At 65.4% G+C, this 57,671-nt stretch carries 47 protein-coding genes (3 of these 47 only partly in view); 26 read left to right on the top strand and 21 right to left on the bottom strand.

The genetic code is table 11. From position 1 onward, the window contains the following. Positions 1 to 101 carry the start of a DNA polymerase Y family protein gene (locus tag NLR35_RS25700; protein ID WP_257169319.1) on the bottom strand. It extends 1,492 nt beyond the left edge of the window, so 101 of the gene's 1,593 nt are visible here — the first part of the coding sequence; its start codon is at positions 99 to 101; its stop codon lies off the left edge, out of view. Beyond that, positions 1 to 789, bottom strand: partial view of an ImuA family protein gene (locus NLR35_RS25695; protein WP_257169318.1) — the 5' portion only. Its footprint begins 6 nt before the window's first position; the window shows 789 of its 795 coding nt (coding positions 1–789); it begins with the start codon at positions 787 to 789; its stop codon lies beyond the left edge, outside the window. Before NLR35_RS25695 ends, NLR35_RS25700 begins: the two co-directional genes overlap by 107 nt. A gap of 184 nt (positions 790 to 973) precedes the next feature. Here NLR35_RS25695 and NLR35_RS25690 point away from each other — a divergent pair, with 184 nt between their 5' ends. Together NLR35_RS25690 and NLR35_RS25685 are read left to right on the top strand one after the other, a co-directional pair. Then, complete coding sequence (locus NLR35_RS25690; RefSeq protein WP_257169317.1) at positions 974 to 2,212, top strand: putative DNA modification/repair radical SAM protein; 1,239 nt, start codon at positions 974 to 976, stop codon at positions 2,210 to 2,212. A 94-nt stretch (positions 2,213 to 2,306) separates the two neighbouring features. Then, positions 2,307 to 3,791, top strand: a complete 1,485-nt coding sequence (locus NLR35_RS25685) for a UdgX family uracil-DNA binding protein (RefSeq protein ID WP_257169316.1) — start codon at positions 2,307 to 2,309, stop codon at positions 3,789 to 3,791. 66 nt (positions 3,792 to 3,857) lie between these two features. Here the strand turns inward: NLR35_RS25685 and NLR35_RS25680 are convergent, their stop codons facing one another. Next, positions 3,858 to 5,027 (bottom strand): M20 aminoacylase family protein, encoded by a 1,170-nt coding sequence (locus NLR35_RS25680; protein WP_257169315.1) that lies wholly within the window; start codon positions 5,025 to 5,027, stop codon positions 3,858 to 3,860. Between the two features lie 185 nt (positions 5,028 to 5,212). Between NLR35_RS25680 and NLR35_RS25675 the strand changes: the two genes are divergently transcribed. After that, positions 5,213 to 6,832: a GMC family oxidoreductase gene (locus tag NLR35_RS25675; protein WP_257169314.1), complete on the top strand. Its 1,620-nt coding sequence runs from the start codon at positions 5,213 to 5,215 to the stop codon at positions 6,830 to 6,832. A 218-nt stretch (positions 6,833 to 7,050) separates the two neighbouring features. Here NLR35_RS25675 and NLR35_RS25670 read toward each other — a convergent pair whose 3' ends face one another. Continuing rightward, the gene (locus NLR35_RS25670; protein WP_257169313.1) at positions 7,051 to 8,211 is read right to left on the bottom strand and encodes an acyltransferase; all 1,161 of its coding nucleotides are present in this window, start codon (positions 8,209 to 8,211) and stop codon (positions 7,051 to 7,053) included. A 228-nt stretch (positions 8,212 to 8,439) separates the two neighbouring features. Between NLR35_RS25670 and NLR35_RS25665 the strand changes: the two genes are divergently transcribed. From NLR35_RS25665 to NLR35_RS25650, 4 genes are all read left to right on the top strand, one after another. After that, positions 8,440 to 9,396, top strand: a complete 957-nt coding sequence (locus tag NLR35_RS25665) for a metallophosphoesterase (RefSeq protein WP_257169312.1) — start codon at positions 8,440 to 8,442, stop codon at positions 9,394 to 9,396. Between the two features lie 11 nt (positions 9,397 to 9,407). Then, a complete protein-coding gene (locus tag NLR35_RS25660; protein WP_257169311.1) occupies positions 9,408 to 9,734 on the top strand; it encodes a cupredoxin family copper-binding protein in 327 nt (108 codons plus the stop codon). Between the two features lie 97 nt (positions 9,735 to 9,831). Next, positions 9,832 to 10,386, top strand: coding sequence for a sigma-70 family RNA polymerase sigma factor (locus NLR35_RS25655; protein WP_257169310.1), 555 nt, complete (start codon positions 9,832 to 9,834; stop codon positions 10,384 to 10,386). Further along, the gene (locus NLR35_RS25650) at positions 10,383 to 11,159 is read left to right on the top strand and encodes an anti-sigma factor (protein ID WP_257169309.1); all 777 of its coding nucleotides are present in this window, start codon (positions 10,383 to 10,385) and stop codon (positions 11,157 to 11,159) included. The genes NLR35_RS25655 and NLR35_RS25650 overlap by 4 nt, the downstream gene beginning before the upstream one ends. 386 nt (positions 11,160 to 11,545) lie before the next feature. Here the strand turns inward: NLR35_RS25650 and hpnO are convergent, their stop codons facing one another. After that, positions 11,546 to 12,937, bottom strand: coding sequence for an aminobacteriohopanetriol synthase HpnO (gene hpnO / locus NLR35_RS25645; RefSeq protein WP_257169308.1), 1,392 nt, complete (start codon positions 12,935 to 12,937; stop codon positions 11,546 to 11,548). Positions 12,938 to 13,062: 125 nt separating this feature from the next. On the opposite strand from hpnO, the gene NLR35_RS25640 reads away from it, so the two are divergent. Then, positions 13,063 to 13,692 carry a DUF2147 domain-containing protein gene (locus NLR35_RS25640; protein WP_374940859.1) on the top strand — a complete coding sequence of 210 codons (630 nt, stop codon included), beginning with the start codon at positions 13,063 to 13,065 and terminating at the stop codon, positions 13,690 to 13,692. 75 nt (positions 13,693 to 13,767) lie between these two features. On the opposite strand, the gene NLR35_RS25635 is transcribed toward NLR35_RS25640, so the two are convergent. Next, positions 13,768 to 16,356, bottom strand: coding sequence for an MMPL family transporter (locus tag NLR35_RS25635; RefSeq protein WP_257169306.1), 2,589 nt, complete (start codon positions 16,354 to 16,356; stop codon positions 13,768 to 13,770). A gap of 479 nt (positions 16,357 to 16,835) precedes the next feature. Here NLR35_RS25635 and ispH point away from each other — a divergent pair, with 479 nt between their 5' ends. Together ispH and hpnH are read left to right on the top strand one after the other, a co-directional pair. Beyond that, a complete protein-coding gene (gene ispH / locus NLR35_RS25630) occupies positions 16,836 to 17,762 on the top strand; it encodes a 4-hydroxy-3-methylbut-2-enyl diphosphate reductase (protein WP_257169305.1) in 927 nt (308 codons plus the stop codon). Positions 17,763 to 17,796: 34 nt separating this feature from the next. Next, on the top strand, positions 17,797 to 18,945 hold the full coding sequence (gene hpnH, locus NLR35_RS25625; protein ID WP_257169304.1) for an adenosyl-hopene transferase HpnH: 1,149 nt from the start codon (positions 17,797 to 17,799) through the stop codon (positions 18,943 to 18,945). A 249-nt stretch (positions 18,946 to 19,194) separates the two neighbouring features. Here hpnH and NLR35_RS25620 read toward each other — a convergent pair whose 3' ends face one another. From NLR35_RS25620 to NLR35_RS25600, 5 genes are all read right to left on the bottom strand, one after another. Next, on the bottom strand, positions 19,195 to 19,959 hold the full coding sequence (locus tag NLR35_RS25620) for a phosphorylase (RefSeq protein WP_374940858.1): 765 nt from the start codon (positions 19,957 to 19,959) through the stop codon (positions 19,195 to 19,197). A gap of 600 nt (positions 19,960 to 20,559) precedes the next feature. Further along, positions 20,560 to 21,807, bottom strand: coding sequence for a hydroxysqualene dehydroxylase HpnE (gene hpnE, locus NLR35_RS25615; protein ID WP_257169302.1), 1,248 nt, complete (start codon positions 21,805 to 21,807; stop codon positions 20,560 to 20,562). Further along, positions 21,807 to 22,646, bottom strand: a complete 840-nt coding sequence (gene hpnD / locus NLR35_RS25610; protein ID WP_257169301.1) for a presqualene diphosphate synthase HpnD — start codon at positions 22,644 to 22,646, stop codon at positions 21,807 to 21,809. The genes hpnE and hpnD overlap by 1 nt, the downstream gene beginning before the upstream one ends. Then, on the bottom strand, positions 22,643 to 23,518 hold the full coding sequence (gene hpnC / locus NLR35_RS25605) for a squalene synthase HpnC (RefSeq protein WP_257169300.1): 876 nt from the start codon (positions 23,516 to 23,518) through the stop codon (positions 22,643 to 22,645). The genes hpnD and hpnC overlap by 4 nt, the downstream gene beginning before the upstream one ends. 221 nt (positions 23,519 to 23,739) lie before the next feature. Then, positions 23,740 to 23,973 carry a hypothetical protein gene (locus NLR35_RS25600; RefSeq protein ID WP_257169299.1) on the bottom strand — a complete coding sequence of 78 codons (234 nt, stop codon included), beginning with the start codon at positions 23,971 to 23,973 and terminating at the stop codon, positions 23,740 to 23,742. 463 nt (positions 23,974 to 24,436) lie between these two features. Between NLR35_RS25600 and NLR35_RS25595 the strand changes: the two genes are divergently transcribed. Beyond that, complete coding sequence (locus tag NLR35_RS25595) at positions 24,437 to 24,931, top strand: hypothetical protein (RefSeq protein WP_006613854.1); 495 nt, start codon at positions 24,437 to 24,439, stop codon at positions 24,929 to 24,931. Between the two features lie 236 nt (positions 24,932 to 25,167). Here the strand turns inward: NLR35_RS25595 and NLR35_RS25590 are convergent, their stop codons facing one another. Beyond that, positions 25,168 to 27,525, bottom strand: a complete 2,358-nt coding sequence (locus NLR35_RS25590; RefSeq protein ID WP_257169298.1) for an RND family transporter — start codon at positions 27,523 to 27,525, stop codon at positions 25,168 to 25,170. Positions 27,526 to 27,911: 386 nt separating this feature from the next. Next, positions 27,912 to 29,498: a B12-binding domain-containing radical SAM protein gene (locus NLR35_RS25585; protein WP_257169297.1), complete on the bottom strand. Its 1,587-nt coding sequence runs from the start codon at positions 29,496 to 29,498 to the stop codon at positions 27,912 to 27,914. A gap of 545 nt (positions 29,499 to 30,043) precedes the next feature. Between NLR35_RS25585 and NLR35_RS25580 the strand changes: the two genes are divergently transcribed. The 9 genes from NLR35_RS25580 (at position 30,044) to NLR35_RS25540 (ending at position 40,838) form a co-directional block, all read left to right on the top strand. Next, positions 30,044 to 31,780, top strand: coding sequence for a methyl-accepting chemotaxis protein (locus NLR35_RS25580; RefSeq protein ID WP_257169296.1), 1,737 nt, complete (start codon positions 30,044 to 30,046; stop codon positions 31,778 to 31,780). Between the two features lie 110 nt (positions 31,781 to 31,890). Then, on the top strand, positions 31,891 to 32,511 hold the full coding sequence (gene folE / locus NLR35_RS25575; RefSeq protein WP_257169295.1) for a GTP cyclohydrolase I FolE: 621 nt from the start codon (positions 31,891 to 31,893) through the stop codon (positions 32,509 to 32,511). Between the two features lie 203 nt (positions 32,512 to 32,714). Continuing rightward, the gene (locus tag NLR35_RS25570; protein WP_308774610.1) at positions 32,715 to 33,260 is read left to right on the top strand and encodes a sigma-70 family RNA polymerase sigma factor; all 546 of its coding nucleotides are present in this window, start codon (positions 32,715 to 32,717) and stop codon (positions 33,258 to 33,260) included. Beyond that, entirely contained in the window at positions 33,257 to 33,907 is a 651-nt protein-coding gene (locus NLR35_RS25565; protein ID WP_257169293.1) for a ChrR family anti-sigma-E factor, read from the top strand. The genes NLR35_RS25570 and NLR35_RS25565 overlap by 4 nt, the downstream gene beginning before the upstream one ends. Before the next feature lie 159 nt (positions 33,908 to 34,066). After that, positions 34,067 to 34,666, top strand: coding sequence for an RNA polymerase sigma factor (locus NLR35_RS25560; protein ID WP_257169292.1), 600 nt, complete (start codon positions 34,067 to 34,069; stop codon positions 34,664 to 34,666). A gap of 8 nt (positions 34,667 to 34,674) precedes the next feature. After that, positions 34,675 to 36,207 carry a cryptochrome/photolyase family protein gene (locus NLR35_RS25555; protein WP_257169291.1) on the top strand — a complete coding sequence of 511 codons (1,533 nt, stop codon included), beginning with the start codon at positions 34,675 to 34,677 and terminating at the stop codon, positions 36,205 to 36,207. A gap of 104 nt (positions 36,208 to 36,311) precedes the next feature. Further along, complete coding sequence (nhaD, locus tag NLR35_RS25550; RefSeq protein ID WP_257169290.1) at positions 36,312 to 37,595, top strand: sodium:proton antiporter NhaD; 1,284 nt, start codon at positions 36,312 to 36,314, stop codon at positions 37,593 to 37,595. Positions 37,596 to 37,609: 14 nt separating this feature from the next. Continuing rightward, positions 37,610 to 39,649, top strand: coding sequence for a sorbosone dehydrogenase family protein (locus tag NLR35_RS25545; protein ID WP_257169289.1), 2,040 nt, complete (start codon positions 37,610 to 37,612; stop codon positions 39,647 to 39,649). 286 nt (positions 39,650 to 39,935) lie between these two features. Further along, a complete protein-coding gene (locus tag NLR35_RS25540; RefSeq protein WP_257169327.1) occupies positions 39,936 to 40,838 on the top strand; it encodes an SMP-30/gluconolactonase/LRE family protein in 903 nt (300 codons plus the stop codon). A gap of 476 nt (positions 40,839 to 41,314) precedes the next feature. Here the strand turns inward: NLR35_RS25540 and NLR35_RS25535 are convergent, their stop codons facing one another. The 4 genes from NLR35_RS25535 to NLR35_RS25520 form a co-directional block, all read right to left on the bottom strand. Next, positions 41,315 to 41,695, bottom strand: coding sequence for a hypothetical protein (locus NLR35_RS25535; protein WP_257169288.1), 381 nt, complete (start codon positions 41,693 to 41,695; stop codon positions 41,315 to 41,317). A 102-nt stretch (positions 41,696 to 41,797) separates the two neighbouring features. After that, a complete protein-coding gene (locus NLR35_RS25530) occupies positions 41,798 to 42,676 on the bottom strand; it encodes a transglutaminase family protein (RefSeq protein ID WP_257169287.1) in 879 nt (292 codons plus the stop codon). Beyond that, positions 42,673 to 45,210 (bottom strand): circularly permuted type 2 ATP-grasp protein, encoded by a 2,538-nt coding sequence (locus tag NLR35_RS25525; protein ID WP_257169286.1) that lies wholly within the window; start codon positions 45,208 to 45,210, stop codon positions 42,673 to 42,675. Before NLR35_RS25525 ends, NLR35_RS25530 begins: the two co-directional genes overlap by 4 nt. A gap of 30 nt (positions 45,211 to 45,240) precedes the next feature. After that, positions 45,241 to 48,555 carry a transglutaminase family protein gene (locus NLR35_RS25520; protein WP_257169285.1) on the bottom strand — a complete coding sequence of 1,105 codons (3,315 nt, stop codon included), beginning with the start codon at positions 48,553 to 48,555 and terminating at the stop codon, positions 45,241 to 45,243. A 438-nt stretch (positions 48,556 to 48,993) separates the two neighbouring features. Here NLR35_RS25520 and NLR35_RS25515 point away from each other — a divergent pair, with 438 nt between their 5' ends. Further along, on the top strand, positions 48,994 to 49,191 hold the full coding sequence (locus NLR35_RS25515; RefSeq protein ID WP_006613836.1) for a hypothetical protein: 198 nt from the start codon (positions 48,994 to 48,996) through the stop codon (positions 49,189 to 49,191). A gap of 195 nt (positions 49,192 to 49,386) precedes the next feature. On the opposite strand, the gene NLR35_RS25510 is transcribed toward NLR35_RS25515, so the two are convergent. The 4 genes from NLR35_RS25510 to hpaR form a co-directional block, all read right to left on the bottom strand. Further along, complete coding sequence (locus NLR35_RS25510) at positions 49,387 to 50,910, bottom strand: UxaA family hydrolase (RefSeq protein WP_257169284.1); 1,524 nt, start codon at positions 50,908 to 50,910, stop codon at positions 49,387 to 49,389. A 104-nt stretch (positions 50,911 to 51,014) separates the two neighbouring features. Next, a complete protein-coding gene (locus tag NLR35_RS25505; protein ID WP_006613834.1) occupies positions 51,015 to 51,794 on the bottom strand; it encodes an HpcH/HpaI aldolase/citrate lyase family protein in 780 nt (259 codons plus the stop codon). A 120-nt stretch (positions 51,795 to 51,914) separates the two neighbouring features. Then, the gene (locus tag NLR35_RS25500) at positions 51,915 to 53,000 is read right to left on the bottom strand and encodes a malate/lactate/ureidoglycolate dehydrogenase (protein WP_257169283.1); all 1,086 of its coding nucleotides are present in this window, start codon (positions 52,998 to 53,000) and stop codon (positions 51,915 to 51,917) included. A gap of 176 nt (positions 53,001 to 53,176) precedes the next feature. Beyond that, a complete protein-coding gene (gene hpaR, locus NLR35_RS25495) occupies positions 53,177 to 53,680 on the bottom strand; it encodes a homoprotocatechuate degradation operon regulator HpaR (protein ID WP_257169326.1) in 504 nt (167 codons plus the stop codon). Positions 53,681 to 53,807: 127 nt separating this feature from the next. Here hpaR and hpaH point away from each other — a divergent pair, with 127 nt between their 5' ends. The 5 genes in view from hpaH to NLR35_RS25470 are tightly spaced (at most 24 nt apart) and all read left to right on the top strand, a layout consistent with a single transcriptional unit that may run on beyond the window. Next, positions 53,808 to 54,614, top strand: a complete 807-nt coding sequence (gene hpaH, locus NLR35_RS25490) for a 2-oxo-hept-4-ene-1,7-dioate hydratase (protein ID WP_257169282.1) — start codon at positions 53,808 to 53,810, stop codon at positions 54,612 to 54,614. 24 nt (positions 54,615 to 54,638) lie between these two features. Continuing rightward, positions 54,639 to 55,037 (top strand): 5-carboxymethyl-2-hydroxymuconate Delta-isomerase, encoded by a 399-nt coding sequence (locus NLR35_RS25485; protein ID WP_257169281.1) that lies wholly within the window; start codon positions 54,639 to 54,641, stop codon positions 55,035 to 55,037. Beyond that, a complete protein-coding gene (gene hpaE / locus NLR35_RS25480; RefSeq protein WP_257169280.1) occupies positions 55,030 to 56,568 on the top strand; it encodes a 5-carboxymethyl-2-hydroxymuconate semialdehyde dehydrogenase in 1,539 nt (512 codons plus the stop codon). The genes NLR35_RS25485 and hpaE overlap by 8 nt, the downstream gene beginning before the upstream one ends. Before the next feature lie 12 nt (positions 56,569 to 56,580). Next, positions 56,581 to 57,450, top strand: a complete 870-nt coding sequence (locus NLR35_RS25475; protein ID WP_257169279.1) for a fumarylacetoacetate hydrolase family protein — start codon at positions 56,581 to 56,583, stop codon at positions 57,448 to 57,450. Positions 57,451 to 57,468: 18 nt separating this feature from the next. Continuing rightward, on the top strand, positions 57,469 to 57,671 hold the start of the coding sequence (locus NLR35_RS25470; RefSeq protein ID WP_257169278.1) for a thiamine pyrophosphate-dependent enzyme. The gene runs 1,423 nt beyond the window's last position; the window shows 203 of its 1,626 coding nt (coding positions 1–203); it begins with the start codon at positions 57,469 to 57,471; the stop codon falls past the right edge of the window.

Raw genomic sequence — 57,671 nt, 5'->3', positions numbered from 1 at the left:
GGAACGCCTGTGAGGGCCTGCTGACGCTTGATGCGATCGATGGGCAGGCGCGGCAGCCACAGGCTGAGGATCCGCCGCCGGTTCGCTGAAACGGCACGCATCGGGGGTCCACTCCATGATCCATCGTCCGGTCTGGCCGTGACGGTTGCGAATGAGCTCGGCATCGAGGCGCGGCGCGCCCCACGCCATCCACGGCGCGACCGCAGGCGACGGCGCGCTGCGCACCATCCAGCGCGTCTCCGCGGTCGAGGGCTCTGGGGCGGCGGCGATGCGCAACAGCAGCGCCGTCACGCCGGATTCCTGCGCGACCAAGGTCAGCTTGCGGCTGGCGACGAGATCGAGCTTTTGCGTCTCGCCCCACACCTCCAGCATCACACCACCCAGCGCATCGCAGGCGAGCGCGTCGGCGGCCGTGCGCAGGGCATGATCGAGATCGGGCGTGCGCACGACCACGATGCGACGCGGATCGAGGCCGAGCTCGGCGAGCCCGCTCATCGACAGCGCGCCCATCTCGCGCTCGGCGAAATCCTGCCGGATCCAGATCAGCGGCCGGCGTGCAGCGACACGCGCGGCAAGGCCGCACAGGAAGCCGGTGGCGGCCACCGCCTGGCGGCCGCTCTCGGCGAACACCTCGTGCAGCGCGCCGGTGGCGAGCCCGCCCTGCAAGACAGCATCGGCCTCGTCATGGCCGAGCGCGACCCGGCGCAGATCATGCGCGCCATCGGTCGCTTCGAGCCGGGCTATGCGGCCGCGCAGACGCGCGAGCGTATCCATGCGTGCGCCGGTCATCCGTCGCCGCTCCTTTCAATCCATCGTGCGGGTGCTGCCGTTCTCTTTATGAACGCAGGCAATGAACCCGCGACGATCTCCTTTGTTCATGATACGTTCTAATATAAAGCTAACGCCTCCCAGAGAGTCAATCGGGATTGCCCCGGTGTGGATTCAACGAGTGGAATCAAAGGGATTCAAAAGCATGGAGCTGCTGCGCAAACTCGAGATCCTGGCCGATGCCGCCAAGTACGATGCGTCCTGCGCCTCCAGCGGTACGGAGATGCGGGATTCCCGCGACGGCAAGGGGCTCGGCTCGACCGCGCCGGGGATGGGCATCTGCCATTCCTATGCGCCGGACGGACGCTGCATCTCGCTGCTCAAGATTTTGCTGACCAACGCCTGCAACTTCGACTGCCTGTATTGCGTCAACCGCGCCTCCTCCAACGTACCGCGCGCGCGCTTCACGGTCGACGAAGTGGTGAAGCTCACCATCGACTTCTATCGCCGCAACTACATCGAGGGACTGTTTCTCTCGTCGGGCATCATCCGCAGTCCGGACTACACGATGGAGCAGGTCGTGTCCGTCGCGCGCAAGCTGCGCGAGGAGCATCGCTTTCGCGGCTACATCCATCTGAAGACGATTCCGGAAGCCGACGAAGCGCTGATCGCGGAGGCCGGCAAATATGCCGATAGGCTCAGCATCAACATCGAGACGCCGCTCGAGGACAGCCTCACGAAGCTCGCGCCGGAAAAGGACCAGCGCGCGATCCGCCGCACCATGGGCCGCCTGCGGCTCAAGCTCGACGAGACGGCGGAGGCGAAGAAGACCGTGCGCCGCGCAAGGCCACCGCGCTTCGCGCCGGCCGGCCAGAGCACGCAGATGATCGTCGGCGCGGACGCTGCCAACGACCGCACCATCCTGTCGACCTCGGCCAATCTCTACGGCGCCTACAAGCTCAAGCGCGTCTATTACTCGGCCTTCAGCCCGATCCCCGATGCCAGCCGCGCGCTGCCGCTGCAGGCCCCCCCCCTCGTCCGCGAGCACCGGCTGTACCAGGCCGACTGGCTGATGCGGTTCTACGGCTTCGATGCCAATGAAATCGTCGAGGAAGGCGAAGGCATGCTGCCGCTCGACATCGACCCCAAGCTCGCCTGGGCGCTGCGCCACCGCGACCGCTTCCCGCTCGACATCAACACCGCCAGCCGCGAGGAGCTGCTGCGCGTGCCCGGCTTCGGCACCCGCACCGTGCAGCGCATCCTCGCCACCCGGCGCACCACCACGATCCGCTTTGCAGATCTCGCCCAGCTCAACGTCATCCGGAACAAGGCGCTGCCGTTCATCGTTCTCTCCGACCACCGGCCGTCACCGTCTTTGCTCGATGGTGCCAGCCTCAGAGCCCGGCTGCGGCCCAAGCCGCAGCAGCTGGGATTTGGATTTTAACGGAAGCCGTCATCGCGAGCGCAGCGAAGCGATCCAGGGGCCGCACGAAAAGTCTGGATTGCTTCGCTTCGCTCGCAATGACGTGAGGAGATAAATGCACGTCGTAACCCTCGACAGCGACACCGATTTCGACGGCTGGCGCAAGGCGGCGCGGGCGCTGGCGATGAATGACGTCAGGCCGGCGGATGTGAGCTGGCGGGTGAAGGGCGCGGCGCCCGATCTGTTCGACGATCAGGCCGACACGCAGCTGCCCGAGGTGCCCAAGGGCGCCTTCTCGGTGCCTGCGAGCTTCATGGAGCTGGCCGAGAGCGCTATCCTGCACAGCGATCCCAACCGCTTCACCCTGCTCTACCGGCTGCTGTGGCGTCTGCGGACCAACCACGACCTGATGGACATCGCGACCGATCCCGACGTCGCCCAGGCCAATGCGCTCGCCCGCGCCGTCCGCCGCGACGTCCACAAGATGCACGCCTTCGTCCGCTTCCGCGAGGTCGGCCGCGAGCGCGAGAGCCGCTACGTCGCCTGGTTCGAGCCGGAGCACCACATCGTCGAACGCGCCGCACCGTTCTTCGCCCGCCGCTTCGCCGACATGCCCTGGTCGATCCTGACACCCGAACTCTCGGCGCATTGGGACGGCAGCCGCGTGTCGTTCACACCGGGTGTGAGCAAGGCTGAAGCGCCGACCGAAGACCGACTCGAAGAGGTGTGGCTTCGCTATTACGCCAGCATTTTCAATCCGGCACGGCTGAAAGTGAAGGCGATGGAAAAGGAGATGCCGAAGAAATACTGGCAGAACCTGCCCGAGGCGAAGCTGATCCAGCCGCTGATCGCAGCCGCGTCCAGACGCACCACCGAGATGATCGCCGATGAAGGCACGGAGCCGCACAAGCCCCAGAAACGCGTCGAGGAGACCGCGATGACCCGCCAGCCGAAAGCGCACGCGCATGCTGCTGTTGAGAGCTCACGTGATGTCGAGCCGGCCGATCTTCAGACGTTGCGTGAAGAAGCCGCTTCCTGCCGCGCCTGCCCGTTGTGGAAGGACGCCACGCAAACCGTGTTCGGCGAAGGCCCGGCGCATGCGCCGCTGATGCTGGTCGGCGAGCAGCCCGGCGACAAGGAGGACCTCGCCGGCCATCCGTTCGTCGGCCCCGCCGGCCAGATGCTCGACCGCGCGCTGGAGGAGGCCGGCATCGACCGATCCAAGGTCTACGTCACCAATGCGGTCAAGCACTTCAAGTTCGTGCCGCGCGGCAAGATCCGGCTGCACCAGAAGCCGGCGACGCCGGAGATCAAGGCCTGCCGCCAATGGTACGAGCGCGAGCTCGCCGCTATCAGGCCTGCTCTGGTCGTGGCGATGGGTGCGACCGCCGCGCAGGCGGTGTTCGGCAAGATCACGCAGGTCACCAAGAACCGCGGCCACATCGTCGACCTCCCCGAAGGCGCCCAGGCGATGATCACGGTGCACCCGTCCTACCTGCTGCGGCTGCCCGATGCGGAGGCCAAGGCGCGGGAGTACGAGCTCTTCGTCAAGGACCTGAAGATCGCCGCGGCCGCGCTCAAGCGCGCGCACGCGGCCTGACGCGGCGTCCAAAATGCAAATGGCCGGGCTCGAGTCCCGGCCATTCGACGGAAGGCTGCCGATGCCTCACGCCGCCAGCGTGTTCTCCACCACCTTGATGAAGAACGAGGTGCCGTAGACGATCGCCTCGTCGTTGAAGTTGTAGGCGGGGTGATGCAGGCCGGCGCTGTCGCCGTTGCCGACGAAGATGAAGGCGCCGGGGCGGGCTTCGAGCATGTAGGCGAAATCCTCGCCGCCCATCATCGGCGGCATCTCGTGGACGTTGGCGTCGCCCGCGACCTCCTTGGCGGCGCGGATGGCAATGTCGGTCTGCTCGGCGTGGTTGACCACCACGGGATAGCCGCGGGTATAGGCCAGGTCGATCTTGGCGCCGGTCATCTGGGCGACGCCGGCCACGACCTCGCGCACCCGCTTCTCCATCAGCTCGCGGACCTTCGGCGTCAGCGTGCGGACGGTGCCGCGCAGCACCGCGCTCTGCGGGATGACGTTGCGGGCATTGCCGGCGTGGAACTCGCAGATCGACAGCACCGCCGCCTCCAGCGGATCGACGTTGCGCGCGACGACCTGCTGCAGCGCCGTAACGAGCTGGGCGCCGACCATCAGCGAGTCGATGCAATTATGCGGCTTGGCCGCGTGGCCGCCATGACCTTCGATGGTGATGTCGACCGCGTCCGTCGAGGCCATCAGCGGCCCCTGACGGATCGCGAACGCGCCGACCGGCAGGCCGGGCCCATTGTGCATGCCGTAGACCTGGTCGATCTTGAAGCGATCGATCAGCCCGTCCTTGATCATCGCGTCCGCACCACCGCCGCCCTCCTCGGCCGGCTGGAAGATCACGGCGACCTCGCCGGCGAAGTTGCGGGTCTCGGCGAGATAGCGCGCCGCGCCCAAGAGCATCGCGGTGTGGCCGTCATGGCCACAGGCGTGCATCATGCCCGGGGTTTTCGAGGCATAAGGCAGTCCGGTCGCCTCCTCGATCGGCAGCGCGTCCATGTCGGCGCGCAGGCCGAGGACCTTGACGTCGCCATTGCCCGGCTTGCGGCCCTTGATGACGCCGACCACGCCGGTCTTGCCGAGCCCGGTCACCACCTCATCACAGCCGAACTCGCGCAGCCGGTCGGCGACGAAGGCCGCGGTCCGGTGCACCTCGTAGAGCAGCTCCGGATGCGAATGGATGTCACGCCTCCAGGCCTGGATATCGGGCTGCAGATCGGCGACGCGGTTGACGATGGGCATGGGAAATCTCGTAACTCCAGAAGGGATTTGAGCCGTTCTAGCATGCAAAAGTCGCACCGCCCAAGATCTGAGCATGACCTGGGCTGCGCCCCGTTCATGGCTCGGTCAACCAGCCATGAACGAGGCGCTTGTCCGCGACCAGCCCGGCTGACTAAAAGCCTCCCAAAGATGGGAAGGGAATGCCGATGGGACGCCAACTCGAGGGGCAATACGACTACATCGTGGTGGGCGCCGGCACCGCCGGCTGCATCCTGGCCAACCGGCTGTCGGCTGATCCCAAGAACCGCGTCCTGATTCTGGAGGCCGGCGGCCGCGACAATTGGATCTGGTTCCATATTCCGGTCGGCTACCTCTTCGCGATCGGCAATCCCCGCTCCGATTGGATGTTTCGCACCGAGGCCGAGCCCGGCCTCAACGGCCGCTCCCTCGCCTACCCCCGCGGCAAGGTGATCGGCGGCTCTTCGGCCATCAACGCCATGATCTCGATGCGCGGCCAGGCCGCCGACTACGACCATTGGCGGCAGCTTGGGCTGGCCGGCTGGTCGTATTCCGACGTGCTGCCGGTGTTCCGGCGGCTGGAGGATCACTTCCTCGGCGAGAGCGAGCATCACGGCGTGGGCGGCGGCTGGCGGATCGAGGCGCCGCGGCTGTCCTGGGCGGTGCTGGACGCCGTCGGTGATGCCGCCGAGCAGATGGGCATCCGCCGCATCCCCGATTTCAATACCGGCGACAATGAAGGCATCAGCTATTTCCACGTCAACCAGAAGCGCGGCCGGCGCTGGTCGTCGGCGCGGGGCTTTCTCAAGCCGGCGTTGAACCGGCAAAACCTCCGGCTCGAGACCAACGTCCTGGTCGAGCGGCTGATGGTCGAGAACGGCCGTGCGGTCGGCGTCCGCTTCCAGCAGAACGGCGAGACCATCGAGGCGCGCACCAAGGGCGAGGTGATCCTGAGCGCCGGCTCGATCGGCTCGGTGCAGGTGCTGCAACGCTCCGGCATCGGGCCCGCCGGGTGGCTCGGCGAACTCGGTATCGATGTCATCCTCGACAAGCCGGGCGTCGGGCGCAATCTGCAGGACCATCTGCAGCAGCGCGCGATCTACAAGGTGTCAGGCGTGAAGACGCTGAACGAAACCTACTACTCGCTTGTCCGCCGTGGCTTGATGGGGCTCGACTACGCGTTCCGCCGCAGGGGACCGCTGACCATGGCGCCGTCGCAGCTCGGCATCTTCACCCGTTCCGATCCAAGGCGCGATCGCGCCAATATCCAGTTTCACGTGCAGCCGCTGTCGCTGGACAAATTCGGCGATCCGCTGCACCGCTTCCCCGCGATCACGGTGAGCGCCTGCAACCTGCGCCCGAGCTCACGCGGCACGGTGCGCATCCGCTCCGCGAAGATCGATGAGGCGCCGTCGATCGCGCCGAACTATCTGGCGACGGAGGACGACCGCCAGGTCGCCGCCGATGCCATCCGCGTGACGCGACGGCTGATGAAGCAGAGCGCGCTCGCCGCCTACAAGCCGGAGGAATATCTGCCCGGCCCGTCCGTCGGCGATGACGACGCGTCGCTCGCCAAGGCCGCCGGCGACATCGGCACCACGATCTTCCATCCTGTCGGCACGGCGAAGATGGGCACGGCCGATGATCCCATGGCCGTGGTCGACGAGCGGCTGCGCTTCCGCGGCCTCGAGGGCCTGCGCATCGCCGATGCCTCGATCATGCCGACGATTACCTCGGGCAACACCAACACGCCGACAGCGATGATCGCGGAGAAGGCGGCGTCGATGATCCTGGAGGATGGGCGGTAAGGCTGGCGTCGTCCGCGGTCGCATCGACGCCTATCCTCATCCTCTTGATCGCACGTTACGACACGACAACTCCGTAGGGTGGGCAAAGCGGCGCCGGAGGCGGCGCGTGCCCACCGTCCATCCACGGCATCGCCAGGATGTGGTGGGCACGGCGAAGGCTCGGATCCTCGCCGGTATCACGGGCGCGCCTTTGCCCACCCTACGGACCATCGCCAACCCTAGATGATCCGCGCCACCAGCGGAATCCGCCGCAGCAGCGCGGCCGCCAGCCAGCTCACCGAGAGTGTCCCCACCAGCACGATCGCGAACTTCACAGCGGCCGACCATGCCGGATCGAACACCAGATATTGCAGCCACAGCAGCGGCAGGAAGTGCAGGAGATAGATGCCGTAGGCCGACGGCTGCATGCGATCCATCAGCGCGAGCGGCGCACGCGCAAAGCGCAGGAAGAAGGTCGGCACGCCGAACGCCATCGACGCGCAGAAGCTTGCCACGGCGCTGCCATAGGCGGCGCGCCACCACAGCGGCGGGGAATCGAAATCGGCGATCCAATTGTGATGGGCATAGGCGAGCAGCAGGATCATGCCGTAGCAGCCATATGAAAGACCAAACCACACCGGCCAGCGCTGCACCGGCGCGCCGTCCTGCGCGAACGGTCCGGTCCGCAAGCCCGCAGCGCCGATCGCCATGCCGACCACGAAGAACGTCGGATACAGCAGCGCGCGGCTCGCTTGCAGCGGCAGCGGGAAGTGCCCGGGCATGAACCACAGCCCGTCGCCGAAGCCGAGATGCAGCGGCAGATAGGCGGCGTTGGCGATGACAAGAAACACGAGAAAACCCGTGAGCGGAGCACGCAGCAAATTGCCAGCCCAGCGTCCGAGCCCATCGATCAGGCGTGGTGCGAGCGCCCCGACGAGCGCGGCGACGATATCGAAGATCAAGAGCACGCCGAGAAACCACGCCGAGCCCGACGGCCACGGACCTTCGCTGATCATCCGCCACCACACAGTGGTGAACTGATCTTCCGCCACGTAGTAGCGATAGTAAGCGACCGGCATGATCACCAGGATTGAGACGATGTAGGGCACGCCGAGCCGCAACGCGCGGCGCCCGAGATAGTCGGAGGCGCCCCTGCTCGCCAGGCTCGCCGGCACGAACAGACCCGAGATGAAGAACATGCACGACATGAAGTAGCTGTCGTTGAACAGCGCGACGAGATCAAAGCCGAGCCAGTGCATGCGGTCGCCGCCCTGGCCGAAATAAGTGTAATTGATCGCGGAATGATACAGCACGACCGAGAGCGTGATGAAGGTGCGGGCACGGTCGAGCCCCGCGATCCGGTCGTCGGCCGCCTCGGTTGGCGACGGGGTTAGCTTCACGCGCTCATGCATCAACATCGGGTCCAGTGGTCAGCTATGCGACGAGGCTCCTTATACCGTGCAGACTCGAGGACGGATGACATCCTGCTTGAACAATCCGAGCCTTGCCCCTGCCCCCGCGCGATCACGAACGCGTCAATGCCGGGCCAGATGCGGGATGCCGGGAATAAAGCCGCCGCCGAACCGCTCTCCTCACCCGCAAGCCCATGAGGGCAACGGGAGAGAACGATGAGCTTCGACAATCATGATGACGGCGGCCACACCCGCCGCAAGGTCCTGGAATGCATGACATGGGCCGGCACCGGCGTGCTGTGGACGTTGTCCGGCGGCGTGCCGCGCTCGCTCGGCCTGATCGATGCGGCCAAGGCCGCCGACAAGGCCGCCGAGCAGCAGGCCTCCGGGCTCACCTTCCTGCAGATCAGCGACAGCCATGTCGGCTTCGACAAGCCGGCCAATCCCAATGCACTCGGGACGTTGGAGGAGGCCGTCAACCGGATCAAGGCGATGCCGGTGAAGCCGGCCTTCATGATCCATACCGGCGACATCTCGCATCTGTCCAAGGCGGCCGAGTTCGACGACGCCGACCGCATCATCTCGCAGACCAGGCTCGACGTGCACTATGTGCCGGGCGAGCATGATTTCCTCGACGAGGACGTCAAGCTCTACCGGGAGCGCTACGGCAAGGGCACGCGCGGCGCCGGCTGGTACTCGTTCGACGCCAATGGCGTTCACTTCGTCGGCCTCGTCAACGTCGTCGACCTCAAGGCCGGTGGCCTCGGCAATCTCGGCGCCGAGCAACTCGCCTGGCTCGAGCAGGATCTGAAGGGCCGCTCGAAATCGCAGCCTGTTGTTATGTTCGCGCATATTCCGTTGTGGACGGTGTATCCGCAATGGGGCTGGGGCACCGAGGATGGCGGCCGCGCGCTCGACATGCTCAAGGGCTTCGGCTCGGTGACGGTGCTGAACGGCCACATCCATCAGGTGATGCAGAAGGTCGAGGGCAACGTCACCTTCCACACCGCGCGCTCGACCGCGTTCCCGCAGCCCGCGCCGGGCACGGCGCCCTCGCCCGGCCCGATGAAGGTCGAGGATGCCAGGCTGCGCAGCCTGCTGGGCATCGCCAGCATCGACTTCAGGGTCGGCGATGAGCGCCTCGCGATCATCGACACGCCGCTGGCCGGCTGAGGGACTGCGCCATGATCAAGCCTGCCTCGTCGGGGCGAAGCATCCGCCTCGCCCTCGCCGTCGCCATGCTCGGGAGTGCGCCGCTGCACGCCGAGACCATCAAGGTCACGATCGACAACTTCACCTTCACGCCGGCGCAAGTCACGGTGAAGATCGGCGACACCGTGACTTGGACCAATCACGACGACATTCCGCATACGGTGGTGTCGGCCGGAAAATACAGGTCCAAGACGCTCGATACCGATGACAGCTTCTCGTTCACTTTCGCGTCGAGCGGTGACTACAAATATTTCTGCTCGCTGCATCCGCACATGACAGGGATGGTGAAGGTTGAGTAGCCTCGCGAACCAGGGCATGAGAACAGCGTCATGGCCGGACCGGCAGCGAGCCGCCGTTCCGACCGTGATGCCGCGAACCGAACCGGAAGGACAGCCGGTGACCACATCGCCTGACGATCCCGAGAGGGCGCGGCACTTCCGCGAGGCAGCGCTGCCCCATCTCGACGACGTCTACACGCTGGCGCGCTATCTGCTGCGCAATCCCGCCGACGCCGAGGACGCCGTGCAGGAATGCTATCTGCGCGCGCTGAAGCACTTCCACACCTATCGTGGACCTGCGATGAAGCCATGGCTGTTCGCGATCCTGCGCAATGTCTGCCATGCAGAATTCACCCGCCGCGCCGGCGCGCCGGTCAAGGCCCTGGAGGATACGCCCGAGACTGCCGAACAGGCGCCACTCTGGCAGGAGAGCGTCGAGACGCCGGAGAGCGCCGTCCTGCGCGAGCGCGATGCATCTGCGATCCAGCGGATGATCGCCGCGTTGGCCGAGCCGTTTCGCGAGACTTTCGTGCTGCGCGAGATCAACAATTTGTCCTATCGCGAGATTGCGGAGGCCGCCGGCGTGCCGGTCGGCACCGTGATGTCCCGCCTCGCCCGCGCCCGCGCGATGCTGCGCGCCGCCTGGCTCGCGCAGGAGGAGCCACCACGATGACCTGCGATGAAGCAGAGATCCTGATCCATGCGCTGGCCGACGGCGAACTCGACGCCGGCCACAGCACTGAGGTCGAGGCCCATGTCGCGACCTGCCCGCGCTGCGCTTCGGAGCTTGCTGCGGTCCGAGAGATGAAGCAGGCGCTGGCCGGTGCCGACCTCCGTTACAAGGCGCCGGCCGCGTTGCGCGAGCGCATCGAGGCGGCGCTGCCGCCTGCGCAATCGTCCAACGTGACACCGCTTGTCTCAGCGCCAAGCCGCCGCACGTTGTTGAGAGGCTTCGCCATGGGCTCAGCGGTGTCGGCCCTGGCTGCCACCGGCCTCGTCGCGATCGTGTTGCGCAACGACGATCAGCAACGCATCGAGGCCGAGATCGTCTCGGCGCATCTGCGCTCGCTGCAGGCCGGCCATTTGACCGACGTGATCTCGACCGACCAGCACACGGTGAAGCCCTGGTTCAACGGCAAGCTCGACGTCGCGCCGCCGGTGATCGATCTCACCGCTGAGGGATTCACCTTGATCGGCGGCCGCCTCGACTACGTCGACGCGCGCGCGATCGGCGCGGTGGTCTATCGCCGGCGTCAGCACGTCATCAATCTGTTCGTAGCGCAGACGTCCTCGACCGATCGCCGCGCACCGAGGCTGGACACGCTGCAAGGCTTCAACATCCGCAGCTGGCGTGCGCGCGGGCTGAGCTACTGGGCCGTGAGCGACATCAATGTCGAGGAGCTCAATGAGTTCGGCGAGCGGTTCGAGCGCGCGATGGATGGGTGAATAGAAAAGGATGGGCAGTACCGAGACAACTCGTCGTCGAGACGCACTAAGCGTGAAGGAGACGATCAGACGCGGTCTCAGTGAATGTGCCCTCTCCCCTTGCGGGAGAGGGCATGTAGGAAAGTGCAGCAAGCTCGGTTGGGTGAGGGGTATCTCTCCGCGAGCGGCGTCGGCGGAGAGATACCCCTCACCCAACTGCATGCGCAGACAGGGCGTCGATGCCCTCTCCCGCAAGGGGAGAGGGCGCTGCATCGAGCAGCGCAAGCGCGGCTGGCTATCAGCTGTTGTCGCTTAGGATGGGCGAAGCGAAGCGTGCCCACGGCAACGAGAGATCAGACGGTGGGCACGGCGCTACGCGCCTTTGCCCGCCCTACACATTTACCGGCTCAGGCCGATTTGCGGATCGCGTTGTCGACCAGGGTCTTGCCGAGCGACCAGATCGCGCCGGGGACCTTGTGGCTCTGGGCGATGACGTCGTCGAAGGCGCGTTCGATCCAGCTGCAGTCTTCTTCGGTGATGGTCAGCGGCGGCAGCAGCTTGACGGTGTGCAAGCCGTGGCCGGCGACCTGGGTCAGAATCTTGTGATCCCTGAACAACGGCACCGTGATCAGCTGGACGAACAGGCCCTTGTTGGCACTTTCCAGCACGTTCCACGACGCCTTCAGCCGCAGCGATGTCGGGGCGCCGAACTCGACGCCGATCATCAGGCCCTTGCCGCGGACTTCCTTGAGGAGCTCGTAGCCGGGCACCATCCGCGTCAGCGCCAGACGCAGCTCGGCGCCGCGCTTGGCGGCGGCCTCGACCAGCTTCTCGGCCTTGAGGACCTCGAGGGTGGCGATACCGGCCGCCATCGCGAGATCGTTCTTGGCGAAGGTCGAGCCGTGCACGACAGCACGGTCCATGCGGTTGAAGATCTTGTCGAAGATCGCCTTGCGCGTGAGCAGCGCGCCGACGGGGACATGACCGCCCGACAGCGCCTTCGACAGCAGCACCATGTCCGGCTCGACGTTCCAGTGTTCCACCGCCAGGAACCGGCCGGTGCGGCCCATGCCGGTCTGGATCTCGTCTGCAATGAAGATCGAACCGTATTTCTTGCAGAGCGCAGCTGCGCCCGGCAGGAACTCGTCGGAGGGCATGTTGACGCCCTTGCCCTGGATCGGCTCGACGATAAACGCTGCAATTTCGCGTGATGACAGCGCCTGCTCGAGCGCCGCGAGATCATTGAACGGGATCGCCGTGCAGCCCGGCAGCAGCGGCTCAAAGCCGGCGCGGAAGTTCGAATCATCCGTCAGCGACAGCGCGCCGTAGGTGAGGCCATGATAAGAATGCCCGCAATAGACGATACCCGGCCGCCCCGTGGCACCACGCGCGAATTTGATCGCCGCTTCGACCGTCTCCGCGCCGGAATTCGCAAAGAACACCTTGTCCAGATACGGGACATATTCCAGCAGCCGCTCGGCAAGAACGCCCGCGAGCGTCGAGACGTCGAGCTGCACGAGGTTCGGCATGTCGCTGTCGAGAACGCTTTTCAGCGCATCTCGCAGGGTCGGATGATTGCGGCCGATTGCAAAGACGCCAAAACCGCTGAGTAGATCGAGGTAACGGGCCCCGTCGCGATCGTAGAGATACTGCCCCTGTCCCTTTTGGAACCCGACATCGTATCCAATCGTCTTGAGGACGCGGACCAATTGCTCGTTCAGATGCCGGGAATGCATGGTGCTGCGCTGCGCCTGGCGCTCCACAAACATCTCGGAAACGTCTATATTGGTCTTTAGCATCGGCTACATACTTCGGTTGATGGACGTGACGTCAACTGAAAACGCGCAATGCGGCGTTTTGCCCTCATTCGCACCATCAAAGCAAGCACGGGTTTCTGCCAATGTTGCATCGCCTTAAATCTCTCATGTCGACAACGATAGCATACTCCGCAGTGGTGTTCGCAGCAGGAATTTCTTCTGCGCTCGCTGCCGATCCCACCGGCGACTGGCGGGTGGCCGACGGGGTCGCGAACATCCGAGTCGCACAATGCAATGGCAGCATGTGGGGCGTGGTGGCCTGGGAGAAGACCCCGGGCGGGCGCGACGTCAACAATCCGGACGCCTCCCGGCAGAGCCGGCCGACGCTGGGCATGCCGATCCTGATCGACATGAAGAAGAAGCCCGGCGCCGAAGCCTGGGAAGGCCAAGTCTACAACGCCAAGGACGGCAAGCTGTACGCCTCGACGATCACGCCGACCGATCCGGATCACCTGGAAATCCAGGGCTGCGTGCTCGGCTTCCTGTGCGGCGGCGAGACCTGGACGCGAGTCGGTCCTCCGATCCCGTCGAGCCCGGTCAACAGCATGGCCAAAGGTACGCAAAAACCAATTGCGCCCGCCCCTGCTCACGCGTCCGCGCCCAAATCCACTACGACTGCTACCACTACAACCGGTGTCGGCAGCGGCGCGACGGCAGCGGCCAAGCCGCCGGCAGGCAAGCCGGCCGATCAGGTCGGCGACATCTGCCTGCTGCCCGAGGTCGCGCGCCCGCGCTGACGCAGCTTACGCTCCACCAAACAAAAAAGCGGCCGATTGCATCGGCCGCTTTTTTCTTGTTGCGAATAGTTCGCCCTATTCGTGCACCTCGCGGGGCTTGCCCATCAGCGCCGGCTGGAACAGCAGCACTGCGGCAAGGGTCGTCACCAGCGACAGCGCGAGCAGCTTGCCCATGCTGGATGTGCCGGGATGGCTCGACAGCCACAGGCTGCCGAACGCGGTTGCCGTGGTCAGCGCGCTGAAGAAGATCGCCCGCGTCAGGCTGGTCTGCAGCAGATCGGTGCGGCCGCCGCGCCACGCCACCACGTAGTAGATCTTGAACGCCACACCGATGCCGAGCAGCAGCGGCAGCGCGACGATGTTGGCGAAGTTCAGCGGCAGCTTGATCAGAACGCAGATCTCGAGCGTGACGGCACCGGCAACCAGCAGAGGCACCAGGGTCATCAGCACGTCGGAGAAGCGCTTCAGCGTCACCCAGAGCAGCAGGCTGATCACGACCAGCGAGTAGATGCCGGCGTGAATGAACGCCTTCACGATCGTGTCACCGGACTTCAGGATCGACACCGGACCGCCGATCGCGTTGGGCTCGGCGCTCAGCACGGCATTGGCGAACCGCCGCAGATTGTCGTTGTCGTTCGGGTCGCCCTTCGGCTGCGCCTCGACGCGAATCAGTCCGTCCTTGCTCTTCCACTGCGAGACCAGCTCGGGCGGCAGATTGGCAAGCGTGACCGGCTGCGCCTGCAGGGTGGCGCCGAGCTGCTCCAGCGTGATCTTCCACGACTCGACGAACACCGCCTGGGCCTTATTGCGGATCGCCTCGCTGGCGCCGGCGAGCTTGGCGAGCGCGTCGGCCAGACGCCGCGACGCCACGGCGCCGGGACCCTTGCCGTCACCGGCGGTGCGGCGGAGATTGTCCACGGTCGAGTTCAGCGCGTCGATATTCTCCTTGTCGGTCGGCGCGGCGTCGACCTGATCCGGATTGAGTGCGGGCCCGAGCACCTTGGCGCCCTGCGCGATCAGCTTCAGCTTGGTTGGCTGGTCCTCAGGGACGAAGCTGTCGAGCGACATCACCCGCGCCACCTCCGGCAGCTTCGCGAGCTTCTCCTCGATCGCCTTCGCCTCGGTTTCCGAGCGCGTCAGCACGTCGATCGCGTTGGCGCCGGTGTTCGGATCCTTGCGCAGGTCCAGATAGGTCGCGATCGATTCGGCGTGCGGGTTGCGCAGGTTCATCGGGTTGAAATCGAACTTCATGTAATAGAGCAGCGGCAGGCCGGCGATGACGAGGCCCAGCGTGCCGACGATGATCGGCACGCGGTGCTTCTCGAGGAAATGATCGACCGGCGCCAGGAAGGCGTAGCCGACCGGCTCCTTCTCGCCGGGCGGATTGAGGATCTTGAGCAGCGCCGGCAGCACCGTGATCGACGACAGGAAGGCGATGATCATGCCGGCGCCGGCGATGGCGCCGAGCTCGGAGATGCCCTTGTAGTCGGTCGGCAGGAAGCACAGGAAACCGGCAGCCGTTGCCATCGCCGCGAGCGACAGCGGCACCGCCGAGCGCCGCGCCGCTTCCGCGAGCGCTTCAGGCAGGTTGTCGTTCTTGAACCGCTCGGAGCGGTAGCGGACGCTGAACTGGATGCCGAAATCGACGCCGAGGCCGATGAACAGGACCGCGAAGGCAACCGACAGCAGGTTCAGCGAGCCGACCATCATCAGGCCGACGGCCGTGGTGAGGGCGAGCCCGATGAACAGGTTGATGAACACGGCCGAGATGATCTTGGCCGAATGCAGCGCCAGCCACAGGATGATCAGCACGACCACCACGGTGCCGATGCCGTTGACCACGGCGCCCTCCTGCACGGTGGCGTATTCCTCGTTGGCGATCGGCACCGGACCGGTCAGCCGGACGCGCGCGTGGAAGCGGTTCGGGAAATCGAGCTCGGCGGCCGCCTGGCGGATCGCGTCGGTGGCGGCCTTGCCCGGCTCCAGCGCCTGGTAGTCGAGGATCGGCTTGAACTGGATGAAGGCGCGCTTGTCGCTGTCTTCGAGCGGCTTGTCGGAGATCAGCTGCCGCCAGGAGAAGGTCGCGTCGCCCTTGTCGAGCACGGTCTCGACGGTCTGCGAAATGTAGTCGAACGGGCGGGCGGCGTTGTCGAGCTGCACCTGGCCGCGCTTGACGCCGGCAAGGCCGGTCTCCAGCGCGCCTGTCAGGCCGCGGATCGAGGGATCGCCGGCCATGATCTCGATCAGCGGTGCAGCCGCGGCGAACTGGCCGGTGAGCTGCTTCACTTCCTCGGTCGGCAGGAACAGGAGGCCGTTCTTGGCGAAGAACTCGCCGCCGCCGAGCAGCTCGACCGAGGAGAAGTTCGCGGTATCGCCCTTGAGCTTCTTGGCGAGCGCGTCCGCCGCCACGCCGGTCAGCTCCGGGGTCGCCGCCTCGACGACGCCGAGGATCATGCGGTCACGATCGAACGCCTGCTCGTATTGCTGGTCGCGCTTGCGCCAGTCGAGATCGGGGGAAATCAGCTTGTTGATGTCGGTATTGATGGAGAAATGGCCGGCCGTGTAGACCCCCGCGCCCACCGACAAGAGCAGGCCCACAATCAACGTCGGCCACGCAAACCGGGTGCAGGCCTTGACGATCGAGACGACAAACGTTGTCAGCACTTCGTGACTTTCTAAGGTTTAAAGAGCTGGGCGGAAACGTCCGCTTCATGGCGGAGTTCCCAGGCCAGCGCCAAGCTCGGAGCATGCCCCGGCCGGGTCTGGCCCAGCCTTCGGAGACGAGGATGGTCCCTGGACGGCGGATCAGGTGGAACGATGCACGGAACCGTCGGGGCGGCTGATATAGCGGCTGTTCTCGGCGGTAAAGTGACGAACGAGTGAGATCATAAGCTACTCAATTGACTGGATTAATCTATCATTACTAAAATACCTCAGGGCCCGATCGGCTTGTGTGTCGGCGGTCACATGAGAGCGAGTTGCAAACCGGCTTTCCTATCCGCTCGATTTTTGACACAAAGCCCTGCGCTTTCATGCTCATCGGCGGGCAAAATGGGGCAATCGCTTGGTGCGGATATTGCAACCCCATCGCACGCACGGAGGTGCCAGGTCGAAAGTGAGGCAACGTGGCTGACGGACGTCCCTTGCAGGTGTATCTCGCGCAACCGCGCGGATTCTGTGCCGGCGTGGTGCGCGCGATCGAGATCGTCGAGCGCGCGCTGGAGAAGCATGGCCCGCCGGTCTATGTGCGCCACGAGATCGTTCACAACAAGCACGTGGTCGAGAGCCTGAAGGCCAAGGGCGCTGTTTTCGTCGAGGACCTTTCGGAAGTGCCGCCGCGTGCCGTGACCGTGTTCAGCGCCCATGGCGTGGCGCGGACGGTGGAAGAAGAGGCTGCCGCCCGCGACCTGCCCGTGCTCAACGCAACCTGTCCGCTGGTGACCAAGGTCCACAACCAGGGCAAGCGCTATGTATCGAAGGGCCGCACCCTGGTATTGATCGGCCATGCCGGCCATCCGGAGGTCGAGGGAACCATGGGCCAGGTTCCCGGACCGGTCTATCTGGTCCAGAATACCGCCGATGTGGCCGCCCTGCCCCTGCCGCTCAACACGCCAATGGCCTATATTACCCAGACCACGCTCAGCGTGGACGACACCAGGGACATCATTTCGGCCCTTCAAGCCCGCTTTACAGACCTTCAAGGTCCCGATATCCGGGATATCTGCTATGCGACACAGAACCGGCAATCTGCGGTAAGGGACTTAAGCAAGCTGGTGGACGTCATCCTGGTGGTGGGCGCCGCCAACAGCTCCAACTCGAACAGACTGCGCGAAATCGGCACCGAGGCCGGCGTCGACAGCTATCTGATCGCAGATGGCAGCGAGCTCAACCCGGACTGGCTGAAGCAGGCCAAGGCCGTCGGCATCACCGCCGGCGCCTCGGCTCCGGAAGTGCTCGTCGACGACGTCATGAGAGCCCTGCGGCGCATCGGACCGGTCGAGGTCGCGGTGGTCCCGGGGCGGGAAGAAAACATCGAATTCCGCCTGCCGGCCGAGCTGGTCGCGGGCTGATCGGTCCTCGTTTGGTCCAGAAAGAAGAGACGTAATGGCAATCCCCTTCCATAAGGAACTGCGTATCGGGGCCTATCTGATGAAGCAGAAGCTTCTCGGCCGGAAACGCTATCCGCTCGTGCTGATGCTGGAGCCGTTGTTCCGCTGCAACCTGGCCTGCGCCGGCTGCGGCAAGATCGATTATCCCGATGCGATCCTCAACCGCCGCATGAGCGCGCAGGAATGCTGGGACGCCGCCGACGAATGCGGCGCGCCGATGGTCGCGATTCCCGGCGGCGAGCCGCTGATCCACAAGGAGATCGGCGAGATCGTCCGCGGCCTGGTCGAGCGCAAGAAGTTCGTCTCGCTCTGCACCAACGCGCTGCTGCTCGAGAAGAAGCTCGATCTGTTCGAGCCGTCGCCCTATCTGTTCTTCTCGGTGCATCTCGACGGCCTGCGCGATCACCACGACAAGGCCGTGTCGCAGAAGGGCGTGTTCGACCGCGCCGTCTCCGCGATCAAGGCCGCCAAGGCGCGCGGCTTCACGGTCAACGTCAACGCCACCGTGTTCGACGGCCACCCGGCCGAGGAGATCGCCAAGTTCCTGGACTTCACCACCGAGCTCGGCGTCGGCGTGACCATGTCCCCCGGCTATGCCTATGAGCGCGCGCCGGACCAGGAGCACTTCCTGAACCGCACCAAGACCAAGCAGCTGTTCCGCGACGTCTTCGCGCTCGGCAAGGGCAAGAAGTGGAACTTCATGCATTCCGGCCTCTTCCTCGACTTCCTCGCCGGCAACCAGGAGTTCGAGTGCACGCCCTGGGGCATGCCCGCCCGCAACATCTTCGGCTGGCAGAAGCCCTGCTATCTGCTCGGTGAAGGCTACACCAAGACCTTCAAGGAGCTGATGGAGACCACCGACTGGGACTCCTACGGCACCGGCAAGTACGAGAAATGCGCCGACTGCATGGCGCATTGCGGCTACGAGGCCACCGCGGCCAATGCGGCGCTGAGCAACCCGATCAAGGCGATGGCCGTGTCGCTGCGCGGCATCAAGACCGAGGGCCCGATGGCGCCGGAGATCGACCTCTCCAAGCAGCGCCCGGCGCAGTACGTGTTCTCCTCCGAGGTGCAGAAGCGCCTCTCCGAGATCCGCAAGGACGAGGCCATCGAAGCCCAGCAGAAAGCCTCGACCGCGGCCTGAGGCGTCGATCAATGGACAGCAAAAAGGCCGCCGAGCAATCGGCGGCCTTTTTTTGCACGAGCAACTCTCGACGTCGTCATGGCCGGGCTTGTCCGGCCATCCACGTCGGCCGGCACACTGAGAACGACGTGGATGCCCGGAACAAGCCCGGGCATGACGGAGTCACCGATGAGTAGGGGCGTTAGTCTCGACAGCACGCATATCAATGCGCGATAGGTCCTGCCGCTTTCAGAAGCTCGACGCGACCGCTCACGCCTCTGCGGCAGCCAGCGTCTCGGTCTCGAGGAAATGCTCGGCTGCGAGTACGCCGCTCAGCAGCAGGTCGCGGGCGCCGCGGAGTGAGCGGAGGGCACGGTTGAACTCGATGCCCGTCGACACCAGGCCGCTCAGCACGGTCGGATTGCGGGCGATGCCGCGCAGGATCATCGGCAGGTCGATATCGCCGTTCGGCTTGATCGCGTCCTTGGCGAGCGACGGCAGCGTGCGGTGCGCGGGATCGGAGATGACGCGCAGCGCGGCGAAGGGAAGACCGTATTCGGCGGCATAGGCGGCGGCGATGTGGCTTTCCATGTCGACGGCGGCAGCGCCCGTCTTCATGCGCAGCGCCGCCTTGCGGGCCTTCGCCACCACAACTTCCTCTGCACCGGCGAGCACGCCGCGGACGACGCGGCGCTTCTTCAGCGCGGCGCGCGCGATGTGTTCCTCGCGCAGCGACAGTCCGGACAGCCAGCGCGCATCACCCGCAGTGACCTCGGTGGCAACGACGATGTCACCGGCCTTCAGGCTCGGATCGAGACCGCCGGCTACGCCGAAGCTGACGACGCCGCGGATCGAGGTCGGGTCGAATACTGTCAGCAGCGAGCGCAATTGCTTGGGATCGCTCGAGCTGCAGATCACCATCATGCCGGGCCCCGCAGCGATGCGAGCCTCCTGCACAAGCCCCGTCACGACCAAGACCGGCCGCGGATCAATCGGGCGATCCGTGGACGTTTCGTCCCCCATCCCCAACTTCACAATCCGACCCCTGACACCTTCTCGGACGTCGCAAAATCCGACGTCTCCGTCTCTTGTTCCAAAGCCTCAGCCGCGGCGGCGCCAGAGCGGAAAGACCTTAACAAACTGAGGATTACGCAGAAAAAATCCGCGAGGAAACCCCGTTTGCGCCGCACTGCACCCGCACACGCTGTCTTTTTTACCCGGTGTTGCCATTTAGTCCCGCCGGCCGCTGTTCCACGGTGGAACAGAGGCGACGAAGCATCACCGCTGATGGAACTTTAAGCAAAAACTGCGCCACGAAGATGTGAGACTCACGTCGGGAGCGCGGTCGTCCCGGCAGGATTCGGCCGAAACAGGAAAGCCCGCAGCCGACTCGCGCCAACGCACCGGTGTCGTCCCGGACAAGCCCGGCAACGCGCAGCGTTGGGGCGCCGATCCGGGACCCATACGCCGTGAAGCCCGTTGGTTGAACCCGCTCGACCGGCACCGTGTTCTCACCACGACCGCCGCGGCGTATGGGTCCCGGCGCGGAGGCCGGGACGACACCGGTGGTGGGAAGCCCTGCTCGGCATCTCCGAAGCGTGGCGGGGTCGACGACGCCCCGACGAGCCGGCGAGGTCAGCCCTGCCCCAGCAACAGATCGGCGGCCCGGTCGCCGGAGCGTACCGAGCCTTCGATCGTCGCCGGCAGGCCGGTGTCGGTCCAGTCGCCGGCCAGAGCGAGATTGCCAAAGGCGGTCTTCACGCCCGGGCGCAGCGCGTTCTGCTCGGGCGTCGCCTCGAAGGTGGCGCGGCGCTCGCGGACGATCTGCCAGGGCGGCAGCGCGGCCGAGATGCCGGCGGCCTTGCAGACGTCGGCCCAGATCGCCGTGGCGAGTTCCTCGCGCGGCATGTCGACCAGCCGGTCGCCATTGCTGATGGTCACCGACAGCCGCTGCGGGAAGGCGAACAGCCATTCGACGAGGCCACCCACGACGCCGAGCAAGGCCGGCGCGTCCTTCGGCGGCGTGATGCGGAAATGAGCATTGACGATGGCGCGATATTTGGTCGGCCCGGTCAGGCCCGGCAGCAGCCCCATCGCCGGCCGCGGCGGCACCGCCAGCACGACGACATCAGACGGCCCGAGCGCGACGGTGTCGTCGCCGAACTTGAGGCCGGTGACGCGACCGCCCGCACTTTCGAGACCGCGGAGCTCGCGGCCGATCCGGACACTGCCACCCTTGCCTTCCAGGAACTTCACGGCCGGGTCGATCAGCACGCCCGAGAGGCCATCGCGCGCGATCAGGGGACGGCAGGCCTGCCCGCCGGCCAGCAAGGTCTCGCGTACGATGGCGCCGGCGAGCCCGGCCGAGCCTTCCGGCGGATCGCAGTTCAGCGCCGCCAGCAGCAGCGGCTGCACGAGGCGGTCATACAGCGTCCCCTTGCAAGGGATGGTGCTGCCGATGGTCTTGGAGGTGCCGGCCCAGATCAGCGGCGACAGCGCCAGATAGTCGCCGAGCTTGGTATCGGGTACGCGGCGGCTTTCGTCGAACACCCACAGCGGCAGCCGGCCGCTGCCGAGATCGAGCAGCCAGCGCTGCCCGGTCTTGATGTCGACGAAGGCGAACTGCGCGTCCTTCGGACCGACCAGCCCCGCCTCCGAGCCGATCGTGCGGGCGTAAGTGAGCACGTGGTGATTGGCCGACAGCAACAGATGATTGCCGTTGTCGATCACGAGGTCGGTCGCGGCGTCATAGTACGAGCGGCAACGGCCGCCGAGCTGCTGCGTCGCCTCGTGGACATGGACGGTGTAGCCCGCATTGGCGAGCCGCACGCCGGCGGAGAAGCCGGAGATCCCGGCGCCGATGATGTGAGCGGTCTTGGTCATCAGATGAAAGCGTAGCGGAGGATGATGCCGATCTTCGTGAGCTTGCTCACGCGGACGGGCTCGCGCGGCAGCGCGAAGCCGCGGTCCATCAGGAGATCGAACACGGCGCGGTAGTATTTCGACATGATGCGAGGCGCGCGCACCGCGCGGCGGCGATTGCGCCGCATGATCTCGTCGGCCTTCTCGAAATGCGTCTTCGCCCGGACGGCAACGGAGTTGCAGACCTTCGGCAGCGCGCGCTCCTGCATCACCTTGGCCGGGTCGTCACCGGTGATGCCGGCGAACAGCAGCGCCTCGCGGGGAAGATAGAGCCGGCCGATGCCGGCATCCTCATCGATGTCGCGCAGGATGTTGGTGAGCTGCAGCGCACGGCCGAGGTGATGGGCGAGCAGGATGCCATCCTCCTCCGGCATGCCGAAGATGCGAACCGAGAGGCGACCGACGGCGCTGGCCACCCGGTCGCAATACAGATCGAGCGTCGCCAGATCCGGCGCGCGGATCTCCTGCGGCACGTCCATCTCCATGCCGTCGATGATGGCGAGGAAATCCTCGCGCTTGAGCCCGAACGTCTTCACCGAACTGACGTAGTCGTGCAGCCGCGCCGGCGGGTTGCCCCGATACAGTGCGTCGATGTCGTCACGCCATTTCTGCAGGGCCGCCAGCCGCTCGGGTCGCGGGCCGTCGGAATCGGCGATGTCGTCGACCTCGCGGCAGAAACTGTAGACCTGGAACATCGCGTCGCGCTGCGCACGCGGCAAGATGCGCATGGCCGCGTAGAACGAGCTGCCCGAGGCAGCCGTGCCGTGGTCGATATTCTCTGCGGTTGCTTCGAGGGTCATGCGCCCGCCGATTTGGTCTGGGGATGGCGACCGGCGACGCGGCGGCCGATCTCGCCCACCACCGACGTGAAGGTGAGGCCGAGCATGCCAGTCGGCGAAAGGTGGACGCGCTCGCTGAGCGGATCCCGCACCTGGAGCAGCGCGACGATACGGTCGGCAAACGCCTGAATGACCGCGATCTCCAGCCCGAACCGGAAATCCTTGACGCCGCTGTTGAGGTCCCTGCCCTCCTCGAGCAGCGCCGCGTTGCGCACCGCGAGCTTCTGCAGGCAGCTCAGGAGCTGAGGAGATGACTTGGCCTCGCCGAGCATCTCGACGGTCGCGCCGGCCTCAGCCAGCGCGTCGCGCGGCAGATACACGCGGTTGAGCGCCCGATAGTCCTTGCCGCAATCCTGCAGGTGGTTGTTGATCTGCAGGCCGGCGCAGATCGCGTCCGAGGCCGGCCAGGTGGCGGTGGATTCACCGTGCACGTCGAGCATGAAGCGGCCGACCGGCATCGCCGAATAGCGGCAATAGTGGATCACCTCGTCCCAGTTCTCGTAGCGCAGCTTGGTCACGTCCATGCGGAACGCGACCAGCAGGTCGAGCGCGTGGCGCGGCGGCATGCCGCGCTCGGCCAGCGCCCGGCGCAAGCCGACCGCGACGTCCTGGGTCTCGCCTGTTCCCGTCAGCTCGGCCTCGAGCAGATCGAGCAGCCGCAGCTTCTCATCACCCGGCAGGCTGGGGTGATCGGCGATGTCATCGGCGGTGCGCACGAAATTGTAGAACGCGAGAATCAACGCCCGGTGCTCGGGACGGATGATCCACGAGGCGACCGGAAAGTTCTCGTCCCGGTGTGTCTTGCCGGATCGCAAATCGCTCGCGGTGGTCATGGACGAAACAGCTATCAGGTTGAAAGGGCGCTACCGAAAACAATGCCCGCCGCTTCGCTCATGCGAACGGATTGCTGGCCTCCATATAGGCGAAGATCCAGCCAAAACCAATGCAATCGATAGGGGACCGCCAATACAGACAGGCCGCCGTCCGCCCCTGACGGGGCAGACCGGCGACCGTTAACCACGATCCGGAAGCAAGCCTCCCGGACGGCAACCGCTTACTGGTTGTGGTTCTTGAGCACCTTGTCGCAGTCGGCGCTGATCTTGGGGCGGTTCTCCTTGAGGCACGCCAGGATGGTGAAGTCGCCCTGATCGATCACGGAACGGCAGAACTTCTGAACGTCACGGGTGCAGGCCGCCTGCTCCTCGGCGGTGCCACGCGCGCCTTGTGCGAAGGCGCCGGTGGACATGGTCAGCGACAGCAGGGAAAGTGCCAGGCAAATCTTACGCATCGTGTTCCTTCATTTTGACAGCAGAGGCAACCTCCCGGGGATCGCCGATGCGGACCGGGAAACACCTGTTTGGTTCGGCAAGGACCGCAAGCCCCCCAGCGCCGGAGCTACGCTGCCAAATGCGGCCAAATTCGCGCCCTATGTTGCCGAGCGATCAAGCTCGGCGATCACAGCTTTGGCACAAACAAGGCGTTGATACTAGGGCATTATTCTGACGCCACGTTTTTCGCATTTGGCTGTTGCAAGCATGCCGCGCGGACCGTTAGATGCAGCGCCGTCGGAGCTTTGAGGGCGAGCTCTGCAGCCGCTTTTCGCGCGGGCGCGGGTGCGGCAGGCACGTGATGCCGTCTTGCAAAGCGCCGGACTGGTCGTCATTTGAACCTAACGTTCGGCGAGAACACCAAGTGTTCGAAGCGGCGACACACGCCGGCACAACGGTGTCATTTTGGATGGGAAACTCGATATGAAACTGTTCGGCTCACCTCTCTCGGGACGCCTCGTCAAGGCCGCCGGTCTCGGCGTCGCGCTCATTGTCTCGGCGTCGGCCGTTCATGCGCAGTCGGGCCCGTTCGCCGGCTTCGACGGCTCGTGGTCCGGCAACGGCACGGTCGCGCTGTCCGACGGCACCACCGAGCGCATCCGCTGCAAGGCCAGCTACAAGGTGGCCGGCGCCAATCTCAAGCAGAGCCTGCAATGCGCCAGCGACAGCTACAAGTTCCTGCTGACCAGCGACGTCACCAGCCAGGGTGACCGCATCTCCGGCAACTGGAGCGAATCGAGCCGCAACGTGAACGGTGAGCTGCAGGGCACCGCCGGCAACGGCCAGATCGACGTGTTCGTCCAGGCCGCCGGCTTCGCCGCCAGCATCAACCTGAGGACCAACGGCAACAAGCAGGTCGTGCAGATCTCCTCCAAGGGCGAGATCCGCGGCGTCAACATCACGATGTCGAAGACCTGATCGGCTCAGCGTCTGAATAAGCAAACGGCCCTGACGATGTCAGGGCCGTTTTGTTTTGCGATGCCTCCGCAGGAATCGGACGCCCATCGAAACCCCCGCTGTCATCGCCCGGCTTGACCGGGCGATCCAGTATTCCAGAGGCGGACGTGATAGGGCCGATAGGCCGCGGCGTACTGGATCGCCCGGTCGAGCCGGGCGATGACAGTTGTGGTTGGGGCTTGGACAAGCCCCTTTCCTCACACCGGCTTACGCTTCAGCTTCTGCGACAGGTTGATCAAAAACATCGCCGTCGGCCGGAGGATGAAGAGGTCGGCAAACAGCGCCGCCACCATCGAGAACGCGCTGAGCCAGCCGAACAGCCGCAGCGACGGCAGATCCGAGAACACGGTGACGACGAGGCCGCAGGCCAGCACCACCGTGGTGAGGATCAAGGCCGGGCCGACCAGCACGGTGGCGCGCTCGACCGCGACGGCGGCGCTGACACCGGGCGCGCTCTCCATTCTGAGACGGTTGAGGAAGTGAATGGTCGCGGACAGGCCGAGACCGAAGGACACCGTCAGCGCCACCACGCTGGCGAATTGCAGCCCCTCCCCCATGGCCCACAGCAAGGTGCCGGACATCACGACCGGGAAGATGCCGGGCAGGATGCAGGCCAGCATCACCACCCATGAGCGGAAGGCGAGGCCGATGAACATCGCCACCAGAGCGAATTCGATGGTCAGTCCGTGGTTGAGCTTCTGGATCATGCTCGCCGAGTTGCGCGCGGCAATCGCGGCAAGGCCGGTCACCGCGACCTCATAGCCCGGGTGCTTCTTCCTGACTGCGTCGAGTTCGTGGTCGAGCTTGTCGACCACCGGCAGCAGCTGGCTGGAATCGAGATCGGGGACGCGGCCCGCGACCACCACGGCGTCCTGCTCCTTGTCGATGAAGCGGCGCACCAGGTGCTCAGGGATCAGGTTGACGTATTCCTGCAAGGTCGCGGTATCCGACGATTGCGCCTTCTCGGCGAGCCAGCGCCTGAGCGTCTCGACCGACCAGACGTTGCCGACGCCGGCGGTCTTCTCGACGGTGGCGTGGACGTCGGCGATGGTCTGCAGGGTCTCCGGCGCGTAGAGCGAGGCGCCCTTCGGGAATTGAATGAGCACATTGACCGGATTGGCGCCGGTCAGCTTGGCATCGAGCCGGTTGCTCGCCGCCACCGCCTGCTGCTTGTCCGGCACCTGGTCGGCGAGACGGTAGCGCGGCTCGAGGCTGGCATAGACCACCGCGAGGCCGCCGACGAAGATCACGGCGATCAGGCTGAACAGGCCGGGCCGGCCGACCATGCGCACCGCGATCCAGTAGCAGAAATTGCGCAGCGCCTGGACGCCGGCATCGGCGCCCTGGAATTTCACCGCGAACAGCTTCTCGTTGCGCACCAGGAGCACGCCGAACACCGGCACCAGCGACAGCACCGCAATCAGCGCGATGACGGTGGCAGCGAGGCCCGCCTCGCCGAACTTGCGGATCAGGTCGCTGTCGGAGAACTGCAGGGCAATGAAGGAAATGCCCGCGGTGGCGTGGGTCAGCACGCAGGCGGGACCGACGACCAGCACCGCATTCTTGAAGGCTGTGAACTTGTCCTGCCCGGCAATCAGCCGGTCGCGCGCGGCGAAGGTCAGCTGCATCGAATCCGAGAAGCTGATGACCATGATGAGCGGCGTCATCACGTTCAGGAACATGTTCAGATTGAAATTGGCCCAGCCGAGCGCGCCGAGCGCAAGCAGGATCGCGATCAGCGGCGGAAACGCCGCCGCGATCATGAAGGACACCTTGCGGAAGAAGATGATGGCGATGATGCAGCCGGCGAGAATGCCGAGAACGTTGTAGGTCAGTCCGTCACGCGCGACCGCGTTGCGGATCTCGAGCTGCATGACCGGCACGCCGGAGAGCTGCACGTTCAGACCGGTGTCGCCGAGATCATCCGTCATCAGCTTTCTGATATCGCCGACCACCTTGCCGAGGTCGTTCGAGGCGACCACCTTGGGCTCGAGCGACAGCACGATCAGCGCGAGCGTCCCGTCTTCCGATAACAGCTTGCCGCGGATGATCTCGTTGGACTTCACCGTCTCGATGAACTTGTCATAGGCATCGCCCTCCGGAAGCTCGGAGGGAAACAGCGCCGCCGGCAGCTTGCCGGGCGCCGGCGCCTGGCGGGCCGAGAACAGCGACACCAGGCCGCGGGTCCCCTCCACCAGCTGGAGGTCGGTGACGAAGTCGCGGAGCTTCTCGAGGTTCTGGCGTGCCAGCAGCGTCTTGCCCTCGACCACGACGAGCACATCGAATTCCTCAGCCGGGAACTTCTTGGTGACCTCCTCGTACTGGTGGAATTCCTTGCTGTCCGAGCGGAACAGCTGGCTCAGCGAATCGTCGATCTGGATGCGCTTGATGCCGAACACGGCGGCAACGATCAGGACCAGCAGGACGATGCAGGACAGGACCGGCACCTTGACCGCCAGGAGGCCGACGCGCTCCAATCCGAAGGCGATGCTGTCGGCCGGCCGCTGCTCGACCTTCTCGACATGGACTTCGTTGTCGTGCCTGACTTCCAGCATACGGGGGGTCCAGTGGTTACGGCGCGGCCCATTCGGGGAGGCCTGAGCGCATAGGGCAGAAATAAGGCCACTCAGCGAAGCTGACATGACCGCATTGTGGCCCACAGCCGAAGCTAATCCTTGAAAACACGCAGAAATTTGTCCGGCCGGGTCTAGCAGGGTTCACGCCCCGGCCGCAACCGTGCGAGCCACACAACACGGAGAGCCTGCACCGGATGCGATCACGCCACGATTCTATCCGGCTTGAAAAGAGTTCGGGCGGCGGCCCGAGGCGGCCGGACTCCTGACGAACTCAAGCATCCCCCGGGGGATGGGGCATCACCCTGGATGGGCATCAGAGGCACTGCCCGCACGGCCCTCCACGACCCCCCATCGACGTCAGGCCTTCACCCTGCCGGAAGGGCGGCCTCCCGGAGGCGAATCGAATAGTTCGACGCGTTCTGATGGCCACGAGACGCAGCGCGCGCGAACATGATCAGGTGATGCGCGATCAGGGCAACCGCGATGAAGTTCTCGATCTCGCCGCGCCGGAGCTGGCTCCAGGCAAAACGCCAGAACGGCCGCTTGTAGTCGCCGAGCACGCCGACCTTCCAGACGATCTTGGCCATCATCACGAGGCCCCGCCTGACGTTCGGCCAGCTCTTCATCTCGTCGCTGACGGGCATCTTGATGCGGTTGGAATAGGTGTTGTCGCATTGATGCTTGAAGCGCGCGAACAGCCGCTCGGGCTCATAGGCCACCTCCATGCAGCGCCGCCAGGCGGTGACCACCTCGTCATAGGGCATCAGGAACTTGACGTTGGAATCACGGCTGTCGTCGAGCACCAGCCGGCCCTCCCGTTCCAGACGATCCCACAGCGGCGTCTTCGGTAGCGCCTGCAGCAGATTGATCGTGAGCAGCGGGATCCGGCTCTCTTCGACGAATTGCAGCAGCGCGTCCGCGGTCTGCGGCGTGTCGGTGTCCAGCCCCATGATGATGCCGGAGACCACCTCCATGCCGTAGCTGTTGATGGTCCTGATCCCCTCCAGGATCGGCACCATCATGTTGTGATCCTTCTGCATCGCCGTCAGCGCATCCGGATCCGGCGTCTCGATGCCACAGAAGATCGTGATGAAATAGGCCTCGCGCATCTTCTCCAGGATCTCGGGCCGCTTGGCGATGTTGAGCGTGGCCTCGCAGGCGAGCCGCATCACGTAGCCGGTGCGCTTCTGCCAGTCGATGAGATGCGGCAGCAGATCCATCGCCGCCTTGCGGTTGCCGATGAAATTGTCGTCGACGAAGTACACCGAACCGGTGACGCCGCATTCCCGGAGCTTGTCGAGCTCGGCGATGATCTGCTGCGGGCTCTTGATGCGCGGGTTGCGGCCATAGAGGCCGGGGATGTCGCAGAACTCGCATTGATAGGGGCAGCCGCTGGAATACTGGATACTGCCGAGGAAGTACTTCTTGACCTCGGCGAGCTCATAGGCCGGGACCGGAAAGTCGGTCATCGCCACGCGCTCGCCGGTGCGCAGCACGACCTGCTCGGCCGGTCGCGACGGATCGCGGGCCAGCCGCCTGATCAGCTCATCGGTCGCATCGCCGAGTTCGCCGACATGCAGATAGTCGAAGCTCGGATAATCATCGGGACAGGCGCTGACCGAAGGGCCGCCGAGCGCGACCGGCAGATCGAACGCGTGCGCGCGCTGGCAGATGTCGTTCATCTGCTGGCGCTGGATGTGCATACCGCTGACGAACACGGCTTCAGCCCAGGAAAAATCCTCCGCCTGCGCGGAGCGGATGTTCTCGTCGATGAAGCGCACCTGCCACGAGCTTGGAAGATAAGCCGCGATCAGCAACAGCCCCTGCGGCGGCATGAAGGCCTGGATGCCGTCCGTGAGCGGATAGGCATGCTCGAAGGTTCCGAACGACGACGTGTAGCGCGGAAACACACAGAGAATGCGACGTACTGTTTCGATGCCTTCGAATCTCATCGACTGCCCTCGCGACAACCCGCTATCGGGTTACCTTACGGCTGAAGATGAAGCTTAGCCACCCCTTCCGGAAAAGTTGAGCCGCAGCCCGATGCGGCGTACAGGCGCGGCTTGGCAAGGACCCGCTGCGAAGGCAGCCGGACAGTCCGACTCGCTCCAACGCGGACCGCGAGCCGAAGTTCCGGCCTCCCTGTTTGCTGGCAGCCTCCAGCTGGAGTGCGGGTGCTCGATCGTTGCTGCTGATGCGATGCGGTCTCGACCGGAAGCCAGGCCGTCGATGCGAGACCTGAAAGCCACAAGTTGCAATGCATTTGCAGGGCAACGGGCTGTCCGCAGGGTCCCTATCTGGTCCGTAGTCCAACGGATGTCACCGTGTCTCAGCCGCGTTCCAGGACCATACTAATCGATTGAAAAACAACACGAAGTACGCAGGGGTTGCATCATACTGATCACCCTCACTTAACGCTTTCTCCATGAAGGTTTTGCATAACTATTAACAAACAAGCGTTCCTGCGTCGTAGTCCAACTCTGCGGTATCCCACTCCATGACCTCACGTCAGACGTCAACGAAGACGGCCACGCGTCATTCCATCGCAGTCAAGCTGTACGCGATCTTCGCGCTGTTCGCGCTGCTGACCGCTGCGATCACCTGGTTGTCGGACTACAACTCGCGACGCTCGGGCGACCTGACCAAGGCGATCGAGACGGCGAATCTCGCGGCGCTCAACGTGCAGCTGGTCAACGGCCTCGTCTACGCGGTCGTCATGGAATCGCGCGGCGTCTACATGTCGACTGATCCGGCGGTCGTCAAAAAATACGGCGAGGGCCTGCTCAAGTTCAACGCCGAGATCCTCAAGGTCGTCGACAAATGGCAGTCCATCGTGCAGGTGGACGACGCGCAGCAATTCGCGACCTTCAAGAAGCGCATCGAGCAGTTCGTGGACTTCCGCAAGGAGCTGGTGCGCCGCGCCAATGAGATCAGCCCCGCCGCGGGGCGCGAATGGGGCGACAACGATGCCAACCGATCGGTCCGCTCCGCCCTGAACAAGGACCTCGACGAACTCTCCAAAGTCTATCTGGAGCGCGGCCGCAAAATCGGCGAGGACACCGAGACCAACCGCAAGCTCTCGCTCGTGCTCACCTTGCTCGGCGGCGTGATGCTGCTGCTCGTCGTGGCCGGCGTCGTCATCATCGCCCGCTCGATCGCGCGTCCGCTGTCGCAGATCACCGAGACCATTCGCCAAGTCGCCACCGGCGCCGAGAACGTCGCGGTTCCGCACGCCGGCCGAGCCGACGAGGTCGGCGAGCTCGCCCGCGCCATCGGCGTGTTCCAGCAGGCAATGGCGCACAACCGCGACCTCAACAATCAGGTGTCGCAGGATTCGGAGATCCGCGAGGCCCGCGCCCGCCATATCGAGTCCGCCGTCGAAGAGTTTCGCACGGCGATCGGCAGCGTGATGCGGACCGTCACCGAGAACGCGGCGGCGATGCGCAACACCGCCGAGACGATCACGCGGCTGACTGCGGACGCCAACGAGCGGGCCGTCACGGCCGCCGGCGCGACCTCGCAGGCGTCGACCAACGTCTCCGCGGTGGCGAGCGCAGCCGAGGAATTGTCGACCTCGGTCGAGGAGATCGGCCGCCAGATCCGGCAATCCGCCGGCGCCGTCGAGCAGACCGGCCAGCGCACCGAGAAGTCGATCACCGAGATCGAGGGCCTCGCCGCCGCCACCCAGCGCATCGACGGCGTGCTGACCCTGATCCAGACCATTGCCGAGCAGACCAACCTGCTGGCGCTGAACGCCACCATCGAGGCCGCCCGCGCCGGCGAGGCCGGCCGCGGCTTCGCCGTCGTCGCCCACGAGGTCAAGGCGCTGGCCGGGCAGACCGCCAAGGCCACCGAGGAGATCAGCCAGAATGTCGGCCTGATCCAGGCTTCGACCAAGACGGCGGTCGACGCGGTCCGGGAGATCGGCCAGGCCGTCCGCGGCATCAACGAGATCACCTCCAACATCTCCAACGCCATCCAGCAGCAGGATCAGGCGACCCGCGAGATCTCGGCCAATGCGCAATCGACCGCGCATGGCAACCAGACGCTGGTCATGAACATCGGCTCGCTGCGCGATGCCATCGGCGAGACCTCGACGGCCGCCGCCTCCGTGCTGTCCGCCTCGGGCGACCTCAATTCGACGGCCCAGACGCTGGCCGACGAGGTGGAGAAATTCTTCCAGAACCTGCGCTCGGGCCCGTCCACTGAGGCGCGGCTGCGCAGGGCGAGCTGAGCGCAATCCTCAGTTGATGACCAAAGCCGGCGCGGCGGACATGCAAATGTCCGCCGCCCGGTGATCCACCGCGCCCGGGGTTCCGTTTCCCTGCTTTCGGAGAGCCCCCCGTGCGCAACACAGCCAAGAAACTCCCCTTCGTCTGCGATCCCGTCACCGTCACCCAGGACGACGTCGAGGATGCGATCCGCACCATCCTGACCTGGATCGGCGAGGATCCCTCGCGCGAGGGCCTCTCTGAGACGCCGGCCCGGGTCGCGCGCGCCTATAAGAGCTACTTCGCCGGCTACGACCAGAACCCGGAAGACTATCTGCGCAAGACGTTCGAGGAGACCGCCGGCTACGACGAGATGGTGCTGCTGCGGAACATCCCGTTCCAGAGCCATTGCGAGCACCACATGGCGCCGATCATCGGCCGCGCCTGGGTCGGCTACGTGCCGCGCAGCCGCGTCGTCGGCATCTCCAAGCTCGCCCGGGTCGTCGAGGCCTATGCGGCGCGGCTGCAGATCCAGGAGCGCATGACGGCCGAGATCGCCAACATCATCGACGAGGTGCTGCAGCCCGAGGGCGTCGCCGTCGTGATCAAGGCGGCCCACCATTGCATCAGCTCGCGCGGGGTCAAGAAGCACGGCGTCGACCTGACCACCAGCCGGATGCTCGGCTGCTTCCGCAACGACCCGATGAGCCGGCAGGAGTTCCTGGCGATGGTGAATTCTGACCTCAAGGATTGACCGCGTAAAAATCTCGTCTCGCTGTGATCCAGCCTGGCATCCAGTGCGTTCCCCGGTATCGACAAGGCATGCCGGGGACCATGACCACGCGACTGAGAGCGGCTAGATTAGCGCCATGGAACGTGGCATCGTCCCGCAAGAGATTTGCGCGGGCCCCTGGTGTCCGCGTCATGGCGAGTGCGAGCAGAGGGCCGAAGGCAACTGTGGACTGGGCAGAATTGATCGGACGCGTCGCCGCGCGCGGCGACCGGGAGGCATTTAGGGCCTTGTTCGAGCATTTCGCGCCCCGCATCAAAGGCTTCCTCATCAAGACCGGCTGCAACGCCGATGAAGCCGAGGAGATCTCGCAATCGACCATGGTGGCGGTGTGGACCAAGGCCGGTCAGTTCGACCCGTCGACGGCGGGCGCTGCGGCCTGGATCTTCACCATTGCCCGCAATCAGCGTATCGACGCCGCGCGCAAGGCGATCCGCGAGGGCCGGCTGAGCAAGGAGATCGTCCTCGACGAGGAAGCCGACCCGACGCTCGCCGCCGACCAGATCGTGTCGCGTGTCGAAGACGCCACACGGGTGGCGGCTGCGATCGAAAGATTGTCGGCGGAGCAATCCACCGTGATCCGCCTGTCGTTCATCGAGGAACGACCGCATTCGGAAATCGCGGCAGTGCTCGGACTGCCGCTCGGTACGGTAAAATCACGCATCAGACTGGCGATGAACCGCCTGCGAGACCTGTTGGACGACGCGACATGACGATCAGCCATCACCCGCCGGAAGACCTGCTGGCCGACTTCGCCACTGGTGCACTCGACGAGGCCGAGCGGCTCGTCGTCGGAGTCCATGTCGCCGAGTGCAGCAGGTGCCGACGCTTCGTGCGCGCCATCGAGCAGCTGGCCGGTGCGTCGCTCGACAAGGCCGAGCCGGTCGCGATGGCCGCGGATGCGTTCGACGCCGTGCTGGCGCGGATCGATCGCCGGCCGCAGCCGGCGCCCCGCGTCAGCGAGGTGGCCGAGATCGACCCCGAGCTCGCCGACCTGCCCGAGATGGTCAAGCGTTGCAAGATCGGCAAGCGCCGCCGCGTCGCGCCGGGCATCAGCATGCGCCCGATCATGCTGTCCGGCACCGGCAAGTCGCGCGCGTTCCTGCTGCGCTCCGAGCCGGGCGCGCGGATGCTTGAGCATACCCATTCCGGCAACGAGCTGACCTGCGTGCTGAAGGGCAGCTTCAGCCATCTCGGCGGCTATTACGGCCCCGGCGATTTCGACTATGGCGACGACGAGGTCGATCATCGTCCCGTGGTCGGCGACGAAGGCCCGTGCCTGTGCCTCGTGGCCATGACCGGCGACCTGCGCATGCACGGCCTGCTCGGCCGCATCATCAGCCCGTTCGTGCGGCTCTGACCCCCTCGCCCATCGCTGCGAGCACCATGACGTGATTCAGACGAACTCACTCGTCTGGATGATCCGCCAGTTGCGCTCCCAGCATGACGCCTGCACGTTGGCGGTGATCCGCATCACTTCCTGCCCCGTTTCGATCGAGGAAGCGGATGGAGGAGAAGGATGCGATCAGCAAGCGCGGACCGGAAGAGCTACGTCGCACATCTCAGCGCCCTTCTGGCTCGCGCCGGACGCAACGACGAACAGGCTTTTGCCGAGCTCCATGCCGCAACCCTCGTGAAGATGCGCAAGACCGTGCGTGCCCTGCTGCCCTCCTCGGCCGACCTCGATGACATCCTGCAGGACGGCTATGTGAAGATCTGGCGTCATGCCGCGAGCTTCGATCCGGCGCGAGCCTCGCCGATTACGTGGATGTGCACGATCATGCGCAACACCGCGATCGACAGCCTGCGGGCGACCGGCATGCCGACCTCGGAGCTCGACGAGGCGCTTTCGGTCGCCGATCCCGCCGCCGCCCACACCGACGACGAGTTCGACTACGCGCAGGCGGAACCGATCGCCCGCGAGGCGCTCAAGCGGCTACCGGAGGAGCGCCGGCGGCTGCTCGCGCTTGCTTATCTCGAGGGCGAAAGCCGGACGCGGCTATCGGAGCGGTTTGGCGTGCCGGTCGGCACCATCAAGACCTGGCTGCATCGCAGCCTGATCACGGTGCGCAAGGACTGCCTCGGCCAGGCCTCCCCCGTCACCGCCGCGGCGGCCTGATCTGCCGCATGGCCAAGGCGCATCCTATCAAGATCAGGCATCTCGTCGTCGTGCTGGGCGACCAGCTCGATGCGGACTCGGCCGCGTTCGACGGCTTCGATCCGGAGCAGGACGTCGTGCTCCAGATGGAGGTTACCGACGAGGCGACCTACGTCCCGCAGCACAAGATGCGCATCGCCTTCTTCTTCGCAGCGATGCGCCACTTCCACGCCGATCTCGAATCCCGCGGCCGCAACGTGCATTACGTGCGGCTCGACGATCCCGCCAACACCGGCGCGCTCGATAGCGAGATCGCGCGGCACCAGGCTCTGCTGCAGCCCGAGGCGACGATCATGCTGGAGCCCGGCGATTTCCGCGTGCGCGGGAGCTTGCGCAAGCTGCCGCAGCGGCCGGAATTCCGCATCGACCGCCACTTCCTGTGCACCGCCGACGAATTCGACGCCTTCACCGAGCGCCATCCGCGCCCGATCATGGAGACGTTCTACCGCGCGATGCGGCGCAAGACCGGGCTCCTGATCGACGACAGCGGCCGGCCGATCGGCGGCAGCTGGAATTTCGACGCCGAGAATCGCAAGGGATTCGGCAAGTCGCGGCCGCCGATCCCCGTTCCGCGATCCTACGCGCCCGATGCGATCACCAAGGATGTCATCAAGCTGGTCGCATCCCGCTTCTCCAACAGCCCCGGCAGGCTCGAGCGCTTTGATCTGCCGGTGTCGCGCGTCGACGCGCTGACCGAGTTGTCGGACTTCGTCGCCTGGCGGCTGTCGCTGTTCGGCACCTATCAGGACGCGATGCTGACCGACGAGCCGTTCCTGTATCACTCGCGGCTATCCGGCGCGCTGAACCTGCATATGCTCAATCCGCGCGAGGTGGTCGACGCCGCCCTCGCCAACCGCAACGCGCCGCTCAACGCGCTCGAAGGCTTCGTGCGCCAGATCATCGGCTGGCGCGAGTTCGTCCGCGGCATCTACTGGCAGCGCATGCCCCATTACGCCGACGAGAACGCGCTCGACGCCAATCTGCCGATGCCGCGGTTCTACTGGACCGGCGAGACCGAGATGCGCTGCCTGTCGCAGGCGATCGGCCACACCATCGACCATGCCTATGCGCATCACATCGAGCGGCTGATGGTGCTCGGCCTGTTCGCGATGCTGCTCGGCGTCAGGCCCTACGACGTGCATCTCTGGCACATGTCGATGTTCCACGACGCCATCGACTGGGTGTCGCTGCCCAACACGCTCGGCATGAGCCAGCATGGCGATGGCGGGGTCGTCGGCACCAAGCCCTATGCGGCTTCGGGCCATTACATCGACCGCATGAGCGACCATTGCCGCAACTGCCGCTACGACCCGAAGCAGGCGACCGGCGACAAGGCCTGCCCGTTCACGACGCTGTATTGGAGCTTCCTCGCCAAGCACCGCCGCCGCTTCGCCAACAACGGCCGGATGCGCAACCAATACGTCAATCTCGAGCGCCGCAGCGCTGCGGAGATCCGGGCCATCCGCAGCCACGCCGACACCATCACGGCGGCGATGGTCTGAGTCCTCCCGCCTGAACGACGCTCGCGGCTTGCTGGCGGACGGACGATCGGTCATATCTTGGGCAGTTCCTTCCCGCCCCTGCCGATCCCAGCCTGGAATACCGCATGACCGCCGCCATCGTCGCCGTCTTCGCGCTCGCCTATGCCGTGGTGGCTCTGGAGCATCCGTTCCGCATCAACAAGGCCGCCACCGCCCTGGTCGGCGCCGGGCTGATGTGGACCATCTATGCGGTGATGGGCGCCACAACCCAGACGGTCGCGGCCGAGCTCAACGACTCCGTCGCCTCGACCGCCCAGATCATCTTCTTCCTGATCGGCGCCATGACCATCGTCGAGGTGATCGACGCCCATAACGGCTTCGAGGTCGTGACCTCGATGATCGGCACCCGCAACCAGGTCACGCTGGTCTGGCTCGTCGGCTTCGTCACCTTCTTCCTCAGCGCCATGCTCGACAACCTCACCACCGCGATCGTGATGGTGTCGCTGATGAAGAAGCTGTCCGGCCGCGACGAGGACCGGCTGGTGTTCGCTGCGATCATCGTGATCGCGGCCAATGCCGGCGGCGCCTGGTCGGCGATCGGCGACGTCACCACCACGATGCTGTGGATCGGCGGCCAGATCACGCCGCTCGCGATCATGAAGTCGGTGTTCATCGCGTCGCTGTTGAACCTGCTGGTGCCGCTCGCCGTCGTGAGCTTCAGTTTGCGCGGCAAGCAGCTGGTGCCGCCAGCCAGCGCAGGCCTCGCCTCCATGAGCCCGATCCGCCCATTCGAGCGCAACCTGATGTTCTTCATGGGGCTCGGCATCCTGGTCGCCGTGCCGCTGTTCAAGGCGGTGACCCACCTGCCGCCGTTCATGGGCATCCTGTTCGGCCTTGGCCTCTTGTGGATGGTGGGCGAGATCATCCATCGCGAGAAGGCCTCCGAACAGAAGCAGCGCCTCACTTTGGTGCATGCGCTGACGCGGATCGACATGCCGTCGATCGTGTTCTTCATCGGCATCCTCCTGGCGGTTGCCGCCCTCGAGCACACCCACATCCTGCAGGCGCTGGCGCAATGGCTCGACCGCACCGTCGGCCGGCTCGACCTGATCGTCATCGTGCTGGGCCTCGCCAGCGCCGTCATCGACAACGTGCCGCTGGTCGCCGCTTCCATGGGCATGTACAGCCTCAGCCAATATCCGCCGGACAGCTTCCTGTGGGAGTTCGTCGCCTATTGCGCCGGCACCGGCGGCTCGATCCTGATCATCGGCTCGGCCGCGGGCGTCGCCGCGATGGGGCTCGAGAACATTCACTTCTTCTGGTATGTCCGCCGCATCAGCGGCATTGCGCTGCTCGGCTATTTCGCCGGCGCTGCGGCCTACATCATTCAATACAATCTGCTGCACTGAGCGGATCGGATCGCATGGACTGGTCGTGGCGCATCCTTGCCGTGGTCGCGACCGTGCTGCTGGGCGCGACCTGCGTCCTCGCTGACGACGTGACGGTCAGGAGCGGCTATGCATTGAGCGCAGCGAGCTGCGGCGAGGCACCCCTCGCCTTTCCGCGGCTCAGGATCGACATGAAGGCCGGCTTCTGCGCCGGCCTCGTCGCCAGCCATGACGATGGCCTGAGATTTCCCCGCAGCATCGTGCAGATCCCAGGCCGTCAGCTGTTCGTGGTCGCCGACATGGGCGGCTGGGGCCATGATGACGGGCGGCTGCTGATGCTTGATCCCTCAGCGCCCGCGGGCCAGCGCGTGCGCGAGATCATCACGCGGCTGTCCTACCCGTTCGGTCTCGCCGTCGGTCCCGAGGGCAAGATCTACGCATCGACCGACACATCGATCTTTCGATTCGATGCCCTCGCCGCCAATCCGAAGGCGACGATCGAGACCATCATTCGCGACCTGCCTGGACGCAGGCTCACGCTGCCGGACGGCACACGCCTCACCGAGAGCGCGCATCCGTTGAAGGCCTTCGCGTTCGACCGGACCGGGCGGCTGTTCGTCAATGTCGGCTCGCACAGCGACAACTGCCTGTCCTCGGCGCCGGATCGGTGCGCGGCCGCCGAAGGCGCCTCGCCGCTCGCTGCGATCTGGCTGTACATGCCACCGGCGGGCGGCATTTTCCCGGCACTGCAATCCGGCGATCCGAATCCGCCACATCAAGTCTTTGCGCGCGGCCTGCGCAACTCGATGGCGCTGGCGCTGCATCCGCGCTTTCCCGATCCCGGCGCCGCCTTCCTGCAAGGCGAGAACGCGCGCGACCTGCAGGACGTGTTCGCACCGAACGAGGAGATCAACGCCATCGAGCAGGGCCGGCACTATGGCTGGCCCTATTGCTACGACCTCTCGACCGCGAGCCCGGAGTTCAAGCGCGTGCTACAGTCGGGCTCCCTCAAGGATTTCTGCAGGACGACCGCGCTCTACAAGCAGCCCTGGTCGCTGCTGCCGCCGCATGGCGCACCGCTCGGCATGCTCTACTACACCGGCGAGCGCTTCGACGACCTCAGAGGCAAGCTGCTGGTCGGCCTCCACGGCTATCGTCCCACGGGCAGCCGCCTGCTCGCCTATGAGGTCGACGAGCGCGGCTTCCCGAAGGTCAGCCCGCCGCCGGTGCGCTATCACGTCAGCTGCGCCGCCGAGCCGACCCGCGCGTTCCAGACGTCCGCGGGTCCCGCGCCCGCTGCCGCCTTCGACGAGATCATCTCCGGCTGGCATCGCGTCAACGGTATCCGCCCGCAAGGCGCGCCGGTCGGCATGACCATCGCCGACGATGGCGCCATCTGGCTGGTCGAGGACAAGAACCAGACCGTGATCCGGATCGATCGCACCACCGAGCCGCCGCCCGAGCCGCTCCCCTGCGACACCAGGAGCAGTCAGCAGATCGAGCAGTTGGTCGCGTTCGTCGACGGCGATGCCGCAAGCCGCGCCCGGCTGACGAGGGTGCGCAAGAACCTGATCGAGAAACATTGCAGCGGCTGCCATTCGGAGTTCGGCCTGAAGCCCGGACAATCCGACAAGGACCGCGACCGCGCGGCCCTCGGCTTCATGCTGGCTCAGGACGGCTGGATCTATCCGGGCGATCCAGAGTCCGGCCGCCTCCGCCAGCGGCTGCGCGGGCTCGGCGCCGAACGGCAGATGCCGCCGGGGGCCAACCTCCCCAAAACGGAACCAGGCTACGCCAAACTGCTTGATGTCGCCGACGACCTCGTCGCGCGCATGGTTCCAGGCAGGCGGATGCGGATCAAGCCCGGCGGCCCGCCGCATCGCAAGTTCTTCGCCCGGGATGGCCGCGAATGCGGCGAGATCCCGTTCGGCAAGATTGTCATCGTGACAGAAAGCTCTGCCGTCAATAAGCCCGGCTTCAGCCGTTTCTTCCGGCCCGCCGACACCTACCTCAACGGCACCTGCACGGACGACAATGGCTATTACATCCAACAGCAGTTCCTGGTGCCGCTCTGACAAGGCGGCTGATGATGCGACGCCGGATTTGAAACTCGACATCACCACGCGCACGCTGCCCTCCCCTCCCCCTTGCGGGGAGGGGTCGGGGGTGGGGGTCACTCCGGGCACCGCCGTCCATGACAAGCACGGCGCCCGTAGGGTGGGCAAAGCGACCGCCGAAGGCGATGCGTGCCCACCGGCCGCGAGCACCGGCGCCCGTGATGGTGGGCACGGCGCGCACGCGAGCGCGTTTCCGCGCAGGCGGCGGCGCCCCGCGCCTTTGCCCACCCTACGCATCTCGCGCTTGGCGGCTGTTCTCGTCCTTGCTATCACCCCCGCCCTCGCCGCTCCCAAACTGTTCGAGAGCACCCAGCTCACGCCGTCCGGCGAATACACCTTCGGCATCGAGGGCCCCGCCGTCGACCGCGACGGCAATCTCTACGTCGTCAATTTCGGCAAGGCCGGCACCATCGGCAAACTCGCGCCCGAAGCGTCAGCGTCGGAGAAGTATACCGAGCTGCCCGAAGGCAGCATCGGCAACGCCATCCGCATCGATGCCGCGGGCACGATGTTCATCGCCGACTACAAGCGCCACAACATCTTCGCCATCGCCCCCGGCGCCACCGAGCCGCAACTCGTCTTCCATGCCGACGAGATGAGCCAGCCCAACGACATCACGCTGGCGCGCGACGGCACGATCTATGCGAGCGATCCGGCCTTCAAGGCGCGCAGCGGCCGCATCTGGCGGATCGCGAAGGGCCCGGACGGCGCGATGCAAGGCGTGGCCATGACCGCGCCGCGCGCGATGGGCACGACCAATGGCATCGACCTCAGCCCCGACGGCCGCACGCTCTATGTCGGCGAGTCCAACAGCGGCGAGATCTGGTCCTACGCCATTGAAGGTGATGCGCTGACGCGGCCAAAGCTGATCACCAAGTTCGAGCCGAACACGATCGACGGCCTGCGCACGGATGTCAGCGGCCGCCTGCTCGTCGCCCGCATCCTGAAGGGCACGATCGCCGTGCTCGCGCCCGATGGCCGTGTGACCCGAGACATCGCGCTCAAGGCCAAAGAGCCGACCAACCTCGCCTTCGGCGGCAGCGACGGCAAGACCGTGTATGTGACCCAGCGCCAGGGCGGCTTCATCGAATCCTTCCGCACGGATGTCGAAGGCCGTGAGCATTGCCTGCAGCGACACGTGTGCTGACGCTGGCGAGCGACCGGCAGATGATTTTTCGCAAGCACGCCACCGCACCCTCGCCGTCATGCCCGCGCAGGTCATCCAGTACGCCGCGACTTCTCGACTATCACCTCTGCCTGCGAATACTGGATCTCCGCCGTCGCCGCCGATGACAGCGGAGGCGTACGCCACAGCGCAATCGTGGAGAGAATTCAAAGCTGATGTCGTAGAAAGTCGCCTAACACACTCGCTGTCGTCCCGGACAAGCTGCGCCAACGCGACAGCGTTGGTGCAGCGCCGATCCGGGACCCATACCCACAGGCAGTTGTGCGAGGCACATTCGGAGTTCCCAGCACTTCCCACAATAGGCGGCGGTGGTTATGGGTCCCGGCTTTCGCCGGGACGACACCGATGATGACGCAAACTGCTCGACCCTTGCCTGCACGACGTCATCTGCGCATGCGTGCAACCACTAGGATGGGCCGAGCGTCATCGCGAAATGCTTACCGCCCGTACACCACCGGCCCGCGTTGGACGATCAGCGGCGGCGGCAGGTCGCGCTGCCAGACGCGGCCGTCGTCGAACTGGATGCGCATGCCGTCCGGCGAATACACCGCGCTTTCGTCGCGCGCGTCGATCCACAGCCGGCTGTTCGGCGCATTCCAGTCCGGCGTAGCCTGAAGCGACTCGCCGGTCTCGGTGGTCAGGTTCACCGAATCGCCGTTCTGGGTCACGAAGGCCGGCGCGCCGATCATGCCGTCGCGGCACATCTGGATGCAGCGGTAGGTGCCGGTGAGGTTCGCGCTCGGCTGGGCAGAGGCAGAGCCGGCGACACAGGCGCCGACGAGGCCAATGAGGATTGCAACACGCTTCATATCGATCACTCCATCGCTCGAAAGGGTTGTCCAGCCCCCGTTCGGGCCCCTCGGGCGGATCAAGTGAGATGCGGGAAAAATGTTCCGGAGGTTCCCAAGGCGGGAACCGTCCTACTCGACCAGGACGACGTCCACAGCGACGCCCAGCTTCTGCTTGGGCGAGCCGACGATGATGCCGTCGACCGGCGAGACGTCCGAGAAGTCGCGGCCCATGCCGAGAATGATGTGATCATTGCCGACCACGAGATCGTTGGTCGGATCGAAGCCGATCCAGCCGAGCGTCTCACCGCACCACAGCGACACCCAGGCATGCGTGGCGTCGGCGCCCTGCAGCGGAGGCTCGCCCTCCGGCGGAATGGTCCGCAGATAACCGCTGACATAGGCGGCCGGCAAACCGAGGCCGCGCAGGCCTGCGATCATGACATGCGCGAAGTCCTGGCAGACACCGTGACGATTGTCGAACACCTCGGCAAGCGGCGTCGAGATCACCGTGGCCTTGGGATCGTATTTGAACTGCTTGCGGATGCGCCTCATCAAGTCGGCCGCGCCCGCCACGATGCCGATGCCGGCCGTAAAACTCTCGGCCGCGTAGTCCGTCACCGGCTTCAGCACCGGCACCAGCGCGCTGGCGAAGACGTAGCCGATCGGCGATGACGGGCCGAGGCTGGTGGCCTCGAACGCCGCGTCGCGCACACGCTCCCAGGCCATGCTCGGCGCATCGCGGTCCGGAGAGCTGCGCGACAGCTTCACGCGGGAGCGCGAATCGATGCGCAGATGGCGATGCTGGGTGTCGATGACGATGCTCTCGGTCAGCGTGCCGAAGAAGTCGCGCCGCGCGGTGCGCTCCGACGGACGCGGCCGGATGTCGACGCTGTGCGAGATCAGCTCCTGACCATCGCCGCTCAGAGGCTCCAGCCGGAGCGAGCAGCGCGCGAAGCTGACCGCGCTCTCATACTCGTAGGTGGTGACATGCCGGATGTCGTAGATCACGCGAGGCCCGTGAGCTTTTCCGGCCGCGTCGCATTCGGCCCGTGCGGGAAGTAATGCTGTCCGATCGCCTCCGACAGATTGAGCAGGTCCTGCTCCAGACCGAACAGCGTCCGGCCGTCGAGATGCGCGGCTTCGGCCGCCGTGAGCCGCGCGCCCAGCGACACCGACAGCCGCTGCGGCCGTTCGATCAACCCGTTCTCCTTCAGGATCGGGAGACCCGCGATGTGCTCGTTCAAGGTCTCGATCTGGAAGGCAACCGAGCGCGGATTGTAGAGATCGAGCACGACGAGATCGCGGATCGGTGCCAGCGAGGGGCCGATCAGGTAGCGCGAGCGATAGGTGATCTGGCAGTCGACCAAGGTCAGCAGGACGTCGAGATCCTCGGGCGTCGCCTCGTCATAGCCGAACTGCCGCGCGAAGCGCGCGGTGTTGATGGCGCGCTCGGCGCGGCGCCCCATGTCGAGGAAGCGCCAGCCGGCGGCGCGGTTCATGTTCTCCTGGGCAAGACCGGCAAAGCTTGCAAGCTTCTCCAGAATGAACTCGGCCGTGCTGACGACAGCATCCTCGTCCTCAGCCTCCTGCGCCAGCCGTCCCGGCATCTCGGTGATGACCTGCCAGGCGTCAGGCGACAGCCGCTCGCGCAGCGAGGTGGCGGTGCGCTGGGCGGATCTGAGCAGCGACAGTGCGGAGCCGAACCGCGCTTCCGATTGCAGCGCCTCGGCGGCCGCCTGCGCGCCCCGCATCCGGGACGTCTGCGAGATGGCGCCCCAGGCGAGCAGCAGCCGCTGGATACGCTCGGCGGTGTTGAGCTGAGCCGGCGAATCCTTGCCGGGGTCGCGGTTCTGCGCGGCAAGCACGCGGATCAGACGCAACGTCGCCTCGGTGCGTTCGAGATAGCGGCCGAGCCAGAACAGGTTGTCGGCGGCGCGGCTCGGCAGCACGCCGGCGATGCGGCGGATGCGGACATTGTCGGACCCGGGCAACAGGCTGCGTGCCGCCACCGCCTTGTCGCCGACCACCCAGACGTCGGCCGCGCGCGCGCCGTCGCCCATCGAGATCGCGCGCGCATCGAGCTTGTCGGCAATGCGGCAGAAACCACCGGGCATCACGGTCCAGCTGCCGTCGGGCGTCACGGCCGCGAACACGCGCAGCACGAACGGCCGTGGCGCGATCCGCCCGCCTTCCCACACCGGCGTCGTCGACAGCCGCACCACCTCCTGTCCGACATAGTCGATGCCGCGCTGGCTGATCGCCGCGCGCAGGCGATCGCGTTCGGCCGCCGAAAGCTCGCCGGCCAGCACGGGCCCGCTGCTCGCGATGCCCGGCACCGCGCGGCCATAGGCGCCCTCGATGGCAAAATCCTCGAGCCGCGACAGCACCTCGTCGCGCGCCGATTTCTGTCCGCACCACCAGGTCGCGATATGCGGGATCTTGAGATCCTCGCCGAGCACGCGCCGCGACAGGCTCGGCAGGAAGCCGAGCAGCGCGCGCGCCTCGAGCACGCCGGAGCCCGGCATGTTGGCGAGCACGACGCCGCCCTTGCGCACGACGTCCATCAGGCCGGCGACGCCGAGCCGCGAGGCGGCGTCGAGCTCGAGCGGATCGAGCGAGTTGGAATCCAGCCGCCGCAGCAGCACGTCGAGCCGCTTCAGCCCGGCCACGGTGCGGATGTGCACGCGGTCGCCGCTGACGGCGAGGTCATCGCCTTCGACCAGCAGGAAACCGAGATAGCGCGCCAGCGTAGCGTGCTCGAAATAGGTCTCGCTGAAGGTGCCCGGCGTGAGCACGCCGATGCGCGGCTCGTCGCGATCGGCGCTGGCGCGCAGCGCGTCGCGGAAGGTCTCGAAGAACGGCGCGAGGCGCTCGGCATTCATCGACTTGTAGATCGATGAGAACGCGCGCGACAGCACCAGCCGGTTCTCGAGCGCATAGCCCATGCCCGACGGCGCCTGCGTGCGGTCGTTCAGCACCCACCAGCGGCCGTCGGGGCCACGGCCGATGTCGGCGGCGTAGATACTGAGGAAGCGGCCGCCCGGCGGCTTGATGCCGCAGACGGGGCGCAGATATTCGCTGGAGCCGGCGACGGCGGCCGCGGGCAACGCGCCGCTCGCGATCAGCCGTCCCTCGCCATAGATGTCCTGCAGCACGCGCTCCAGGAGCTCGGCGCGCTGCACGATGCCCTGGGACAATTGCGCCCACTCGGCCTCGTCGATCAGCAGCGGCAGATGGCTCAGCGGCCAGGAGCGCTCGGCATTGTCGCCGGGCGAGCGATAGGTGACTCCCGCCTCACGCAGGTGCCGGTCGGCCGAGGCAAAGCGACGCTCGATATCGGTCGGCGCGAGTGCGGCGAAGGTGTCGGCGAAGCGCGTCCAGACCGGGCGCGGCTGGCCGTCAGCCCCGATGAATTCGTCGGGAATGCCGGGCAGCCGGGCATAATCACGGGCCCATTGGGCGGCGCGGCGCAGCGGAGGGCGCGCCGCCGGCCGACCGGCGGCGGGTGTCGCTCCCTGGTCCTGGCCGCTCGGGCCGTCCATGCCCTGCTCCTCCGCACAAACTCTCCCCAATCAATGCCGGAGCGGCCTGCGCAAGTCGAGGGTCATGGGGAATTCATTTGTGCGTTCTTCCGGCGGCAGTGCGATTCGTCCGGGAGTGTGGCCGTGATCCTGGAATCGCGCGAGCCGCCGCGCCTCAGCCTCATAGGAGTTGATCGGTTTGGTGTCGTAGTTGCGGCCGCCGGGATGGGCCACGTGATAGACGCAGCCGCCGAGCGAACGGCCGTTCCAGGTGTCGATCAGGTCGAAGGTCAGCGGCGAATGCACGGGAATGGTCGGGTGCAGGCCGGACGCGGGCTGCCATGCCTTGAAGCGAACCGCCGCGACCGCCTCGGCGGAGCGGCCTGTCGGGGTCATCGGCATCCTCCTACCATTGCAGGTGATGAGATGGCGGCCTTCGATGAAGCCTTCAGCTTTCACTTGAAGTCGTTCGACCGAGCTATCGACATAGCGCACGGTGCCGCCCGCAGTGCCCTCCTCGCCCAGCACGTGCCAGGGCTCCAGCGCCTGGCGCAGCTCCAGGGTCACGCCGCCATGCTGCACGCGGCCGAAGGTCGGAAAACGGAACTCGAGCTGTGCCTGATACCACTCCGGCGAGAAGTCGTAGCCGGACGAGCGAAGCTCATCCAGCACATCAAGAAAGTCTTCCCAGATGAAGTGAGGCAGCATGAAACGGTCGTGCAGCGCCGTGCCCCAGCGCACGAACTTGCCGTCCTGCGGCTCACGCCACAGCTTGGCGATCAGCGCGCGGATCAGCAGTTGCTGGGCCAGCGACATGCGCGGATCGGGCGGCATTTCGAGCGCGCGGAATTCGACGAGACCGAGGCGGCCCGTCGGCCCTTCCGGCGAATACAGCTTGTCGATGCAGATCTCAGAGCGATGCGTGTTGCCGGTGATGTCGACCAGGAGATGCCTGAACAGGCGATCGACCAGCCACAACGGCACGCTCTGCCCCGCAGCGGGCACATTGGCGAGCGCGATCTCCAACTCATAGAGACTGTCATGGCGCGCCTCGTCGATGCGCGGCGCCTGGCTGGTCGGCCCGATGAACATGCCGGAGAACAGATAGGACAGCGCCGGATGGCGCTGCCAATACAACACGAGGCTCTTGAGCAGATCGGGCCGGCGCAGGAACGGCGAATCCGGCGGCGACGAACCGCCGACCACGACATGATTGCCGCCGCCGGTGCCGGTGTGACGGCCGTCGATCAGAAAGCGATTGGCACCGAGCCGCGTCTTGGCAGCGTCCTCATAGAGTCCGAAGGTGATGTCGACCGCCTCGCGCCAGCTCTGGGCAGGCTGGATGTTGACCTCGATGACGCCCGGATCGGGCGTCACCTTGATGACGTCGATGCGCGGATCGAATGGCGGCGCATAACCTTCGACGTGAACCTTGATCTGCATCGCCTCCGCCGTCGCCTCGACGGTCGCGATCAGCTCCAGATAATCCTCGATGGTCTCCACCGGCGGCATGAAGACGCAGAGAATGCCGTCGCGGATCTCCACCGACATCGCGGTGCGCACGCCGAGCCCGCCCCAATACTGATACTGAACGTCCTGCTGTTGTTGCGGCGGCCGATCGAGCGTCTTCAGCGGCGGCACCTGCGGGACGATCACGGGGCGGCCCTGCGCGTAGGCCGGCAGCGGTCCGCGCTGCTCCATCGGATCCTGCTCGTGAATATACGGGAAATCTTCCGGCGGGATGTAGACCAGCGAATTGATCGGCAGCCGCAGACCGAGCGGCGAGTCGCCGGGAATCAGGAACAGCCGCTTGCGCCGGAGACCCCAGCGTTCGCTGCGCCAGCGCTTCGCCTCGGCATTCCAGCGTTGGATCGGCAGCACGAAGCCACGCGGAATATGCAGCCCCTCGTCGAACACGCGCGCCATGCGGGCGCGCTCTTCCGGATCGTCGAGCTTCGAGTCGAGCGCATCGACATTCTCAGGAAGCGCCGCTTCCTTTTGCAGCCAATGCGCGGGGTCCTCGAACGCCGGCAGCACGTAGTCGGGCTCGAGTCCCAGCGTCTCCGCCGTCGTATCGAGAAAACGCTCGGCGTCCGCGATCGTCGCCATGCGCGGGCCGTCGACGCTGGCGATCAGGTCCGGATTGCGCCAGATCGGCTCGCCATCCTTGCGCCAGTACAGTCCGAAGGCCCAGCGCGGCAGGCTTTCGCCGGGATACCACTTGCCCTGGCCATAATGCAGCAGGCCGCCCGGCGCGAAACGCTCGCGCAGACGCCTGATCAGGCTGTCAGCCAGCCCGCGCTTGGCCGGCCCGACCGCAGCCGTATTCCACTCCGCGGACTCCATGTCGTCGATCGACACGAAGGTCGGCTCTCCACCCATGGTCAGGCGGACATCGTGAGCAGCGAGATCGGCATCGACGGCCTCGCCGAGCCGGTCGAGCCTGTCCCAGGACTCATCGGAGAAAGGTCGCGTGATCCGCGGCGCTTCGCGAATCCGCCTCACGTTCATCTCGAAGGCGAACTCGACCTCGGCAACTCCGGCGCTGCCGCTGATCGGCGCGGCCGAGTGATAGTGAGGAGTCGCAGCAACCGGGATGTGCCCCTCGCCGGCGAGCATGCCCGACGTCACGTCGAAACCGATCCACCCAGCACCGGGCAGATAGACCTCGGCCCAGGCATGCAGGTCGGTGAAATCGCTCTCCACCTCGACCGGGCCTTCGACCGGATCGATGTCGGGACGAAGCTGAATCAGATAGCCGGACACGAAGCGCGCGGCGAGCCCAAGATGCCGCAGTGTCTGTATCAATAGCCAAGCCGAGTCGCGACAGGAGCCGGCCGCCGAAGACAACGTCTCCTCCGGCGTCTGAACGCCAGGCTCCATACGAATGATATAACGAATCTTTTTCTGCAACTGTGCATTGAGATCGACGAGATAGTTGACCGTGTTGTCCGCCTCGCGCGGGATCGACTTCAAGTAGGCTGCGAACAGCGGACCGGGCTCGATCGTTTCGAGATAGGGCGCGAGTTCCGTTTTCAGCCCCTCCGGGTAGGCGAAGGGAAAGCTGTCCGCATAAGGCTCGACGAAGAAATCGAACGGATTGATCACGGTCATCTGTGCCGTGAAATCCACCTCGATTTTCAGTTCGTTCACCTTCTCGGGAAAAACATAGCGCGCGAGCCAGTTGCCTTGCGGGTCCTGCTGCCAATTCACGAAATGGTTCGGAGGGGTGACCTTGAGCGAATAGCTCAGCACCGGGGTCCTGGTATGTGGTGCCGGGCGCAGGCGGATGGTCTGCGGGCCCAATTCGACCGGACGATCATACTTATAATGAGTGACGTGATGTAATGCGACGTAGATTGACACGTGGGTTCACCGCTCCAGCAACTTTTTTGAGCAGAACATTGCCGTGCTCAGGGATCAAGCACTAACAAAGGGCAGAGCTGCCTATTGAACCGTCCCGAACCAGAAAGCTGGCCTTTCGGGCCACGTTCGATCTCCCCTGCGACCACGCTCATGTGTCTGAACTGCACGCAGCGGTGGCTTTTGCGGCGAGACCATGACCTGCTCAGGCGTCCTAACAAGAACGAGAGTAGAACAAACAACCCCTCGCCCCCTGTTCCATCGGAGTTGTCCACAGGGACGGCCCGAACATGGTCACGGAAGATTGACCACGCTGCAATAGCAGGGATTAACCCCGAAATATGAACTAACAAGAACTAATAGCGTTGCATTCGCCGCAATCGCTTGATAGCTCGACTACACGTGCTATTTAGGACGCCCATTGCCAAAAGGAGAATCACGTTGGCCAAGACAGCTAAGAAGGCAGCTACCAAGAAGTTGGCGCGCAAACCCTACACCGCCGCCGACATCAAGCTGCTGAAGCAGCACTCGAAGTCGAAGACCCCGGTTGCCAAGATCGCCAAGGCGATGAAGCGGACGGAAGGTTCGCTGCGTCAGAAGGCCCTGGCGCTCGGCATCGGCCTCGGCCACCAGCGGTAATTTATTCGGCGCCGCTGTCACGCGCGCGTCAGCTCGGCCAGCCCGAGCAGGCGTACCGAGGCGGCGCTTCTCGCCTGTCATCTGATCTCAGTTGCGATCGAGTCTCAGCTATGCGACAGATCCCAGCTGCGATCAGATGCCGGTCGAGCAACAACCGGCAATCCTCTTCCGCAGCTGAATAGCTGTCCCCTCCGGCTACATCGTCGCGCCGAGCACCCAGGGCGCGAACTCGGCCCCGCCGAAATCGAAGCTTTCGCTCTTGGTCGGCTGCCCTGACGCCGTCTTCAGCATCAATTCGAAGATCCGCTGGCCGCATTCCTGCACGCTTTCCTCGCCCTCGAGGATGGTGCCGCAATTGACGTCCATGTCGTCTTCCATCCGCTTGTACATCGGCGTGTTGGTCGCGAGCTTGATGGACGGTGCCGGCTTGCACCCGAACACGCTGCCGCGCCCGGTGGTGAAGCAGACGAGATTGGCCCCGCCGGCCACCTGCCCCGTCGCAGCGACGGGATCGTAGCCGGGCGTGTCCATGAACACGAAGCCCTTCTTGGTGACGGCTTCCGCGTAATGCAGCACATCCACCAGATTGGTGCTGCCGGCCTTGGCCATCGCGCCGAGCGACTTCTCGAGAATGGTGGTGAGGCCGCCGGCCTTGTTACCCGGGCTCGGATTGGCGTTCATCTCCGCGCCCTCGCGCGCGGTGTACTCCTCCCACCAGCGCATCAGCGAGACCAGTTTCTCGCCGACCTCGCGACTGACCGCGCGGCGCGTCAGCAGATGCTCGGCGCCATAGGTCTCAGGGGTCTCCGACAAGATCACCGTGCCACCATGTCGCACCAGCAGATCGCTGGCGGCGCCGAGCGCCGGATTGGCCGAGATGCCCGAATAACCGTCGGAGCCGCCGCATTGCAGAGCGACCGTCAGTTCGCTCGCGGGGACCGTCTCGCGCCGGACCTTGTTGGCGTCGGTGAGCGCTTCCTTGACGAAGGCAATGCCCGCCTCCACGGTCTTGCGGGTGCCGCCGACCTCCTGGATGTCCATGGCCCGCAGGCGGCCGGCGAGCTTCTGCTCCTCCATCAGGCCGCCGATCTGATTGGCCTCGCAGCCGAGGCCGAGCACGATCACCGCAGAGAAGTTCGCGTGACGCGCGTAGCCGCCGAGGGTTCGCCGCAACAGCTTCAACGGCTCGTCCATCGTCATGCCGCAACCGGTCTTGTGCGTCAGGGCGACGACGCCGTCCACATTGGGATAGTCGGCGAGCGGATTGTCGCCGGTGAACGGATTCCTCTTGAAGACATCGGCGACGAGGCTCGCGACGTGCGCGCTGCAGTTCACCGAGGTCAGAAGCCCGATGTAGTTGCGGGTCGCGACGCGGCCGTCGGGGCGGCGAATGCCCTCGAAGGTCGCGGGAAGATCGAAATTCGGCGTCGGCTTGACGTCGACGCCATAGGCGTAGTCCTTGGCGAAATCGCCCATGCCGCAGTTCTGCGTATGAACGTGCTGGCCGGGCGCGATCGGCGCGGTGGCGAAGCCGATGATCTGGCCATAACGGCGGATCGGCTCGCCCTGCGCAATCGGACGGACTGCGACCTTATGCCCCGCCGGGATGCGGTCGACCGTGGTCACCCCATCCGCCACCGCAAGTCCTGGCGGCAGGCTCGCCCGCGCGATCAGGACGCTGTCCTCGGGATGAAGCCGGATGACGGGAGCGGGAGCCATGGCAGTCTCTCTCGTTTGAACTCTAAAGGGGAGCGAATAGCGAATGGCGAGTAACGAACAGAGATACCCCCTATTCGCTACTCTCTATTCGCCATTCGCGACTCTTACGCCTTGCCGCCGGAGTCCTTGCGGGTCTGGGCGACCTGCTGGCGGGCATAGACCTGCATCAGCCCGACCTCGTTGGACAAGGTCACCAGCTTGAAGCCCATGTTGATGGCGCGCACCGCGCCTTCGGCGCCGCTGCAATGGATGCCGGGATTGAGGCCGCGCTTGCCGCACTCCTTCACGATCTTCTCGTAGATCTTGAGGATCTCCGGCTCGTCGCGGTCGAGCTTCGGCACGAGGCCGTAGGAGAAGCCGAGGTCGGACGGGCCGATATAGACGCCGTCGATGCCCTCGACGTCGAGGATGGCTTCCATGTTCTCGACGGCCGTCCTGGTCTCCATCATCGGCAACAGCACGATCTCGTCATTGGCCGTCTTCTGGTACTCGCCCGCGCTGCCATACATGCCCGAGCGGATCGGGCCGTTGGAGCGCACGCCCTTCGGCGGATACTTCGAATAGGACACGAGATTGCGGGCTTCCTGCGGCGTATTGACCATCGGGCAGATCACGCCATAGGCGCCGCCGTCGAGCACCTTGCCGATGATGCCGGGCTCGTTCCACGGCACGCGCACCATCGGGGTCACCGGATGAGCGTGCATCGCCTGGAAACACTGCACCATCGACAGATAGTCCTGCACGCCATGCTGCATATCCACGGTGACGCTGTCGAAGCCGCACTGTGCCACGACCTCCGCGGAAAACCCCGAGGGGATCGCGAGCCAGGCATTCACCACCGTCTTGCCTTCGGCCCAGAGCTGCTTGACTTTATTGTTCGCCACGACTGCGTTTCCTTCCCTTGTTGTTCGATCGACGTTGTTGAACTCGTTGTCGCCGATGCGCGAGCACGATGCAATCCTGCTCACCCCGGATACTTCGCGCCACAGGCAGTCACACCGGCATCACGATGTCGCCCGCTGAATGCTCGCTTCGCTGACACCGACTTCGCGGGCCGTACTCACGATTGCCGCCCAGGTATCATCCGGCAACGGCACGCCGTTGGCGGTACGATCGGCCCGCGTCTTGCGCTCGACGTCGCCTGGCACCAGCACCTGATCGACGCCCGCCACGGGCTTCGTCGCCCGGATGAAATCCGTGTAGCGGGTGATCTCACCGTCGAAGAAGCTGGCGGGATCGACCACCTTCGGATCGATGTAGATCGCGAGCATGCCGTTGGCAAAGCGCCGGCCGGACGAGGTCGCGCCCGTGCCGGTCAGCGCACCGCCGAGCAATTCGCAAATGAAGGCGAGGCCCGAGCCCTTGTGCTCGCCGAAGGCGCGGATCGCCCCGGTCCCCTTGGTGTGGTCGCGCGGGCCTTCCGCCTCGTAGGGTCCGTAAAGCACGGAGGGATCCTCGCTCAACGTACCGTCGGCATCGATCAGCGCACCCTTGGGAAGCTTCTTGCCGCCACGGCTCGCCACCAGCACCTTGCCTTCGGCAACGATGGAGGTCGCGAAATCGAGCACGATCGGATCCTGGCCCTGCCTGGGGATGCCGACACAATAAGGCGCAGTGGAGAACCGCTTCTCGACGCCGCCATAGGGCGCCACCAGCAGCGAGCCGGCAGCGGTGACGAAATGGATCGAGACGAGCCCTTCGGCGGCGGCCATTTCTGCCCAGTCCCCGACGCGACCGAGATGGCCGGAATTACGCAGCGCCAGCGCGGCCAGGCCGCTCCTCTTGCAGCGCTCGATACCGATCTTCACCGCCTGCGGTGTCACGGTCTGGCCGTAGCCGAATTTGCCATCGACCACCACCAGTGAGGGCGTATCCACCACGATGTCAGCCGTCTGATTGGGGACGATCGAGCCCATCTTCTGCCAGCGGATGTAGACGGGGACGCGGATCACGCCATGGCTGTCATGCCCCGTGAGATTCGCCGTCGTGAGGTAAGTGGCGATCCGGCGCGCCTCCTCCGGCGAGGAGTGAGCATGTTCGAAGACGTCGGCGACGAAATCGATGAGGCGCGCAACCTTGATTGTGACCATGACAACTCGCGGGTTCGATCAGCATGCGAAGCAGAGTTAGCATGGATTGCCATGCCTGCGACGCACGCCCTCTCCGCTCGACTGCATCGCTTCTTATCAAACTGTTGAAGTGACTGCCAAGCATGAGGACCGATCGGGGGCACGATTGCGCGATGTTTGCTCCCGTCAGCACGGCATCATTCATCGTCCCCCGCATCCGCCTCGCCGCCGCCGCCGATGCTCTGCTCGAGCTCGCCCAGCATTTTGTGCAGCGCGGCAAGCTTGCGTGCACCATAGCGCCGGGCGATCGTGGCGTAGATCGCCTCGGAATTAGGCGCAACCTGCGCAATCAGTTTCAAACCCTTCGTCGAAATCGACAACACGCCCCTTCTCATGTCGCGCGCATCCACCTCGCGCTGAACGAGGCCGCGCGCTTCCAGATCGCGCAGAATGCGCGACAGGCTGGGACCAAGCAGGAAAGCGACGCGCGCCAGCTCCGTCACCTCGATCGCGTCGACCGCCGCCAGCGCACGCAGGATTCGCCATTGCTGCTCCGTCAACCCATGCGCGCGCAGATTCGGCCGGAACTGCCGCATGACCGCCTCGCGCGCCCGCAGCAGCGCCATCGGCAGCGATTGCGAGAAATCGCGCATCGGGACCTTGCGGGCATCCTTCGAGCCCTTTGCCTTGCTGTCGCTCATCATCACCCTCGCCGCCACCCACACGCCGTCGATTATTTGCACTGCAACAATCGCCGTTTGGGTTTGCCGCCTGAAACTTAACATGTTAATCAACTGCCGCCATCTGTTTTCCTCGAGGATACGTTTCATGCCGCTGTCGAGCGACGAGATTCACAGCTGCGCCTTGCGCCTTGATCAGGCCGAGAAATCCCGCCGGCAGATCCGGCAGCTGTCCCAGGACTATCCGGACATCACGATCGCCGACGCCTACGCGATCCAGAAGGCCTGGATCGACATCAAAGTCGCCGAAGGACGCGTCATCAAGGGACACAAGATCGGACTGACGTCGAAGGCGATGCAGAGCGCGCTTGATATCGACGAGCCGGATTCCGGCGTGCTGCTGGACGACATGTTCTTCGCAGACGGCGGGATCGTGCCGTCCGACCGCTTCATCGCCACCCGGATCGAGGCCGAGCTGGCCTTCGTCATGAAGCATCGTCTTGCAGGACCGGACTGCACGCTGTTCGACGTGCTCAACGCGACCGACTTCGTCGTGCCGGCGCTGGAAATTCTCGACACCAGGATCGAGCGCGTCGATCCCCAGACCAAGGCGACGCGCAAGATCTTCGACACGATCGCGGACAACGCCGCCAACGCCGGAATCGTGCTCGGCGGCCGGCCCTTGCGACCGCTCGAGACTGATCTGCGCTGGGTCGGCGCACTTTGTTACAAGAACGGCCAGCTCGAAGAGACCGGACTGGCTGCCGGCGTGTTGAACAATCCCGCCACGGCCGTGGCGTGGCTCGCCAACAAGATCGCCGCGCATGGGCTAGCCTTGGAACCAGGCCAGGTGGTCCTCGCAGGCTCCTTCATTCGGCCGATCGAGGCGCGCAAGGGCGATACGATCCAAGCCGACTACGGTCCCTATGGGACGGTGAGCTGTTACTTCGCCTGAGGCCTGCACCGGAGCGATCGCACCATGCCGCATTTCAGCATCGAATACTCAGCCAATCTCGACAACAGCGTCGACATGGCCGCGGTCTGTGAAATCGTCCGCAAGTCCGCCAGCGAGACCGGCATCTTCCCGATCGGCGGCATCCGGGTCCGTGCCATCCGCTGCGAGCACTACGCCATCGCCGATGGCAAGGCCGACTACGGCTTTCTCGCCATGCTGCTGCGGCTCGGCGAAGGACGCGACCTGCCGGCGCGGCAGAAGGCCGGCGAGCACGTGTTCAAGGCATTGTCGGATTACCTCGATCCGGTGTTCGCCAGCAGCAAATTCGCGCTGTCCTTCGACATGCAGATCAATGACGGCGCGACCAGCTGGAAACGCAACAACATCCACGACGCCCTGAAAGCGGAGGCATCCCATGGATAAGGCCACTCCCAAAGCCGACATCTATAAAGCCAATCTCAACCGCGCCGCTCCCCTGCTCGCGAAGCTGAAGGACGAGGGCATCGGCCATTTCATCGACGGCAAGGTGGTGCCGGCGATCTCGGGAGCGACGTTCGAGACGAAGTCGCCGATCGACAATGCCGTGCTCGCCAAGGTCGCGCGCGGCAATGCCGAGGACATCGACCGCGCGGCGACCTCGGCCGCGCTCGCCTTCAAGTCCTGGCGCGACATGGCGCCGGCGCTGCGGCGCAAGCTGCTGCACCGCGTGGCCGATGCGATCGAGGCTCATGCCGACGACATCGCCGTGCTCGAATGCATCGACACCGGGCAGGCCTATCGCTTCATGGCCAAGGCCGCGATCCGCGCCGCCGAGAATTTCCGCTTCTTCGCCGACAAATGCACCGAGGCGCGCGACGGCCAGAGCACGCCGAGCGACGAGCACTGGAATATCTCGACGCGGGTGCCGATCGGCCCGGTCGGCGTGATCACGCCGTGGAATACGCCGTTCATGCTGTCGACCTGGAAGATCGCGCCGGCGCTCGCCGCCGGCTGCACGGTCGTGCACAAGCCGGCGGAATGGTCGCCGATCACAGCGCAATGGCTGGCGAAGCTCGCCAAGGACGCCGGCATTCCCGACGGCGTGCTCAACACCGTGCACGGCTTCGGCGAAGAGGCCGGCAAGGCGCTGACCGAGCATCCCGCCATCAAGGCGATCGGCTTCGTCGGCGAGAGCTCGACGGGATCGGCCATCATGGCGCAGGGCGCGCCCACCCTGAAGCGCGTGCATTTCGAGCTCGGCGGCAAGAATCCGGTGATCGTGTTCGACGACGCCGACCTGGAGCGCGCGCTCGATGCGGTCGTGTTCATGATCTACTCGCTGAATGGTGAGCGCTGTACGTCGTCGAGCCGGCTACTGGTGCAGCAGAGCATCGCGGAGACCTTCACGGCGAAACTCGCCGCGCGTGTCCGCGCGCTGAAGGTCGGGCACCCGCTCGACCCCGCCACCGAGATCGGACCGCTGATCCACGAGCGGCATCTCGCCAAGGTCTGTTCCTACGCCGACATCGCGCGGCAGGACGGCGCGATCATCGCCGTCGGCGGCAAGCGGTTCGATGGTCCAGGCGGTGGACATTATGTCGAGCCGACGCTGGTCACCGGCGCGAGCCAGACCATGCGCGTGGCGCAGGAGGAGGTGTTCGGGCCGTTCCTGACCGTCATCCCGTTCCGCGACGAAGCCGACGCGGTAGGGATCGCCAACGACGTTCAATATGGCCTCACCGGCTACGTGTGGACCGGCGACATGGGCCGCGCGCTACGCGTGGCGGACGCGCTGGAAGCCGGCATGATCTGGCTGAACTCGGAGAACGTCCGCCACCTGCCGACCCCGTTCGGCGGCATGAAGGCGTCGGGCATCGGCCGCGACGGCGGCGACTATTCGTTCGACTTCTACATGGAGACCAAGCACGTCTCGCTCGCGCGCGGCACCCACAAGATCCAGCGGCTCGGCCTGTAAGGAGACCTGCCCATGACCTCTCCTCGCCTTGCGACCTACTCCGTCGACGGCGCCATCCGCTATGGACTCGTCACCGACAAAGGCCTCGTCGATCTCTCGGCCCGCTTGGGCAAGGACTATCCGACCTTGCGCGAAGTCATCGCGGCGGGCGCCCTGCCCCGGCTGATCGAGGCCGGCGCCGGCCAGTCGCCGGATCACGGCCTCGATGCGATCACCTGGCTGCCGCCGATCCCCTCCCCCGAGAAGATCATCTGCATCGGCGTCAACTATCCCGACCGCAACGCCGAATACAAAGACGGCCAGGACGCGCCGAAATATCCGTCGATGTTCATGCGCACGCCGCGCTCCTTCGTCGGCCACGAGACGCCGCTGGTGCGCCCGCACGCCTCGCCGCAGCTCGACTACGAGGGCGAACTGGTGCTCGTCATCGGCAAGGCCGGCCGGCACATCCCGGAGGCCCAGGCGCTGGATCACATCGCCGCACTGACCTTGTGCAACGAAGGCACCATCCGCGACTGGGTGCGACACGCCAAGTTCAACGTGACGCAGGGCAAGAACTTCGACGCCACCGGCAGCCTCGGGCCCTGGATCGTGCCCTACACCAGCGAGAGCCAGATCGCCGATGTCAGGCTGACCACGCGCGTCAATGGCGAGCTGCGCCAGGACGATCGCACCTCGCGGCTGATCTTCGGCTTCCGCTACCTCATCAACTACATCTCCACCTTCACGACGCTGGTCCCCGGTGACGTGATCGTGACGGGCACGCCGACCGGGGCCGGTGCACGGTTTGATCCGCCGCGCTATCTCACGCCCGGCGATGTCATCGAAATCGAAGTCGAAGGCGTCGGCGCTTTGCGCAACGGCGTCGTCGACGAAAACTGATCAAGACGGAAGTTCAGCATGACCACCATGACCGGCGGCGAAGCCATCGTCAGCGGACTCGTCGCCCACGGCGTCGACACCGTGTTCGGCCTGCCGGGAGCGCAGGTCTACGGCCTGTTCGACGCCTTCCACCAGGCGCAGTTGAAGGTCGTCGGCGCGCGGCACGAACAGGCCTGCGGCTACATGGCGTTCGGCTACGCCCGCGCCAGCGGCAGGCCCGG

Origin of the sequence: Bradyrhizobium sp. SRS-191 (assembly GCF_024586915.1) — a bacterium.
Classification (GTDB): Bacteria; Pseudomonadota; Alphaproteobacteria; order Rhizobiales; family Xanthobacteraceae; genus Bradyrhizobium.
The sequence above is the reverse complement of the archived record's forward strand: the minus strand, read 5'-3'. Positions and strand labels throughout refer to the sequence as shown.

Excerpts from the sequence above, each read along its gene's own strand:
- NLR35_RS25685 (WP_257169316.1), top strand. The coding sequence starts at position 2,307 with ATGCACGTCGTAACCCTCGACAGCGACACCGATTTCGACGGCTGGCGC.
- NLR35_RS25660 (WP_257169311.1), top strand. The coding sequence starts at position 9,408 with ATGATCAAGCCTGCCTCGTCGGGGCGAAGCATCCGCCTCGCCCTCGCC.
- NLR35_RS25650 (WP_257169309.1), top strand. The coding sequence starts at position 10,383 with ATGACCTGCGATGAAGCAGAGATCCTGATCCATGCGCTGGCCGACGGC.
- hpaE (WP_257169280.1), top strand. The coding sequence starts at position 55,030 with ATGGATAAGGCCACTCCCAAAGCCGACATCTATAAAGCCAATCTCAAC.
- NLR35_RS25590 (WP_257169298.1), bottom strand. The coding sequence starts at position 27,525 with ATGCTGGAAGTCAGGCACGACAACGAAGTCCATGTCGAGAAGGTCGAG.
- NLR35_RS25665 (WP_257169312.1), top strand. The coding sequence starts at position 8,440 with ATGAGCTTCGACAATCATGATGACGGCGGCCACACCCGCCGCAAGGTC.
- NLR35_RS25640 (WP_374940859.1), top strand. The coding sequence starts at position 13,063 with ATGTCGACAACGATAGCATACTCCGCAGTGGTGTTCGCAGCAGGAATT.
- NLR35_RS25525 (WP_257169286.1), bottom strand. The coding sequence starts at position 45,210 with ATGGACGGCCCGAGCGGCCAGGACCAGGGAGCGACACCCGCCGCCGGT.
- hpaR (WP_257169326.1), bottom strand. The coding sequence starts at position 53,680 with ATGAGCGACAGCAAGGCAAAGGGCTCGAAGGATGCCCGCAAGGTCCCG.
- hpaH (WP_257169282.1), top strand. The coding sequence starts at position 53,808 with ATGCCGCTGTCGAGCGACGAGATTCACAGCTGCGCCTTGCGCCTTGAT.
- NLR35_RS25560 (WP_257169292.1), top strand. The coding sequence starts at position 34,067 with ATGCGATCAGCAAGCGCGGACCGGAAGAGCTACGTCGCACATCTCAGC.
- nhaD (WP_257169290.1), top strand. The coding sequence starts at position 36,312 with ATGACCGCCGCCATCGTCGCCGTCTTCGCGCTCGCCTATGCCGTGGTG.
- hpnH (WP_257169304.1), top strand. The coding sequence starts at position 17,797 with ATGGCAATCCCCTTCCATAAGGAACTGCGTATCGGGGCCTATCTGATG.
- NLR35_RS25555 (WP_257169291.1), top strand. The coding sequence starts at position 34,675 with ATGGCCAAGGCGCATCCTATCAAGATCAGGCATCTCGTCGTCGTGCTG.
- NLR35_RS25485 (WP_257169281.1), top strand. The coding sequence starts at position 54,639 with ATGCCGCATTTCAGCATCGAATACTCAGCCAATCTCGACAACAGCGTC.
- NLR35_RS25565 (WP_257169293.1), top strand. The coding sequence starts at position 33,257 with ATGACGATCAGCCATCACCCGCCGGAAGACCTGCTGGCCGACTTCGCC.
- NLR35_RS25500 (WP_257169283.1), bottom strand. The coding sequence starts at position 53,000 with ATGGTCACAATCAAGGTTGCGCGCCTCATCGATTTCGTCGCCGACGTC.
- NLR35_RS25545 (WP_257169289.1), top strand. The coding sequence starts at position 37,610 with ATGGACTGGTCGTGGCGCATCCTTGCCGTGGTCGCGACCGTGCTGCTG.
- NLR35_RS25595 (WP_006613854.1), top strand. The coding sequence starts at position 24,437 with ATGAAACTGTTCGGCTCACCTCTCTCGGGACGCCTCGTCAAGGCCGCC.
- NLR35_RS25475 (WP_257169279.1), top strand. The coding sequence starts at position 56,581 with ATGACCTCTCCTCGCCTTGCGACCTACTCCGTCGACGGCGCCATCCGC.
- NLR35_RS25585 (WP_257169297.1), bottom strand. The coding sequence starts at position 29,498 with ATGAGATTCGAAGGCATCGAAACAGTACGTCGCATTCTCTGTGTGTTT.
- hpnD (WP_257169301.1), bottom strand. The coding sequence starts at position 22,646 with ATGACCCTCGAAGCAACCGCAGAGAATATCGACCACGGCACGGCTGCC.
- NLR35_RS25580 (WP_257169296.1), top strand. The coding sequence starts at position 30,044 with ATGACCTCACGTCAGACGTCAACGAAGACGGCCACGCGTCATTCCATC.
- NLR35_RS25690 (WP_257169317.1), top strand. The coding sequence starts at position 974 with ATGGAGCTGCTGCGCAAACTCGAGATCCTGGCCGATGCCGCCAAGTAC.
- hpnC (WP_257169300.1), bottom strand. The coding sequence starts at position 23,518 with ATGACCACCGCGAGCGATTTGCGATCCGGCAAGACACACCGGGACGAG.
- NLR35_RS25600 (WP_257169299.1), bottom strand. The coding sequence starts at position 23,973 with ATGCGTAAGATTTGCCTGGCACTTTCCCTGCTGTCGCTGACCATGTCC.
- hpnO (WP_257169308.1), bottom strand. The coding sequence starts at position 12,937 with ATGCTAAAGACCAATATAGACGTTTCCGAGATGTTTGTGGAGCGCCAG.
- NLR35_RS25675 (WP_257169314.1), top strand. The coding sequence starts at position 5,213 with ATGGGACGCCAACTCGAGGGGCAATACGACTACATCGTGGTGGGCGCC.
- NLR35_RS25510 (WP_257169284.1), bottom strand. The coding sequence starts at position 50,910 with ATGGCTCCCGCTCCCGTCATCCGGCTTCATCCCGAGGACAGCGTCCTG.
- NLR35_RS25680 (WP_257169315.1), bottom strand. The coding sequence starts at position 5,027 with ATGCCCATCGTCAACCGCGTCGCCGATCTGCAGCCCGATATCCAGGCC.
- hpnE (WP_257169302.1), bottom strand. The coding sequence starts at position 21,807 with ATGACCAAGACCGCTCACATCATCGGCGCCGGGATCTCCGGCTTCTCC.